Annotated in this window: 54 protein-coding genes, 4 tRNA genes, 1 rRNA gene and 1 pseudogene (1 of these 60 running past the window's edge); 34 read left to right on the forward strand and 26 right to left on the reverse strand. The window is 37.3% G+C overall.

Features of this window, described 5'->3' with window-relative positions; translation table 11 throughout:
- The 18 genes and pseudogenes from HMPREF1149_RS0101920 to HMPREF1149_RS04305 all read right to left on the reverse strand — a co-directional run.
- Nucleotides 1-187 (reverse strand): 16S ribosomal RNA (locus HMPREF1149_RS0101920); the annotation flags it as partial.
- Nucleotides 188-417: 230 nt separating this feature from the next.
- Nucleotides 418-489: transfer RNA gene (locus HMPREF1149_RS04230), tRNA-Glu, on the reverse strand.
- 66 nt (nucleotides 490-555) lie between these two features.
- Nucleotides 556-810, reverse strand: a pseudogene (locus HMPREF1149_RS11255) (23S rRNA (uracil(1939)-C(5))-methyltransferase RlmD); the annotation flags it as partial.
- Between the two features lie 36 nt (nucleotides 811-846).
- Entirely contained in the window at nucleotides 847-2805 is a 1959-nt protein-coding gene (gene ftsH, locus HMPREF1149_RS04235) for an ATP-dependent zinc metalloprotease FtsH (RefSeq protein WP_000744586.1), read from the reverse strand.
- Nucleotides 2806-2820: 15 nt separating this feature from the next.
- Nucleotides 2821-3363, reverse strand: a complete 543-nt coding sequence (gene hpt / locus HMPREF1149_RS04240; RefSeq protein ID WP_000889401.1) for a hypoxanthine phosphoribosyltransferase — start codon at nucleotides 3361-3363, stop codon at nucleotides 2821-2823.
- Between the two features lie 4 nt (nucleotides 3364-3367).
- A complete protein-coding gene (gene tilS, locus HMPREF1149_RS04245) occupies nucleotides 3368-4645 on the reverse strand; it encodes a tRNA lysidine(34) synthetase TilS (RefSeq protein WP_001209065.1) in 1278 nt (425 codons plus the stop codon).
- On the reverse strand, nucleotides 4642-5910 hold the full coding sequence (locus tag HMPREF1149_RS04250) for a serine hydrolase (RefSeq protein ID WP_001224818.1): 1269 nt from the start codon (nucleotides 5908-5910) through the stop codon (nucleotides 4642-4644). The genes tilS and HMPREF1149_RS04250 overlap by 4 nt, the downstream gene beginning before the upstream one ends.
- Nucleotides 5903-6025 carry an SP_0009 family protein gene (locus HMPREF1149_RS11625; protein WP_000429343.1) on the reverse strand — a complete coding sequence of 41 codons (123 nt, stop codon included), beginning with the start codon at nucleotides 6023-6025 and terminating at the stop codon, nucleotides 5903-5905. Before HMPREF1149_RS11625 ends, HMPREF1149_RS04250 begins: the two co-directional genes overlap by 8 nt.
- Before the next feature lie 4 nt (nucleotides 6026-6029).
- The gene (locus tag HMPREF1149_RS04260; protein WP_000041924.1) at nucleotides 6030-6398 is read right to left on the reverse strand and encodes a septum formation initiator family protein; all 369 of its coding nucleotides are present in this window, start codon (nucleotides 6396-6398) and stop codon (nucleotides 6030-6032) included.
- On the reverse strand, nucleotides 6391-6657 hold the full coding sequence (locus HMPREF1149_RS04265) for an RNA-binding S4 domain-containing protein (protein WP_001234965.1): 267 nt from the start codon (nucleotides 6655-6657) through the stop codon (nucleotides 6391-6393). Before HMPREF1149_RS04265 ends, HMPREF1149_RS04260 begins: the two co-directional genes overlap by 8 nt.
- A gap of 57 nt (nucleotides 6658-6714) precedes the next feature.
- Nucleotides 6715-10218, reverse strand: coding sequence for a transcription-repair coupling factor (gene mfd, locus HMPREF1149_RS04270; protein ID WP_000258071.1), 3504 nt, complete (start codon nucleotides 10216-10218; stop codon nucleotides 6715-6717).
- The gene (gene pth, locus HMPREF1149_RS04275) at nucleotides 10219-10788 is read right to left on the reverse strand and encodes an aminoacyl-tRNA hydrolase (RefSeq protein ID WP_000163913.1); all 570 of its coding nucleotides are present in this window, start codon (nucleotides 10786-10788) and stop codon (nucleotides 10219-10221) included.
- Between the two features lie 73 nt (nucleotides 10789-10861).
- On the reverse strand, nucleotides 10862-11977 hold the full coding sequence (gene ychF / locus HMPREF1149_RS04280; RefSeq protein WP_001218693.1) for a redox-regulated ATPase YchF: 1116 nt from the start codon (nucleotides 11975-11977) through the stop codon (nucleotides 10862-10864).
- A gap of 85 nt (nucleotides 11978-12062) precedes the next feature.
- Nucleotides 12063-12257, reverse strand: coding sequence for a DUF951 domain-containing protein (locus tag HMPREF1149_RS04285; RefSeq protein WP_000285184.1), 195 nt, complete (start codon nucleotides 12255-12257; stop codon nucleotides 12063-12065).
- A gap of 64 nt (nucleotides 12258-12321) precedes the next feature.
- Nucleotides 12322-13458 carry a DNA polymerase III subunit beta gene (gene dnaN, locus HMPREF1149_RS04290; protein ID WP_000581148.1) on the reverse strand — a complete coding sequence of 379 codons (1137 nt, stop codon included), beginning with the start codon at nucleotides 13456-13458 and terminating at the stop codon, nucleotides 12322-12324.
- A gap of 158 nt (nucleotides 13459-13616) precedes the next feature.
- The gene (gene dnaA / locus HMPREF1149_RS04295) at nucleotides 13617-14978 is read right to left on the reverse strand and encodes a chromosomal replication initiator protein DnaA (RefSeq protein ID WP_000660625.1); all 1362 of its coding nucleotides are present in this window, start codon (nucleotides 14976-14978) and stop codon (nucleotides 13617-13619) included.
- A 216-nt stretch (nucleotides 14979-15194) separates the two neighbouring features.
- Entirely contained in the window at nucleotides 15195-15953 is a 759-nt protein-coding gene (locus tag HMPREF1149_RS04300; RefSeq protein ID WP_000410364.1) for a ParB/RepB/Spo0J family partition protein, read from the reverse strand.
- Nucleotides 15954-16010: 57 nt separating this feature from the next.
- Nucleotides 16011-17201 (reverse strand): S1C family serine protease, encoded by a 1191-nt coding sequence (locus HMPREF1149_RS04305; protein WP_000681813.1) that lies wholly within the window; start codon nucleotides 17199-17201, stop codon nucleotides 16011-16013.
- 177 nt (nucleotides 17202-17378) lie between these two features.
- On the opposite strand from HMPREF1149_RS04305, the gene rlmH reads away from it, so the two are divergent.
- From rlmH to HMPREF1149_RS04340, 7 genes are all read left to right on the forward strand, one after another.
- Entirely contained in the window at nucleotides 17379-17858 is a 480-nt protein-coding gene (gene rlmH / locus HMPREF1149_RS04310) for a 23S rRNA (pseudouridine(1915)-N(3))-methyltransferase RlmH (protein WP_001220834.1), read from the forward strand.
- A 43-nt stretch (nucleotides 17859-17901) separates the two neighbouring features.
- Nucleotides 17902-17975: transfer RNA gene (locus tag HMPREF1149_RS04315), tRNA-Arg, on the forward strand.
- A gap of 165 nt (nucleotides 17976-18140) precedes the next feature.
- Nucleotides 18141-18263, forward strand: a complete 123-nt coding sequence (gene comC, locus HMPREF1149_RS04320; protein WP_000798831.1) for a competence-stimulating peptide ComC — start codon at nucleotides 18141-18143, stop codon at nucleotides 18261-18263.
- A 12-nt stretch (nucleotides 18264-18275) separates the two neighbouring features.
- Nucleotides 18276-19595, forward strand: coding sequence for a competence system sensor histidine kinase ComD (comD, locus tag HMPREF1149_RS04325; protein WP_000345271.1), 1320 nt, complete (start codon nucleotides 18276-18278; stop codon nucleotides 19593-19595).
- On the forward strand, nucleotides 19592-20344 hold the full coding sequence (gene comE, locus HMPREF1149_RS04330; protein ID WP_000866076.1) for a competence system response regulator transcription factor ComE: 753 nt from the start codon (nucleotides 19592-19594) through the stop codon (nucleotides 20342-20344). The genes comD and comE overlap by 4 nt, the downstream gene beginning before the upstream one ends.
- Nucleotides 20345-20395: 51 nt before the next feature.
- Nucleotides 20396-20467, forward strand: a tRNA-Glu gene (locus HMPREF1149_RS04335).
- A gap of 5 nt (nucleotides 20468-20472) precedes the next feature.
- Nucleotides 20473-20546 (forward strand) — tRNA-Asn (locus HMPREF1149_RS04340).
- Between the two features lie 39 nt (nucleotides 20547-20585).
- Here the strand turns inward: HMPREF1149_RS04340 and HMPREF1149_RS04345 are convergent.
- On the reverse strand, nucleotides 20586-21128 hold the full coding sequence (locus HMPREF1149_RS04345; protein WP_000665084.1) for a TetR/AcrR family transcriptional regulator: 543 nt from the start codon (nucleotides 21126-21128) through the stop codon (nucleotides 20586-20588).
- Between the two features lie 127 nt (nucleotides 21129-21255).
- Here HMPREF1149_RS04345 and HMPREF1149_RS04350 point away from each other — a divergent pair, with 127 nt between their 5' ends.
- Nucleotides 21256-23910, forward strand: coding sequence for a YhgE/Pip domain-containing protein (locus HMPREF1149_RS04350; RefSeq protein ID WP_000472075.1), 2655 nt, complete (start codon nucleotides 21256-21258; stop codon nucleotides 23908-23910).
- A gap of 21 nt (nucleotides 23911-23931) precedes the next feature.
- On the opposite strand, the gene HMPREF1149_RS04355 is transcribed toward HMPREF1149_RS04350, so the two are convergent.
- Both HMPREF1149_RS04355 and HMPREF1149_RS04360 read right to left on the reverse strand, forming a co-directional pair.
- Nucleotides 23932-26484 carry a YfhO family protein gene (locus tag HMPREF1149_RS04355; RefSeq protein ID WP_000834492.1) on the reverse strand — a complete coding sequence of 851 codons (2553 nt, stop codon included), beginning with the start codon at nucleotides 26482-26484 and terminating at the stop codon, nucleotides 23932-23934.
- A gap of 62 nt (nucleotides 26485-26546) precedes the next feature.
- Nucleotides 26547-28169: an ATP-binding cassette domain-containing protein gene (locus HMPREF1149_RS04360; protein WP_000958795.1), complete on the reverse strand. Its 1623-nt coding sequence runs from the start codon at nucleotides 28167-28169 to the stop codon at nucleotides 26547-26549.
- 195 nt (nucleotides 28170-28364) lie between these two features.
- Here HMPREF1149_RS04360 and trpS point away from each other — a divergent pair, with 195 nt between their 5' ends.
- Together trpS and guaB are read left to right on the forward strand one after the other, a co-directional pair.
- Nucleotides 28365-29390 carry a tryptophan--tRNA ligase gene (gene trpS / locus HMPREF1149_RS04365; RefSeq protein ID WP_000165462.1) on the forward strand — a complete coding sequence of 342 codons (1026 nt, stop codon included), beginning with the start codon at nucleotides 28365-28367 and terminating at the stop codon, nucleotides 29388-29390.
- Between the two features lie 162 nt (nucleotides 29391-29552).
- Nucleotides 29553-31031: an IMP dehydrogenase gene (gene guaB / locus HMPREF1149_RS04370; RefSeq protein WP_000073417.1), complete on the forward strand. Its 1479-nt coding sequence runs from the start codon at nucleotides 29553-29555 to the stop codon at nucleotides 31029-31031.
- 52 nt (nucleotides 31032-31083) lie between these two features.
- On the opposite strand, the gene recF is transcribed toward guaB, so the two are convergent.
- Complete coding sequence (gene recF / locus HMPREF1149_RS04375) at nucleotides 31084-32181, reverse strand: DNA replication/repair protein RecF (protein WP_000266681.1); 1098 nt, start codon at nucleotides 32179-32181, stop codon at nucleotides 31084-31086.
- A gap of 2 nt (nucleotides 32182-32183) precedes the next feature.
- Nucleotides 32184-32552: a S4 domain-containing protein YaaA gene (gene yaaA / locus HMPREF1149_RS04380; RefSeq protein ID WP_000455875.1), complete on the reverse strand. Its 369-nt coding sequence runs from the start codon at nucleotides 32550-32552 to the stop codon at nucleotides 32184-32186.
- A 160-nt stretch (nucleotides 32553-32712) separates the two neighbouring features.
- Here yaaA and yfmF point away from each other — a divergent pair, with 160 nt between their 5' ends.
- The 12 genes from yfmF (at nucleotide 32713) to tsf (ending at nucleotide 43922) form a co-directional block, all read left to right on the forward strand.
- Nucleotides 32713-33963, forward strand: a complete 1251-nt coding sequence (yfmF, locus tag HMPREF1149_RS04385; RefSeq protein ID WP_000780197.1) for an EF-P 5-aminopentanol modification-associated protein YfmF — start codon at nucleotides 32713-32715, stop codon at nucleotides 33961-33963.
- Nucleotides 33960-35249 carry an EF-P 5-aminopentanol modification-associated protein YfmH gene (gene yfmH, locus HMPREF1149_RS04390; RefSeq protein WP_000170123.1) on the forward strand — a complete coding sequence of 430 codons (1290 nt, stop codon included), beginning with the start codon at nucleotides 33960-33962 and terminating at the stop codon, nucleotides 35247-35249. The genes yfmF and yfmH overlap by 4 nt, the downstream gene beginning before the upstream one ends.
- A gap of 35 nt (nucleotides 35250-35284) precedes the next feature.
- Nucleotides 35285-36106, forward strand: coding sequence for a cytoskeleton protein RodZ (gene rodZ / locus HMPREF1149_RS04395; protein WP_001227980.1), 822 nt, complete (start codon nucleotides 35285-35287; stop codon nucleotides 36104-36106).
- Between the two features lie 10 nt (nucleotides 36107-36116).
- Nucleotides 36117-36662 carry a CDP-diacylglycerol--glycerol-3-phosphate 3-phosphatidyltransferase gene (gene pgsA / locus HMPREF1149_RS04400; RefSeq protein WP_000712149.1) on the forward strand — a complete coding sequence of 182 codons (546 nt, stop codon included), beginning with the start codon at nucleotides 36117-36119 and terminating at the stop codon, nucleotides 36660-36662.
- Entirely contained in the window at nucleotides 36659-37486 is an 828-nt protein-coding gene (locus HMPREF1149_RS04405) for an energy-coupling factor ABC transporter ATP-binding protein (protein ID WP_000835745.1), read from the forward strand. The genes pgsA and HMPREF1149_RS04405 overlap by 4 nt, the downstream gene beginning before the upstream one ends.
- Complete coding sequence (locus tag HMPREF1149_RS04410) at nucleotides 37471-38310, forward strand: energy-coupling factor transporter ATPase (RefSeq protein ID WP_000513205.1); 840 nt, start codon at nucleotides 37471-37473, stop codon at nucleotides 38308-38310. Before HMPREF1149_RS04405 ends, HMPREF1149_RS04410 begins: the two co-directional genes overlap by 16 nt.
- A complete protein-coding gene (locus tag HMPREF1149_RS04415) occupies nucleotides 38303-39097 on the forward strand; it encodes an energy-coupling factor transporter transmembrane component T family protein (protein ID WP_000377881.1) in 795 nt (264 codons plus the stop codon). Before HMPREF1149_RS04410 ends, HMPREF1149_RS04415 begins: the two co-directional genes overlap by 8 nt.
- Nucleotides 39098-39157: 60 nt before the next feature.
- A complete protein-coding gene (gene mreC, locus HMPREF1149_RS04420) occupies nucleotides 39158-39973 on the forward strand; it encodes a rod shape-determining protein MreC (RefSeq protein ID WP_001078968.1) in 816 nt (271 codons plus the stop codon).
- Between the two features lie 2 nt (nucleotides 39974-39975).
- Entirely contained in the window at nucleotides 39976-40470 is a 495-nt protein-coding gene (gene mreD / locus HMPREF1149_RS04425) for a rod shape-determining protein MreD (RefSeq protein WP_001237923.1), read from the forward strand.
- Between the two features lie 93 nt (nucleotides 40471-40563).
- Nucleotides 40564-41799, forward strand: coding sequence for a peptidoglycan hydrolase PcsB (gene pcsB, locus HMPREF1149_RS04430; RefSeq protein WP_000726999.1), 1236 nt, complete (start codon nucleotides 40564-40566; stop codon nucleotides 41797-41799).
- Nucleotides 41800-42023: 224 nt separating this feature from the next.
- Nucleotides 42024-42803, forward strand: a complete 780-nt coding sequence (gene rpsB / locus HMPREF1149_RS04435) for a 30S ribosomal protein S2 (RefSeq protein ID WP_000268476.1) — start codon at nucleotides 42024-42026, stop codon at nucleotides 42801-42803.
- A gap of 78 nt (nucleotides 42804-42881) precedes the next feature.
- Nucleotides 42882-43922, forward strand: coding sequence for a translation elongation factor Ts (gene tsf / locus HMPREF1149_RS04440; protein WP_000808087.1), 1041 nt, complete (start codon nucleotides 42882-42884; stop codon nucleotides 43920-43922).
- A gap of 278 nt (nucleotides 43923-44200) precedes the next feature.
- On the opposite strand, the gene cysK is transcribed toward tsf, so the two are convergent.
- The 3 genes from cysK to HMPREF1149_RS04455 all read right to left on the reverse strand — a co-directional run bounded on the left by cysK (nucleotide 44201) and on the right by HMPREF1149_RS04455 (nucleotide 46316).
- On the reverse strand, nucleotides 44201-45127 hold the full coding sequence (gene cysK, locus HMPREF1149_RS04445; RefSeq protein WP_001029451.1) for a cysteine synthase A: 927 nt from the start codon (nucleotides 45125-45127) through the stop codon (nucleotides 44201-44203).
- A gap of 96 nt (nucleotides 45128-45223) precedes the next feature.
- Nucleotides 45224-45667, reverse strand: coding sequence for a PH domain-containing protein (locus HMPREF1149_RS04450; RefSeq protein ID WP_000231195.1), 444 nt, complete (start codon nucleotides 45665-45667; stop codon nucleotides 45224-45226).
- A 13-nt stretch (nucleotides 45668-45680) separates the two neighbouring features.
- Nucleotides 45681-46316 carry a YigZ family protein gene (locus tag HMPREF1149_RS04455; protein WP_000395760.1) on the reverse strand — a complete coding sequence of 212 codons (636 nt, stop codon included), beginning with the start codon at nucleotides 46314-46316 and terminating at the stop codon, nucleotides 45681-45683.
- Nucleotides 46317-46372: 56 nt separating this feature from the next.
- Here HMPREF1149_RS04455 and HMPREF1149_RS04460 point away from each other — a divergent pair, with 56 nt between their 5' ends.
- The 12 genes from HMPREF1149_RS04460 to HMPREF1149_RS04515 all read left to right on the forward strand — a co-directional run.
- Nucleotides 46373-47671 carry a DEAD/DEAH box helicase gene (locus HMPREF1149_RS04460; protein WP_000867711.1) on the forward strand — a complete coding sequence of 433 codons (1299 nt, stop codon included), beginning with the start codon at nucleotides 46373-46375 and terminating at the stop codon, nucleotides 47669-47671.
- Entirely contained in the window at nucleotides 47668-48330 is a 663-nt protein-coding gene (locus HMPREF1149_RS04465; protein WP_000995724.1) for a ComF family protein, read from the forward strand. The genes HMPREF1149_RS04460 and HMPREF1149_RS04465 overlap by 4 nt, the downstream gene beginning before the upstream one ends.
- Nucleotides 48331-48409: 79 nt before the next feature.
- The gene (hpf, locus tag HMPREF1149_RS04470) at nucleotides 48410-48958 is read left to right on the forward strand and encodes a ribosome hibernation-promoting factor, HPF/YfiA family (RefSeq protein WP_000599118.1); all 549 of its coding nucleotides are present in this window, start codon (nucleotides 48410-48412) and stop codon (nucleotides 48956-48958) included.
- Between the two features lie 247 nt (nucleotides 48959-49205).
- On the forward strand, nucleotides 49206-50414 hold the full coding sequence (gene fadE, locus HMPREF1149_RS04475) for an acyl-CoA dehydrogenase FadE (RefSeq protein ID WP_000201483.1): 1209 nt from the start codon (nucleotides 49206-49208) through the stop codon (nucleotides 50412-50414).
- 80 nt (nucleotides 50415-50494) lie between these two features.
- Nucleotides 50495-51343 carry a 3-hydroxybutyryl-CoA dehydrogenase gene (locus HMPREF1149_RS04480; RefSeq protein WP_025170432.1) on the forward strand — a complete coding sequence of 283 codons (849 nt, stop codon included), beginning with the start codon at nucleotides 50495-50497 and terminating at the stop codon, nucleotides 51341-51343.
- Between the two features lie 18 nt (nucleotides 51344-51361).
- Nucleotides 51362-52540 (forward strand): acetyl-CoA C-acetyltransferase, encoded by a 1179-nt coding sequence (locus tag HMPREF1149_RS04485; RefSeq protein ID WP_000656062.1) that lies wholly within the window; start codon nucleotides 51362-51364, stop codon nucleotides 52538-52540.
- A gap of 320 nt (nucleotides 52541-52860) precedes the next feature.
- Nucleotides 52861-53640 carry an enoyl-CoA hydratase-related protein gene (locus HMPREF1149_RS04490; protein WP_000048045.1) on the forward strand — a complete coding sequence of 260 codons (780 nt, stop codon included), beginning with the start codon at nucleotides 52861-52863 and terminating at the stop codon, nucleotides 53638-53640.
- A 15-nt stretch (nucleotides 53641-53655) separates the two neighbouring features.
- A complete protein-coding gene (locus HMPREF1149_RS04495) occupies nucleotides 53656-54378 on the forward strand; it encodes a CoA transferase subunit A (RefSeq protein WP_000869891.1) in 723 nt (240 codons plus the stop codon).
- 1 nt (nucleotide 54379) lies between these two features.
- The gene (locus HMPREF1149_RS04500) at nucleotides 54380-55033 is read left to right on the forward strand and encodes a 3-oxoacid CoA-transferase subunit B (protein WP_000644732.1); all 654 of its coding nucleotides are present in this window, start codon (nucleotides 54380-54382) and stop codon (nucleotides 55031-55033) included.
- Nucleotides 55034-55227: 194 nt separating this feature from the next.
- Nucleotides 55228-56136 carry a LysR family transcriptional regulator gene (locus tag HMPREF1149_RS04505; protein ID WP_009067092.1) on the forward strand — a complete coding sequence of 303 codons (909 nt, stop codon included), beginning with the start codon at nucleotides 55228-55230 and terminating at the stop codon, nucleotides 56134-56136.
- Nucleotides 56137-56151: 15 nt separating this feature from the next.
- Nucleotides 56152-57264 (forward strand): acyl-CoA dehydrogenase family protein, encoded by a 1113-nt coding sequence (locus tag HMPREF1149_RS04510; RefSeq protein ID WP_000221882.1) that lies wholly within the window; start codon nucleotides 56152-56154, stop codon nucleotides 57262-57264.
- A gap of 3 nt (nucleotides 57265-57267) precedes the next feature.
- Nucleotides 57268-57671, forward strand: partial view of an MBL fold metallo-hydrolase gene (locus tag HMPREF1149_RS04515; RefSeq protein ID WP_000829418.1) — the start only. 514 nt of this gene lie beyond the right edge of the window; the window shows 404 of its 918 coding nt (coding positions 1-404); it begins with the start codon at nucleotides 57268-57270; its stop codon lies off the right edge, out of view.

Genomic DNA, 57671 nt, shown 5'->3' on the forward strand with positions numbered 1-57671 from the left:
TCCATTTTATGCGGTATTAGCTATCGTTTCCAATAGTTATCCCCCGCTACCAGGCAGGTTACCTACGCGTTACTCACCCGTTCGCAACTCATCCAAGAAGAGCAAGCTCCTCTCTTCAGCGTTCTACTTGCATGTATTAGGCACGCCGCCAGCGTTCGTCCTGAGCCAGGATCAAACTCTCATTAAAAGTTTGAGTTCTCACTCATTTCTGTCACTGACAGATTTATTGTTTTTTCATTGTTCAGTACTATAACCTTAGTTATAGTGCCCTGCACATTGGTTCGTCTTGTTCAGTTTTCAAAGGTCTTTGTCACTCAATCTCTCTCAAGCGACAACTATATTAGTATATCACAGCTGCTAACCTCTGTCAACACTTTTTTGAAACTTTTTTCAAGTTTTTTTAACCGCAATACACCATAGTCCGTACGGGATTCGAACCCGTGTTACCGCCGTGAAAAGGCGGTGTCTTAACCCCTTGACCAACGGACCTTGAGCTTTTCAACTCTTTCTATTATACCTACTTTTCCTACTTTGTCAAGGACTTTTTCAGTGAAGTTAATTTTTTCTTTTCTTCACTAACTTAACCACTGCTTCTGTTCGTGCAGTGTGGGGAAACATATCGACCGACTGGATATACTGGAGATCATAGACTTTTACTAGTTTAACTAAATCTCGCGCCAAGGTCGAAACATTGCAGGATACATAGACCATTTTTTCTGGAACATAGGTCAAAATAGTATCCAATAGCTTATCATCTAAGCCTGTACGAGGAGGGTCGACTATCAGGGCATCTGCTCTGTAACCATCACGTTAGAACATAAAAAGAGAGGTTGAACCTCTCTAAATTTATTTTTCTTCACTCATTTTTGATTTTACTTCATCATAAGATAGTGCATGAGATTCCTCTTCTACTGTCTCAGGCATTTTTCCTGTCTCGTAAAGAGATTTAATCTGTGTACTATCCAATGTTTCGTATTTCAACAATGCTTCTGCAATCAACTTGTGGGTTTCACGATTTGATTGAATAATTTCAGCTGCTTTATTTCGTGCCTCATTTAATAATAAACGTACTTCTTCATCAATCTCATAGGCTGTTTGTTCTGAAATTGATTTTTGAGGACTTTGTGCACCAAACATAGCATGATTACCTTCGTATTGAACTGGGCCAAGTTTTTCACTCATACCGTATTCAGTGACCATTGCACGCGCCATCTGTGTAGCTTGTTCAAAGTCATTTGAAGCTCCTGTCGTTTGGACATTAAAGATAATCTCTTCAGCTACACGACCACCCATCAAACCTGCCAATTGCTCTTTCATGTCTTCTTTAGATAGAAGCATTTGATCCTCTTTCGGAAGTGCAATCATGTAACCACCTGCACGTCCACGTGGTACAATGGTAACTTTATGAACAACACGGGCATTTGACAAGACTAAACCAACAATGGTATGTCCAGCCTCATGATAAGCAACCAATTCACGTTCTCTTTGTGATACTGTTTTATCTTTCTTAGATGGTCCAGCAATCACTCTGTCCTCTGCCTCATCAATATCTGAAGCATCAATGATTGATTTGTTGCGACGAGCAGCAACTAAGGCTGCTTCGTTTAGAACATTTTCTAAGTCAGCTCCCACAAAACCTGGGGTTTGTTGGGCAACTAGTTTCAAATCAACATCGTCTGCCAGAGGTTTATTTTTAGCATGAACTTTCAAGATTGCTTCACGACCTTTAACATCAGGGCGACCAACCAAGACTTTTCTATCGAAACGCCCCGGGCGGAGAAGCGCTGGATCTAGAACATCTGAACGGTTCGTCGCAGCGATAACGATGATTCCTTCATTTCCTTCAAAACCATCCATTTCAATCAAGAGTTGGTTCAAGGTTTGTTCACGTTCATCATTTCCTCCACCGAGGCCGACACCACGTTGGCGACCAACAGCATCAATTTCATCGATAAAGATGATAGCTGGTGCTGCTTTTTTGGCATCTTCAAAAAGAGAACGAACACGACTAGCTCCAACTCCGACAAACATTTCTACAAAGTCAGAACCTGAGATACTAAAGAATGGAACACCAGCTTCTCCGGCTACTGCCTTAGCAAGCAAAGTTTTACCTGTTCCCGGAGGTCCCTCCAAAAGAACACCCGCAGGAATGCGCGCACCAAGTTTTGTAAATCGTTTTGGATCTTTTAGGAATTCAACAACTTCTACTAATTCTTGTTTTTCTTCCTCGGCACCAGCAACATCTGAGAACCGTACCTTGATATCTTCTTTGTTTGCAGCTTTGGCCTTGCTACGTCCAAAACTCATTGGATTTCGGCCACTATTTCCTCCCATATTTCCCATCATAGAGAATAGGAAGAAGAAGAGAATAGCAAATGGCACAACAGACACAAGGATATTGATCCACATACCACTTGAACTCTCATGTTTGACTGTAACCTCAGCCTGATGTTCAGAAGCAAGTTTTTGCAATTCTGAAACTGTTGAATCAGACGGAAGAATAGTACTTGAGAATCTTTCTACTGTTGTAGCTGTAGGAGTAAAAAATTGAATTCCTGTTTCTTCTTTACTAGTCTTAGGATTTTTATAAACACCAGACACTTCAATGATGCTACCATTTGGCTGATAAGTTAATTCTTTTACATTGTCTGCTGTAATCTCTTTTACCAATTCTGTATAGTTAATTTTTTCGCTTCGTCCAGCAGTATTTCCAGAGTAAAAATACTGGAATCCTGTCACAAGGAAGAAGATAATTAACAAGTAGAGAAATGGATTTCTAACTAAACCGTTATTTTGTTTTTTCATTAAAGATAGATCTTTCTAATTTGAATAAACTTCTTCTTTCAATACTCCGACATAAGGAAGGTTACGATAATTTTCCTTATAATCCAGACCATAACCTACTACAAACTCATTTGGAATAGTAAAACAAGTATAATCCGCTTCAATTTCAACAACACGTCCATCTGGTTTGTCCAACAAAGTCGCGATTTTAACAGAAGCTGCTTCTCTTGCAATAAACATATCTCGCAAATTTTTCAAAGTTTGACCTGTATCAATGATATCCTCTACAAATAAAACATGTCTCCCTTTGATATCTTGCGTCACGTCTTGCTTGATATTGATGACACCACTACTTGCTGTTCCACCATGGTAACTAGATACCATCATGAAGTCCATCTCAATATGCGTATCAATATGTTTGACCAATTCAGCCATAAAAGGAATAGATCCTTTCAGAATTCCAATAAGAATTGGATTTTTCCCCTCATACTCTTTTGTTAGTTGCGCACCTAGCTTTTTAGCTGCTTCTGTAATTTCATCATGTGAAACGAGGATTTTTTTAATATCGTGTTCTAACATCTTTTTACCTATCTATTTTTTCTATATAAATTACAGTGTTCATTATATCATTTTTCGTGTTTTTACTCAAATCACTGGTCACAATTCCTGAAATTGAGACAATTTCTCCAAATTGCTCAATAATAGGGGTTGTTTTTCGTTTTTCAATAGGGATTTTTAAATCTATAAATAAGCGTCTCAGTTTCTTTCGATGACCATTTAGGGTAATAACGTCGCCAGGTTTTCGACATCTAATATGTACAGATGTTTCCCGTGAAACCGTTACTTTTTGAACAAAATCCCCTTCAATAGGGATGCCAAAGGAAAATAAATAGCCCTTATATCGAACTTGATTTTGATAGTGTAACACAAGTTCATCATCCTTTTCATCAGCCTGAGGACTGATTTTACAAACTCGAAAATTCTGATACTCTTTTATCAATTCGTAGCCATTTTTAAGAGAATGACGATACTGGCTTTTCCTTGCTAAAATCTGTCGAACTTCAGCAAACTGAGCCTTTGTCAGATTTAAGTCTGGAAATTGATTAAGATAGTTCTGGAGCAAGATTCCTTGAGTTTGTTGAGAGTATGAAAATAGCTCATTCAAATCTTCCACATCAATTTGTTTCGAAAGCTCCGTTATTGTTGCTTGGTAATCTGAAATTTCCCTTCCTAAATCTAAAAGGGAGGATTTAAGACGAGGATTTTCTTTTTCAAGTTCTGGTAAATACCTATTCCGAATACGATTGCGAAAATAGGTATTTTCCTGATTTGTTTGATCTTCGAAATGAACAATTGGTGGAAAGTCCTTTTTATGAAAAGGCAACAAGGGACGAATGATTTCAATTTCATCAACTACTTGACTTTCTTTTATTCCTGTTAAATGACCTAGTCTACTACCTCGAATCAAGCGCATCAAAATCGTTTCAACTTGATCATCTGCATGGTGGGCAGTAACCAAGGCAGTCGCTCCAACCTCTTTCATGATTTTCCTAAAAAAATCATAACGAAACTCTCGAGCACGCGCTTCTGAAAAGTCTCCTGAAAAGCTTGTGATATAAATAGGAAGTTCAGCTGCATCAGCTAACTTCCTTAGTTCATTTTCCTCCCAGTCAGACTCCCTTCTCTGCTTGTGATTGACATGTGCTACAATCAGCTCAATTTCTAACTCATTTTGATAAGTAGACAATAGATGGAATAAAAACATTGAATCCAGTCCGCCAGACAAAGCTAACACGACTTTCGAATGTTTTTTGAAATACTCTTTTCGGAGAAAATGATTTAAAAAATCCTGTTCCCTCATTTTAAAACCTCATAGACATCCTTAGCTATCTTAGCAATAGTGTCATAATCAGAATTTTTGGTGAAAATAGAAAGAACGAAAGGAGAATCCGTATAAACAATGGCAGTGTCATGTTTATACTCGTCGGCATCTCCAATTTTATGAGCTACCTTAACCGAAACACCTTTTGCGATTCGTTGGTTGTCAAAATCGGTCTTACCTAGAGACTCTAGGACAAAACCATTCTGATTATAAATAGCTTCCATGACCTTTCCAGCCATTTTTGAAGAAGTCAATTTATCATTCACATCCCAATCTTCACCCATAATGGTGGACATTTTTTCTTTAAAAGCCCCGTCAGATTGATTGGTCACGTAATAACCTAAAATATTATGAGCAACATTGTCAGACTCTTTTGTTACCTTAGTAATTAACTGTTGAAGACTGTATTCTTTGTTATCTTCTTTTTTAGGCAAGCTACCACTACCTTCTGGTTTATAGGATCCAGGGAAACTATTTACTTCTGGGATATACTTAAAGCTACTGTCTAGCGTATATTCCCCTTGATTTATCTTATCTTGAGCGTAATAAAGATAGGCTAGTTTCAAGATGCTAGCTGCATAGAGTTTGCTGTCTTCATTCACCCCAGCCTCTTTACCTGTACTCAGTTGTTTAACATAAATAGAATAATTTTCATTCTGATAGTTGCTTGATAAAACTTCTTGAACCTTCTGAATGCGATTGTCTTCTTCTGAGACGAACTCTTTTGATACCCACCCAACTTGATCAATATGAAGAAATTCCTGTCCCTCAGCAAAAAGGGTTCTATCTACTGTTACGCGTTGATAGGGAGAGAAAGAGGAAGAAATTTCTTTCGCATCATAGGGGCTGTTATGGATAACAAACCCTGGCTCCAGCCATACTTGCCTATTTTGAGTTTGAACTTGACTTTGATCATAGACCAAGCGCTTATCTGCAAGGATAAACTGGTGATTATCTAATTTAAAAACAGGAACACCTTGTCTATTCAAACGCCATTCTACAATTTTAAAGGCGTTTCCAGGAGTCAATTTACCAGACTCATTAACAAGATCCTCATTAGCATAGACAGCTGTTTCTCCGTAAACCATTGGGGATTCCAGAGTTTCTTTATAGTAGAAGCCATAATCAGACTCAGTTAGATAATAAATTTCTTGCGAAGAGTAAGGAAGCTGTTTTTCTGTGCTAACTACTCTTGAGGTTATGATAAAAGCAGGTAGCAATAAAACTACTAAGAACTTACGCATTCTTCTCTTCCCTTTCTTCTTGTAATCGTAATAAATGGTTTTTAGCTGCCAATTCCTCTAATTTTTCATCTGATAAACTTAAAAATTGTTCAACAACTTCCAATAAATTTTCCATGACATTACCTCGGAAGCAAATCAGGAATTGTGTAAATTGCTTCTCGTTTCTTTGAGTAATAGTACTTGGCGCGTGCATACTTTGCTACATAGTCTTCATCTTTCAACTTTGCAGCAAAAGCGGATTCCTTGTCCTTTTCATCACTGAGAGTTTGATACTGCTCTTTCAACTCTGTCAATTGCTGACGACGTTGCAGTAACTGATTATAGCTTTGGGCCAGATTATAGGTCGGTAAAATAAACAATAAAATCATCAAAATCAGAACCCAACCCATAAAGCGATTCCTCTTTTGTCTCTCCTTCATCAAGTAACGACGACGTTGGTGTTCATTTTGAATAAAAGAATTATTCATCTGTACAATATTTTTAGACATTTTCTTCTACCCGTGTTTCACTGATAATTTCATACATGCCTGCTGCATCTTCTTTTTTTGTACTATCTTTCATCTCTAGTACTTTAACAAGCAACAATTTATTTCCAAAGCGAATTTCAACTTGGTCATCAACTTTCAAATCCGTTGAACTTTTGGCCAAGATTCCATTCACCTTGATTCTACCTTTATCTGCTACTTCTTTTGCGACTTTGCGGCGCTTAATAATTCGTGATACTTTTAAATACTTGTCTAATCTCATTTTTATTACCTCAAATTATTATTGTACCATTTTTATCCTTTTTATAGAAGAAAAATGTTAAATGGAATTTGCTTCCTTTGATTCTTTTATCTCTAATAAGCTTTCTCCAAAAATCAGCAAACCTTCTAAAATTTCATAATCCTTCTTGTTTCGGACATCAAATACAACTTCCATTAATCCCTTATTCTCAGCTATGGCTGCTTTTAAGTTCGTTGCAGATAAGGCTTTAAAATAATCTTGAGCCAAGAACAGTCGTTGAGTGACTTTTTCAAATTGAACTGTAATCTTATTTTCTTTTCTTTCCACACGTTCTACAAAGACCTTGTCAAAATATGACTTGACCAAACCAATCTCTAAAAGGCATGCTACTACATCTGGATATTCTCCAAAGCGGTCCATCAACTCTTCTTGTAATTCTTCATAGTTGACACGATTGTCAATTTGACGAATTTTCTTGTAAATTTCAATCTTATGTCGCTGGTCAGAAATGTAAGTATCAGGAAGATAAGCATCAATTTGTAAAATCAACTCAGCATTTCCTTTAGTTCTTGTGTTCTCATTGCCATTGCGTTTAGCTATAGCTTCTTCTAGTAACTGAGAATACAATTCAAAACCAACAGAATCAATGAAGCCAGATTGGGATTTTCCTAAGAGGTTTCCTGCTCCACGAATCGAAAGATCTCGCATTGCAATCTTAAATCCAGATCCCAATTCTGTAAATCCTTTGATAGCTTCTAATCTCTTTTCAGAGACCTCACTGATTGATTTTTCTGGACGATACATAAGATAGGCATAGGCAATGCGATTGCTCCGACCAACTCTCCCTCTTAATTGATACAAAGTTGACAAGCCCATATGGTCTGCATTTTCGATAAATAAGGTATTGGCGTTCGGAATGTCAACACCTGTTTCAATTATGGTAGTTGTCACCAAAATATCATATTGGCCATCAATAAAGTCCAATAGAGTATTTTCTAACTGAATTTCACTCATTTGTCCATGAACATACCCAATCGAAGCCTCTGGAATCAACTCCTGTAATTCTGAAACCTTCTGGTCAATCGTGTCAACTTTGTTGTAAAGATAGTAAACTTGACCTCCCCGCTTCATTTCACGCAAGACAGCATCGCGAATCACACTATCATTCTTTTCTAAAACATAAGTTTGCACTGGATAGCGATTAGTTGGAGGAGTTTCAATAACAGACAAATCTCGAATTCCTAGCATAGACATATGAAGGGTACGAGGGATTGGCGTTGCTGTCAATGTTAGAACATCTACTTGTTTTTTTAGTTCTTTCAAAGTCTCCTTATGCTTAACACCGAATCGTTGTTCCTCATCAATAATCATCAAGCCCAAATCAGAAAACACAACATCTTTTGACAAAACACGATGCGTTCCAATCAAAATATCGACTTGACTATTCTTTAATTTTTCAAGTGTCTCTGCCTGCTCTTTTTTACTTCTAAAGCGACTCAACACATCAATATTAACAGCAAAATTTTGGAATCTTTCCTTAAAATTCGTATAGTGTTGTTGTGCTAACACCGTCGTCGGAACTAGAACGACAACCTGTTTGTGATCATTGACTGCCTTAAAGGCTGCACGCATTGCAACTTCAGTCTTCCCAAAACCAACATCCCCAACTAAAAGTCGATCCATGGGGTGAGAATCCTGCATATCTCTCTTGATTTCCTCAATACTACGAAGTTGATCATCCGTTTCAACGTAAGGGAAAGCATCATCAAAAGCATGTTGATCATCATCATCAGCTGAGAACGCAAAACCATTCAACTGACTACGCTCAGAATACAGTTTGATTAAATCGTCAGCTATATCCTCTACCTGGTTCTTAACTTTTTGCTTGGCCTTTTTGAAATGACCGTCATTTAATTTATTAAGTTTAGGAGGTTTCCCATCACTTGAAACATATTTAGACAGTAACTGAATCTGCTCTACTGGGATGGAGATTTGGTCACCATTTTGATACTGTACACTAACATAATCACGGTGAATTCCTTTGATTTCAATGGTTTCAATCCCTAGATATTGACCAATTCCATGGATATGGTGAACAACGTAGTCCCCTTTTTCAAGTTCATTATAATCTTTTAATCGCTCTGCATTTGACGTATGTTGTCTTCGAAAACGACGTTTTAATTTCTTTTGAAAAATCTCATGTTCAGTAATCAAGAGAATTTTTTCATCTACAAAATGAAAACCATGTCTTAGGTTACCCTCAATTAAGTTTACAGATTTTTTACAGATACTTGACTTATCTCTGAAATCCAATTTAATCTTGTATTCCTTTAAAACATCCTCCAATGTTTTACTTCCCATTGAATTGCTAGACTGCAAAACAATGGTGTAGTCCATTTTTTTATATCGCTCAATTTCTTCTTTAAGAAAAGAAAATTGATTGAAAAACTCCTGCATAGGGTATTGATTAAATTGATAAATGTGGTCAAACTTGAGATTTCCTAAACCCTTTTGCAGATTGGAGAAAAAGGTAACTGGACTTTGTTTTTTATAGGTTTGCTCTGTATCTGCAAAATACTGCATCTCAGAAAATGATTTACCATTCTGTAAATCTTCTGTAAAGTATTGTGCTAATTCTCTTTCAAAGGCTTCATACTGATTCATCAATTTTTGGTAATCATCAAAAAACACTGGTGTATCTTTTTCAATATAATCAAATATAGTCCATGTTTTATCGTAACATAAAGATAAAAACTTTCGACTATCTGAATGTACTTGTTTTTGATGAAAACTTGACAAAATCTCTTCTAGATAGGATTTCAAAATTGGTGATAGAGTCTTCGAAATTTGCTTTTCTAAAGCTGAATGTCCTCGTTGATAATCCTTTTCTCTCAAAAGCATATCACTAGCTGGAAAGATAGTAAGTTCTGTCTGATTTTCTTTTGATAATTGTGTTTCGACTTCAAAAGTACGAATACCATCTACTTCATCGCCAAAAAACTCGATTCGGAAAGGTTCTAACTGAGACATCTCAAAAATATCTAAAATATCTCCTCGAATACTAAACTCACCTTGTGTCTGTACTTGAGTAACTTTTCGATAGCCAATTTCCTTTAACTGGTGAAGTAGCTCGTGTTGGTCATATTCTTCTCCAACTGCAATCCTTATAATACTTTCTTTAAATCTAGTCGGAGAGGGTAAAATCAACCGACTCGCTGCGATATTACAAACTAAAATCCCTTTCTTAGACGGATCACTCAAAAAACGCAAGGCCTCAACCCGCGAAATGATTTTTTCTTGTGAAGACATCAAAAACTCTACCATAGGAGAGTCATCTACCAAAAAAGGATGGACAAGTTCCTTCCCTAAGAGAGAAAGAAGATCACTGATAATTCGTTCTGCTTCTCCATAAGTTGAAGTCAGTAACACAACCTTATTTTCTTTTTCTAGACTGCTTGCAATTGCAAGAGCCTTGGTAGAAGTTGATAAACCAAGTATTAGTTGTCTTTTCTTATCTATCAGATTTTGATGCCATTTTTTTATCTGGTCATTTTCTGAGAATAAATCTAATAAAGTCACCATTTAGCCGTTATACCTCTGCATTGTTTTCTCAAAGTTTTTCTCTTGTAAATAGTAGTTTACAGCATTGGCAACCTTGTCAATAGACTGTAAAATACCCACATAGTCATCCTGATCAAACTTACTTAAAACATGATGAACAACTGACATGCCTTTTTTAGGTCTTCCAATACCTATTTTAACACGGTTAAATACCTGAGTCCCTATATGTTGAATAATAGACTTGATACCATTATGACCACCTGCTGATCCCTTTGCTCTTAAACGAATTTTCCCGACTTCCATGTCAAGGTCGTCGTAAATAACGAGTAAATCTTCAATATCCAAACCATAGTAAGTCAATAAAGCATGAACTGCTTTTCCACTTTCATTCATAAAGGTCGTTGGTTTGACCAGATAAATTTTTTCTCCATTGAAGAAAAAAGATGCTAGATCAGCTTGAAATATCTTGTCATGTGTAAAAGTGACATTTTGTTTTTTAGCGATTTGGTCAATCAACATAAATCCAACGTTGTGTTTGGTTTCAAAATATTTATCCCCTGGATTTCCTAATCCAACAAGTAATTTAGTCATTTATTTTCCTTTCAAAAGCCAAAAGGGTTGGAATTTTTTTTCCAACCTAATTGACACTATTTATTAAATGTTATTAAACATTAAAGCGGAATTCCATGATATCGCCATCTTGAACGATATATTCTTTTCCTTCTTCACGCAAACGCCCAGCTTCTTTTACAGCCTTTTCAGATCCATATTTCACTAGATCCTCATATGACATTGTTACTGCACGAATAAACCCTTTTTCAAAGTCTGAGTGGATAATACCAGCTGCTTGAGGAGCTTTCATCCCTCGCTTAAAGGTCCAAGCACGGACTTCTTTTTCACCAGCTGTGAAGTAAGTTCCAAGCCCAAGCAAGTGATAAGCTGCACGAGTCAACTTGTCAACGCCTGATTCAGTCAAACCAAGTGCTTCAAGAAACTCTTGCTTATCCTCATCGTCTAACTCAGAAATTTCTTCCTCAGCACGCGCAGAAATAACTACCACCTCAGCATTTTCTGTCGCTGCAAATTCTCGAATTTGCTTCACATAGTCGATAGAATCTGGATCTGAAACTACATCTTCATCCACATTAGCAACATAAAGAACTGGTTTAGTAGTCAAAAGGAAAAGACCCTTAACAACTTTTTGTTCCTCATCTGTGAATTCAATGGTACGAGCTGATTTTCCATCTTCAAGAACTGGTTTAATTTTTTGAAGAATGTTAAACTCTGCTACTGATTCTTTATCTTTTTGCGTACGTGCCATCTTTTCTACACGCGCATAGCGCTTATTGACTGATTCTAAATCAGCAAGAATCAACTCCAGGTTAATGGTATCAATATCTGCAAGTGGATCCACAAAGGCGTCTTCACGTCCTTGTTCGCGCATCACATTTTCATCATCAAAAGCACGAACTACGTGAACAATCGCATCTACCTCACGGATATTGGCCAAGAATTTATTACCTAGACCTTCTCCTTTTGATGCTCCTTTTACAATCCCTGCAATATCTGTAAATTCAAAGGTTGTTGGGACTGTCTTTTTAGGGGTAATCATTTCCGTTAGTTTTTGTAGACGTTCATCTGGAACTTCCACCATCCCAACGTTTGGATCAATAGTCGCAAATGGGTAGTTTGCCGCCTCTGCTCCTGCTTTTGTAATTGCATTAAAAAGGGTTGATTTACCAACATTTGGCAAACCAACGATACCTGCTGTTAAAGCCATAGTTTCTCATTCTCCGTTCTCATTTCAATCCCTAACATTATAACACAAAAAGGGAAAACTTGCTAACCCTCTAAACTAAGGGTTCTTAGTCAATAATCTTATTCATTTTTCGTTCAAAATCATAGCGACTCATCATGACAAGGTGGTCACAATTGCTACACTTTATTTTGATATCTGCCCCTACACGTGTAATTTCCCAACGATTAGCCTTTTTGCCTGTTGACTTGATGGTACAAGCGTGTGGTTTTTTCATCTCAACAAAATTTCCAACTTGATACATACTACTCTCCTTTTCTTTTTTGATTATATCATAAAAGAGGCGAGCCAGGCTCAACCTCTTTCACTTAATTTGTTCGAACTGGTGTGATAAGCTGCATGAAATCTTCGTCAGTATCTGCTGGCACAAGAGTAAATGGACGAACTGATGAGATAAAGCTAATAGTCACCTTTTCGCTATTTAAAGCCTTGAGGGAATCAATCAAGTAAGTTGGGTTAAAACTAATAGTTAAATCATCCCCGGTCACCTGCTCCGTATCGATTTCTTCGTTTACTTTACCAACTTCTGGAGAGTGAACATGGGCACTAACAACCCCACCTTTAATTTCAAGCTTCACAGTACCGTTTTGAGTCGCACTTGATAAGAGACGTGCACGTTCCATAGATTGACGTAAATTAACAACATCAAAAGTAATTGTAGTGTTAAAGTCTGTTGGAATCAAGCGATCTGTATCAGGATAATTACCTTCTAGTAGACGAGTGTAGAAGCTAATATTTTCGCTTCTAAAGAGGATTTGATTATTTGCAAAGAAAATCTCTACAGTTTCAATATCATCTGTAAATACCGCTGAAAATTCGCGTAAAGAGCGGCTAGGAATCACCACATCGAAATCATCTCCATTTTTTTCAAGAGTCAATTTCTTCTGGCTAAGGCGGTGTGAGTCTGTCGCAACTGTTTTTAGTTCCTTGTGTTGGCTCAATACGAAGTGGACACCTGTTAAGATGGGACGACTTTCTTGCGTACTTGCAGCAAATGCTGTTTCATTGATAATTTTCTTGAGTAGTTTTGTTTCAAGAACCAAAGGTGTGCTAGCTGAAATTTCTTGGATACGAGGATACTGTTCGCTATCTTTTCCTTTTAGAGTAATTTCTGATTTACCGCTGGTTAAAACAATTTGATTTTGTTCAATTTCTTTAAAATCAAGAGTCACATCAGGTAGACTAGATACAACATTGATAAAGAAAGAAGCTTCAAGAAGAATCGAACCCAAAGAAGTAATCAAGAGACCAGCATCTTCATTCTTTTGAGAAATGAAATTTTCAATAGAAATTTGACCATTTGATCCAATTAAAGTAATTCCTTCATTGGTAACGTCAATTTTGATTGTTGATAAAATTGGAATAGCATTTTTTGAGCTAATTGCCCGTTTTGTAGTATTTAAGGCTTGTAGAAATAAATTTTTATTGATTGAAAAATGAATCATGGATTCTCCTTTATTTATTTTTAGTATTAGAAAGTTAATAGTAATAATAGAGTGTGTGAATTCTGTGGAAAACAGAGTACTATTTAGTAAACTTAAGCTTCTAAGCTTGTTTAAAAAATGTGGATAAAAAAGATAAGAAAGGAAAACTTATCCACAAGCTACTTAATTTTCTTTTTGATTGCTTCGATTTCTAAGCGTAAATTATCGTCTTCGTCAATCAATGATTTGATTTTAGCATGGGCATGAATAACGGTGGTGTGATCTTTTCCTCCGAATTCTTTTCCGATTTTTGGAAGACTGTTATCTGTCAGTTCTCTAGCTAGGTACATGGCAACTTGACGCGCTAAAACGATGTTTTGAACTCGTCTCGTCCCCTTCATTTCTTTGACACTCACTCCATAAAAATTACCAACTTCAGTTTGGATTTTCTCAATAGGAATAACAAGTATCTGGCGAGCGTCTTGCTTACGTGCTCTAATAGCCTCCGCAGCAATATCAATAGTAATATCCTTAATCTTCTTCACTCTGGCAATTAAAGTGATATCGTTGATTGCTCCTTCTAATTCTCGAACATTTGAATCAAATTGGCCAGCCAAGTACTCTAGAGTATCACTTTGGAAATGGTAATCCAAGTGCTCTGTTTTACTTTGAAGAATGGCGATACGTGTCTCAAAGTCAGGAGGGGTGATATTTTGCGTCAATCCCCAGCTAAAGCGTGTAACAAGTCTTTCCTCAAGGCCTTCTAGGTGTTTAGGACTTCGATCACTGGTTAGGACAATCTGTTTCTGCTTATCATGAAGAGCATTGAAGGTATTGAAAAATTCTTCTTGGGTCGCGACTTTTTTGCCACTGAGAGATTGGATATCATCAATCAACAAGAGATCAAGACTACGGTAAGTCTTTTTGAACTTTTCCATTTCCCCAAGTCGCAAGTGTTCAAGAAAGTCATTGATAAAGCTTTCGGCAGGAATGTACTTGACACGCGCATCAGGAATATTTTTCAAAATCTCATTTCCAATCGCATTGAGCAAGTGAGTCTTTCCAAGACCAGGTCCTCCATAGATGAAAAGAGGATTATAAGTCAGAGCTAAATCTTCAGATACAGCTAGTGCAGCAGACACCGCCCAAACATTCCCATCACCTTGAATAAAGTTATCAAAGGTATATTTTTCTTTTAACCCTGTTTCGGAATAGGGAATCGTTGGTAGTGCAGGTGTGTAATCGTAAGTAGAGACACTATTCGTATCATTTACTTGAGGAGATTCTGTGCTCTGAGGTTTAGTGAAAATATAGTGAGGTTTGATTTCAGAATCATAAATTTCAAAACCAGCAGCAATAATAATATCTTTTAATTGCTTTTCCCACACCATTTCCATCTCTGATCTCGGTAGAAATATAGTAGCTGTGTTTTCTTCTACTTTGATGAGTTCAGCAGGTGTAGCATAGAAATCATACATAGATCGAGTTAATCTTTCTTGAGCAAATTCTAAAATACGATTCCAAAATTGCTTTTCTTTCAACTAGTTTTCCTCCTTTACTATGATTTTAGTAGTTTAGTGCTAGACTTATTTTACCATAGATAATAGGATTTTTCCACAGATTGGGGAAAAGAATCCACAATGTTAGTAGTATTTATCCACAAGTTGGGGATAAATAGAAAAATCCTTGATTTAGTAGGCTTTTTGATAAAAAAATTGGTGGATAAATTTGTGGGTTGAGAAAATAAAAGAACAGCCTTATCTCAGGCTGTTAATAATTCTATCGTATTCTTCTTGACTTGAAAAGGAGATAATAATCTTTCCAGTATCTTTTTTTGAAAGTTTAATTTCTACACTTAAACCGAGTAGTTTTTTTAATTTATCTTCTTCGTCTTTGATGAAAGAATCACTTTTTTTTTGCTTCTTGTGTTTTTTCTCTGTAAGAAGTGCTTCTAACTTTCTCACAGAAATATCTTCATTTTTGATTAGTTGGAAGAAATAGTCTTGCTGCTCTTTGTCTAAACCAACTAGTGAACGTGCATGCGCTTGAGAAATTTTTCCATTTTCTACTTCAGCTAGGATATGCTCTGGTAGGGAAAGTAAACGAATAAAATTAGTGATATAAGGTCGAGATTTCCCCATTTTATCGGCTATCTCAGTGTGAGTAAATCCTTTTTCTACTAAAGATTCGTAGGCGCGTGCTTCTTCAACAGGATTTAAGTTTTCTCTCTGCAAATTCTCAATGATTGATTGAACCATCATTTCCTGATCTGAGAGGTGCTTTACAACGGCTGGGATAGAGGTCAGACCAGCCAAGAGAGAAGCTCGATATCGTCTCTCTCCTGCAAGGATTTCATAACCAATTACAGGAGATTGACGAACGATGATTGGTTGGATGAGCCCATTTTCTTTGATTGACTGAGCCAATTCTTTTAATTTTTCTACATCAAATTCTTTCCGAGGTTGGTAAGGATTTTTTTGTATTTCAGAGATAGAAATCATTTCAAATTTTTCCATGATTCTACACTAACATATCTTTTACTTTCTGTAAAGTTTTCTTTACACTGATGTCAATTAACGTTCTAAATCACCAGAATTCTTATCTAGTTTTATAGATGTTGTTTCCTCCTTACCATTACGGTAGTAGGTTATTTTGATAGTGTCTCCAATAGCATGGTTGTAAAGAGCGTGTTGTAAGTCTGTTGATGAAGTAATTTCTTTGTCGTCAACTTTAGTAATGACATCGTATTTTTGAAGATGTCCATTTGCAGGCATATTACTTTGAACAGATCGAACAACTACACCTGAAGTGAGGTTACTTGGAATATTTAGTTTTCTAAGATCATTAGCTCCAACGTTAGACAGATTGACCATTTGGATTCCAAGAGCAGGACGAGTCACTTTACCATCACTTTCAAGCTGTTTAATAATATTTTGTACATCGTTTGAAGGAATTGCAAAACCAAGACCTTCTACAGATGTTCCACCATTACTTGCAATCTTACTTGATGTAATACCAATTACTTGTCCTTGAATATTTACAAGAGGACCACCAGAGTTACCAGGGTTAATGGCCGTATCTGTTTGAATGGCTTTTGTTGAAATAGCTTGACCATCTTCAGATTTTAGAGAAACATTCCGATTAAGACTTGAGATGATTCCCTGTGTAACTGTATTAGCATATTCTGAACCTAAAGGACTACCGATAGCAATCGCTGTTTCTCCAACGTTAAGTTGGCTTGAATCACCAAATTCTGCCACTGTTGTAACTTTTTCTGAAGAAATTTTTACGACAGCAATATCAGAGAAGGTATCCGATCCAATAATTTCACCAGGGACTTTTGTACCATCAGCTAAACGGATATCGACTTTTGAAGCTCCGTTAATAACGTGAGTATTTGTTACAATATAAGCATCATTTTCGTTCTTTTTATAGATGACACCTGATCCTTCACTTGCAATCTGTTGATTATCCGTATCAGAATTTGATTCTTCAGTTCCAAATACACTACTTTGTTTATTAGCAGAGTAAGTAATGACTGATACAACAGCATCCTTAATTTTATTCACTGCTTGAGTAGTTGAGTTTTCATTCTTGTATGATGTTTGAGTTACAGTGCTAGAATTATTATTTGTAGCTTGATTTCCTTGTTTTTGATAAAGTTGCAATGTTACAAAACTTCCTAGTGCACCACTCAAAAATCCTATCAGAATAATTACAAGAAAAGTAACTCCTTTTTTGTAAAATTTTTGTAAGTGTTTCATAAACGCCTCCGTTTGCTATTGTTTGTCAAGATTATAAACCTATTAACTTAATCTAAGCTTAAAAGTTTTACACAAGTTGTGGATAACTCACCTTATTCTGTGAATTTAATAGCATTTTTGGATGATTTTCATGTGTATAAGATGTGAAATAAAGTGTGGATATGATAGAATAGAAGAATGAGAATAAAAGTTGTAACAGTAGGAAAACTGAAAGAGAAATACTTAAAAGATGGCATTGCTGAGTATACCAAACGAATTTCACGTTTCGCCAAATTAGAAATGATTGGACTTGCTGATGAGAAAACACCTGACAAAGCCAGTAAATTAGAAAATCAAAAAATCTTGGAAACAGAAGGTGAAAGAATTCTTTCTAAGGTTGGAGAAAGAGACTTTGTCGTTGTACTAGCCATTGAAGGAAAAACACTCTCCTCAGAGGAATTTAGTAAGCAACTAGAGCAGGCTTCTATCAAAGGCTACTCAACTCTTACTTTTATCATTGGAGGAAGTTTGGGTCTAGCTCCTGTTGTAAAAAATAGGGCCAATCTTTCTATCAGTTTTGGACGTCTGACATTACCACATCAGTTAATGAGATTGGTTTTAGTTGAACAAATTTACCGTGCTTTTACGATTCAGCAGGGTTCTCCTTACCACAAATAGAAGATTGACTTAGCTCTTGTTTTTTGATAGAATGGTCATGTTAGGTCTCATAGCTCAGCTGGATAGAGCATTCGCCTTCTAAGCGAACGGTCGCAGGTTCGAATCCTGCTGGGATCAATTTTAGATGCGAAGCTGGGATGAGTCCCAGCTTTTTTCTTAAAAAAGTGCGTTTCAGGTGCAAAAATGTACAGTTGGGAAAATTTTTTTCTTATATGGTCTTCATTTTGTATAATGGATTTGTAAGTTAACTTACAAGAAAAAAATAATACAGGAGATTTCATTATGAAAAATACAGAAAAATTGGAACAATTTAAAAAGGTAACAGAGGCAGAATTGCAGAAGATTCGAGGTGGAGAAATTAGAAAGGAAAATAATTTTTTATTTTATTTTTTTAAAAGAAAGTAAAGGGAGAAAAGAATGGATTTTTTCGCAATAATAAGCGTTATATTACATATTTTTATTACTAGTAAAAGTTATAATTTGATTTGTAATACAACTAGAAAAGAACAATACTTCTTTATTTTTTATACAGTAATAGTAGAATTTGTAGTTGAATTTTTCTTCTATTCTATATATTTAAGTGGACTAGGGATTGAAAAATTTTTATATCCATTTATTTTATACGCTTATTTTATATGGTTTAAAAAGTTTGATAAGTATAGGGGAGTATTCCTAAGTTTCCTGCTTTCTCTCTTATATCACAGTACTCATACTTTTATAGCTGTAACCCTATCCTCGATAACAGGTGATGAGCTTGCATTACACTATGAAAGTATATTCTTTCTAGTAGTATTGTTGTTGACCTATTTTGTTATTTTAAAAACAATTCGTTATTTTCATTTAAAAATAAAATATTTTGATAAAGATTATCTGTACCCTTTTTTAAAAAAAGTAACAGTTGCTTTCTTTGGTTTGCATATCTTATTGTTTATTTCAGATATAGTAAGTACAACTCATCATTTAAATAGCTTCGGAAGTATTTTATCAACCATTGTTTTTATCTGTCTGCTATTAGTTTTCTTTGCAATGAATTCTTATAAGGTTCAAATTGAAAAAGAGATTGCCCTAAAGCAGAAGAAATTTGAACAAAAGTATTTACAAACTTATACAGATGAGATTGTGGGTTTGTATAATGAGATTCGAGGTTTTCGTCATGACTATGCAGGTATGCTTGTCAGCATGCAAATGGCGATTGACAGCGGAGATTTACACGAAATTGACAGGATTTACAACGAGGTCTTAGTAAAAGCAAATCAGAAATTGAGGTCAGACAAATATACTTACTTTGATTTAAACAACATAGAAGATTCGGCTTTACGAAGTTTAATTGCTCAATCGATTGTCTATGCACGAAATAATGATGTAGAGTTTACATTGGAAGTAAAAGATGTCATTACTAGATTGTCAATGGATTTACTTGATCTTGTTCGCATCATGAGCATTCTATTAAATAATGCTGTTGAAGGTGCCGCAGATAGTTACTTGAAACAAATGGAAGTTGCAGTCATTAAAATGGATTTTGAAACAGTTATAGTTATCCAGAATTCATGCAAAATCACTATGACGCCTTCAGAGGACCTATTTGCCTTAGGTTTCTCTACCAAGGGAAGAAATAGAGGTCTAGGACTTAATAATGTCAAAGAGATTTTAGATAAGTATGACAATATTATTTTAGAAACTGAGATGGAAGATAACACATTTAGACAAATTATTAGATTTAAGAGGGAATTTGAATGAAAGTATTAATTTTAGAAGATGTTATTGAACATCAAGTGAGACTAGAGAGAATATTGAATGAAATCTCTGAGGAATCGAATATTCCTATTTTATATAAGACAACAGGAAAAGTTCGTGAGTTTAAGGAATATATCGAAAATGATGAAGTAAACCAGCTTTATTTCCTAGATATCGATATTCATGGAATCGAGAAAAAAGGCTTTGAAGTGGCTCAATTTATCCGTCATCACAATCCTTATGCTATTATTGTCTTTATTACTAGTCGATCTGAATTCGCTACTTTAACTTATAAGTATCAGGTATCAGCTTTAGATTTTGTAGATAAGGATATCAATGATGAATTGTTCAAAAAACGTATCGAGCAGAGTATTTTTTACACTAAGAGCATGCTGATTGAAAACGAAGATGTTGTAGACTATTTTGATTACAACTATAAAGGAAATGATTTGAAAATTCCTTACCATGATATTCTGTATATCGAAACAACAGGTGTTTCTCATAAATTGCGAATTATTGGTAAGAATTTTGCCAAAGAGTTTTATGGAACTATGACAGATATTCAAGAGAAGGACAAACATACTCAACGATTTTATTGCTCCCATAAATCTTTCCTTGTCAATGTGGGAAATGTGAGAGAAATTGATCGAAAGAATTTAGAAGTTGTTTTTTATGAAGATCATCGTTGTCCCATTACCCGTTTGAAAGTTCGTAAACTAAAAGATATTCTAGAGAAAAAATCTAAAAAGTGATTGACAATCAGTAAGAAATTGATATAATGGTTATATCTGCTACAGATAGATGGTCCGTTGGTCAAGGGGTTAAGACACCGCCTTTTCACGGCGGTAACACGGGTTCGAATCCCGTACGGACTATTTTATCCGCCATAGCTCAGTTGGTAGTAGCGCATGACTGTTAATCATGATGTCGTAGGTTCGAGTCCTACTGGCGGAGTTAGATAAAAAGAACACCAGATGGTGTTCTTTTTTGTTCTTAGTTGGCATCACCTAGCATTTTCATAAGGAAGTCTGTCATTTCTTGCGGACTTTCTTTTTTTCCACGAGCAATCCAAGTTTGACAAACTCCAAATAGGGCATTTGTCAGATAAATGCTGCTATATTCTAATTCAATTGAATTTAGTTGTAGTTGCATAAAGCGCTTCTGAAGATCTGTGCTCAGCATGATATGAAGCTTATTTCTTAAGAAATTTTGGATTTCTTTGGTACCATTTTCAGATAAAAGAGCAGCTAATAATGGTTCAGATTCTAAATAGTCAAATACTTCTAAAATGGCATCTTTTTTATGATGAGCATGTTTTTGGAAGATATACTCAAATGTATGAAATAACTTACTTTGATAGTGTTCAATCATATCATACTTATCCTTGTAATGGGTATAGAAGCTAGAACGACTAATTCCAGCTTTTTCTGCTAATTTAATTGTAGTAATTTGATCGAAGGGGTGATCCATCAATAATTGAACCATGGCATTTTCAATATTTCTCTTTGTTTTTAATCGTTTGTTACTTTCTTTCATAGTTTCTCCTTTTGAACAATTTAGACTATATGTCTAAAAAAAATTTTTTTATCTTGTAATTTAGATTTTTTAATGTATAATCTATTATATCAAAAATTTAGACAATATGTTTAAAAAAGGAGGAAATATGTTTAAAGAATGGAAAGCAATTTTTAAAAAACCGACATTCATTATTGTAATGATAGGAATTTCTCTTATTCCAGCTTTATACAATATCATATTTTTATCGTCAATGTGGGATCCATATGGTCAAGTATCGGAGTTACCTGTAGCAGTTGTTAATAATGACAAGGAAGCTTCTTATAATGGAAATACAATGGCTATAGGAAAAGACATGGTGTCTAATTTAAAAGAAAATAAGACTTTAGATTTTCATTTTGTCAATGAAGAAGAGGGGAAAAAGGGGCTAGATGATGGCGAATACTATATGGTAGTGACTTTACCAAGTGATCTATCTGAAAAAGCTACTTCGATTCTAACAAATCACCCTGAACAGATGCAAATTGATTATCAAACTTCAAGCGGTCGTAGCTTTATTGCAAGTAAGATGAGTGATTCTGCAATGACACAATTAAAACAAACCGTCTCTACGAATGTAACTGAAACATATACCAAGGCACTATTTCAAAAAATGAGTGACTTGAAGTCTGGGATAAATAAAGCAGCTGATGGAAGTGAACAACTGGCTGATGGGACTAATCAGTTAGCAAAAGGAAGTCAAACATTGACGACAAATCTCAATACTCTAGCTAACTCAAGTGTAACTTTTTCAAATGGAGCTAATCAATTTACAAAAGGATTGTCTGCCTATGTATCTGCCATAGAGCAATTACATCTTGGTTTAGGAACTTTTAATAGTGGTTTACAAAGTTATACAAATGCAGTTTCACAAGTTGACACTGGACTTGGTCAATTGGCCTCAAGAACTCCTGAGTTGGTGACAGGTGTAAATCAGCTGAATACAGGTATAAAGACCTATACAGGTGGAGTTTCACAACTCAATTCAGGTCTCAGTCAATTTTCGGTTGGTGTCAATGCTTATACAAGTAATGTAGAAAAACTTTCTAATGGAACAAGTCAATTATCAAATCAATCAGACGCACTAAGAGATGGAATGGAGCAATTAAATACTGGTATTAAAGAAATTTCAAATCAACTGAATTCCTCATCTCAACAGAATGAACAAATAACTCAATTGGCAACTAGTCTAGGAGAACTAAATAAAACACTACAAGCTCTTACAATATCAGATAATCCTCAACTGAAAGGTACATTGTCAGAAGCTTTGCCAAATCTAACGAATCTTGCTCAGGATATTGTGACCAAAAGTCAGACAGAACAAGAGAAAACTATTGCTAACCTTCAATCAACAGCTACTTATCAATCTCTCACAGAGGAACAAAAGAAAGAACTGATAGAAGCTATTTCTAAAAATTCTAATTCTACTATTGAGTCAGCAAAAACAATTTTAACGACAGTAGGAGGATTAAAAGAAAGTATAGAGAATTCAGAACAACAAGTATCTAATCTATCTGATGTGCAGACGAAAGCAAATCAACTCTTACCTGCAGCATCTAGTTCCTTGACAACATTGTCAAATGGATTCACAAAATTACAAACTACTGTAGACAATCAGTTAGTTCCTGGAAGTCAGTCAATTGAAAAAGGAGTTGTAAACTATACTAAGGAACTGGATACTATTTCTATAGGTGCTAATCAACTAAGTGAAAAGAATGCAAGTTTAACGACTAGTCTGGATCAATTAGTTTCTGGATCAAGTAAGTTGACAGAAAACACATCAACCTTGACAGCTGGAGTAGATGCGCTAGCTGGAAAAACTCCAGAATTAGTATCAGGTATAGAAAGTTTGTCATCTGGTTCTGCTCAATTGAATAATAAGAGTCCAGAGCTAATAGCAGGTCTCACTAAATTAAAATTTGGTTCTGGTCAATTAACAGATAAATCAACACAGTTACTTTCTGCAGCATCTCAACTAGGAAGTGGCGCTATGAAGATTGCAGATGGTGCTGGAAAACTAGCAGATGGTGGAACAACTTTAACCTCTAGTCTTGAAGATTTACAGACAGGAGTTGATTCATTAGGGCAAGGATTAGGCAATGCTAACAATCAACTTAAATCAGCATCAACAGAATCTGAAAATGCAGAAACATTATCTGATCCTCTAGTTCTCTCAAAAACAGACAATGACCAAGTTCCTGTAAATGGGATTGCTATGGCTCCTTATATGATATCAGTTGCTCTTTTTGTTGCTGCTATATCTACTAATATGATTTTTGCTAAGTTGCCTTCTGGACGTCATCCAGAGAGTCGTTGGGCTTGGTTGAAGTCTCGTTCTGAAATAAATGGGATTATAGCTGTCTTAGCAGGTGTTTTAGTTTATGGAGGTGTACATCTTATTGGATTGACTGCGAACCATGAGATGAGGACCTTGATTCTAATTATAATCACAAGTTTAGCTTTCATGTCTATGGTGACAGCTTTAACAACTTGGAATAGCCGTATAGGAGCTTTCTTCTCTCTTATTTTACTTTTATTACAGTTAGCATCAAGTGCAGGAACTTATCCCCTTGCTTTGACAAATGATTTCTTTAAAGGTGTCAATCCATGGTTACCAATGAGTTACTCAGTATCAGGCTTACGACAAACAATCTCTATGACAGGAAATATTCATCATCAAGTGATTTTCCTTATTATAACTCTAGCTTTATTTACTGCTTTAGGTATGCTAGCTTATCAACCTAAGAAAATGGAAGAAGATTAAAAAGATTGGCCAAGGAATTGGTCAATCTTTTTCTGTCTTAGATAAATTTCGTCTGTGATTATAGATTCCAAAAAGAAGAAGGGCAGTTACTGAGCAGACTGCTCCAATAACAAAACCATCGGGGATAAAGGAAAGTGTAATGGTGCCTTTTCCCTCTGGAACATCAACTTTCATAAAACCAGTCTGAGCCTGCTTGATTTCAAGTTTTTTCCCATCTTGGTATGCAGACCAACCTTTGTCATAAGGAATAGTGAAGAAAATAGAGGTATCTTGTTTTACTTCATATGTAGCAAAGACTTTATTTTTAGAGGTGGATACTTCTACAGGTTGTTCTTTAATCTTTTGAATTGCCTCAGTAAGAGCCTGAGTATCTAAACGATAGAAGGTTGGAGATTCAAAGGACACCTGAGAATTTCCAGGGAAACTAACACTGATATTGAAAGTTTTTTGTTCTTCAGTATAACCCAAATTAAAGAAATTAAATGCATTGTCAGTTGTAAAAGTCTTTTTTTCTCCATTGACAATGATGTCAACTTTCTTTTGCTTATCGTTTGTAAAATGAAGATTTGAAAAAGAGAGATAGACTTGGCTATTTTGAGGAACCTCAATTTGATAATCAATCTTTGCATCTTCATTCGCAGAACCTGTGATACTTGTTAAACCTTCAGAATTATCTGTTTTATCATATGCTATTTGGGAGAAGTAATCTAAGTTGAGATTAGCAAGCTGGTTTATAAATAAAGCCTGATTATCCAGAGTGTGATTATTAAAGTTTACATCTGTGTAAATAGATTGAGTGGCAAAGGCAATGGGTAAAGAGAGTTGATTTTTATATAAGGTTAAATGATCCTTTTGATAAATCTCTTGAAAGCCATACTTATCAAGTGAAGTTTCAGAAATATTGTACTGGATTCCAAATAAACTGTCTGCTAAAAGACTGTTATTTACATAACGGAGATTAAGGTTGGTTCCAGAGGATTTGAATCCCAGTTTATCCAAACTAGTACTAGCTGAACGATTTCGTACAGACGAAAATTGAGAGATTCCATTGTAGTTAAATTTCATACTGTCATTCCCAGTCTGAATTTGCAGTTTTTCAGTACGTGTAAATGGATTGTCAATTTGGTTTAGAATGGATTCCATAGCGGTGATATCTCTATTATAGGCCCTACGAGAAGCAAAGGCCCATTCTTTAGCTATTCCTTCCATTTGAGATGAAGCATTTAAGCTTATCTCAACTGTTATAAATAAAGACAAAAGAATTGCAAATAGATTTATAGAGATAAATTTTCTAATGACTGCAAGAAGTAAAAGAGCATAAACTAGTAGAAATTCAAGAGTGAGCAGGATATTCAAATCAGTTAAAAAAGAATAGTGTGATTTAAAATAGACAGTAGCTAAAAATCCTGTTAGTACAAGAGAAAGTGAGATAAATAGATTCCATAGCTTCAGTTCTTTCAGACGATTTAAGACTTCTGCTGCAGTATAAATTAACAGAGTGGAAAAAATCCAAGCATAGCGATGCAAAAACATATTTGGGGTGTGCATCCCTTGCCAAAATAAATCAAGTGCTTCTATGTAAAAGCTTGTTATTAAAAAAGTAAAAAAAATTGCATAGATAAGTTTCACGTGAAACTTAATGGATTTTATTGTGAAAAATAGAATGGTCAAAATAAAAGGAAGCAATCCAACAAAAATCATTGGTATAGATCCATACTTAGTTGTATCAAAAGATCCAATGAATTGTTTTGCGAAAATATCCAGATACCAGCTACTGTCTGTTTTTAATTTTGTGATGGCAGTCAACTTCTCCCCATGAGTTTGTAAATCAAACAGTGTAGGAAGAGTCATAATCAAACTAGCCATTCCTGCTAAAAAGGAAGTGATAATAAAATCTATAAAAGATGATTTTCGAGTTTTAAAGTCCCAAGAAATTTGGCAGAGATACCAGAAAATAAGAAACAATGCTGTCATATACCCAAAATAATAATTTTGAATAAATAAGATTGACAAACTTGTAAAGTATAGTAGGCGCTTCTTTTGTGTTATAAGTAGGTGTAAACCAGTTATAATTAAAGGAATCAAGATAAAAACATCTAGCCAGGTTTTAATCTCTAACTGACTGACAGTGAAGCTCATTAAAGCATAGGAAGTAGATAAGGCAAGTTTTAAAAATTTTGGGATATCTTTAAATAATCTAGTCAAACTAAAGAAGGTTGACAGACCAATCAATCCAAATTTTAAGAGAGTGGTCAGATAAACAGCATCTGGCATATTCGACAGATTAAAAAAGTAAACCAGAGGTGAGAGAAAACTACCCAAGTAATAACTAGATAGAGCATAGAAATTCAGCCCGAGGCCACTTGTAAAGGTGTAAAATAAACTGCCATTTCCATGTAGAATATTTCGTAAAGCTACATCAAAAATAACGTATTGATGAAAACCATCTCCTAATAGTGGAGATGAATCGCTATTCCAGTAGATACCTTGAGTTAGGTATACTCCAGTCATAATTACAAAAGGAATGATGAAAGAAACAAAATAGGTCCAATATGTTTTAAAAAATGATTTCATGTTACCTCGTAGAATGATAGAAAACTCAGTTGGTTACCCCAACTGAGTTTTGAAGTCTTATTTTAGTCTTTCCAAAGTTCTTTAACTTTTGCTTGTACTTCTGCATTTTCTAGGAATTCATCATAAGTTTCATCGATACGATCAATGACGCCATTTTTAGACAAAACAATGATATGGTTTGCCAAAGTTTGGATAAACTCGTGGTCATGACTGGCAAAGATGATTGATTCTTTAAAGTTTTTCAATCCATCGTTCAAGCTTGAGATAGATTCCAAGTCCAAGTGATTTGTTGGATCATCAAGTACAAGGACATTTGATTTCAAGAGCATGAGTTTTGAAAGCATGACACGTACTTTTTCTCCCCCTGACAAGACGTTTACAGGTTTGTTAACCTCATCTCCAGAAAAGAGCATACGACCAAGGAAACCACGTAGGAAGGTATTGTCATCTTCTTCTTTACTTGCAAATTGACGCAACCAGTCAAGGATTGACTCTCCTCCTGCAAAATCAGCCGAGTTGTCTTTTGGCAAGTAAGAACGGCTAGTAGTAACTCCCCACTTGACAGTTCCTTCATAGTCGATGTCACCCATAATTGCACGAATTAATGCAGTTGTTTGGATGTCGTTTTGTCCAATAAGAGCTGTTTTATCACCTGGACGCAAGATGAAACTAATATTGTCTAGGATAGTTTCGCCATCAATCTTTACAGTTAAATTTTCTACTGTCAAGAGATCATTACCAATCTCACGTTCTGCTTTAAAGTTGATAAATGGGTATTTACGACTAGAAGGAACAATCTCTTCTAATTCAATCTTGTCAAGCATTTTTTTACGAGACGTTGCTTGTCTTGACTTAGAAGCGTTGGCAGAGAAGCGAGCAACGAATTCTTGCAATTGCTTAATTTTTTCTTCTCCCTTGGCATTACGGTCTGCTAGCAATTTAGCAGCAAGCTCAGAAGATTCCTTCCAGAAGTCGTAGTTTCCGACGTAGAGTTTGATTTTTCCAAAGTCAAGGTCGGCCATATGAGTACACACTTTGTTTAAGAAGTGACGGTCGTGGGATACTACGATAACGGTGTTATCAAAATCAATCAAGAAGTCTTCTAGCCAAGTAATCGATTGGATATCTAAACCATTGGTTGGCTCGTCCAAAAGAAGAACATCAGGTTTACCAAATAAGGCTTTAGCAAGGAGAACCTTCACTTTTTCACCATTGGCCAATTCGCTCATGTTTTGATAGTGCAATTCTTCTGGAATGTTTAGGTTTTGAAGTAGTTGAGACGCTTCACTTTCTGCTTCCCAACCTCCAAGTTCAGCAAATTCACCTTCGAGTTCGGCTGCACGAACACCATCTTCATCTGAAAAATCTTCCTTCATGTAAATGGCGTCTTTTTCTTTCATGATGTTGTAAAGTTTTTCATTTCCCATAATAACGACATCAATAACTCGCTCATCTTCATAGTCAAAATGATTTTGACGGAGAACAGAGAGACGTTCATCTGGACCAAGAGAGATGTGACCGGTTGTTGGCTCGATATCACCAGCTAAGATTTTTAAGAATGTAGACTTCCCAGCACCATTAGCACCAATTAATCCGTATGTATTTCCTTCTGTAAATTTGATATTGACATCATCAAAAAGTTTGCGATCACTAAAACGTAGTGAAACATCAGATACTGTAAGCAATGTTTTTCTCCTATAATATGTAATACATTTATTCTACTAGAAAAGAGAGAAATATTCAAATTTTTATTTGTCAATTTTATGTCAATTAAGTTTACAGGTTTATTTACAATGAGTTAGTTGTTTGATTAAAATAATTTTCTGTTATTTTAACAAAAAAATGCTATAATTGAAGAGACCATTTCGAAGGAGAAAAAAATGACGAAACCCATTATTTTAACAGGAGATCGCCCAACAGGAAAACTGCATATTGGACATTATGTTGGGAGTCTTAAAAATAGAGTATTACTGCAGGAAGAAGACAAGTATGAGATGTTTGTTTTTTTGGCGGACCAACAAGCATTGACAGATCACGCCAAAGACCCTCAAACGATTGTAGAATCGATTGGGAATGTTGCCTTGGATTATCTAGCAGTTGGATTAGATCCAAGTAAATCAACTATCTTTATTCAAAGCCAGATTCCAGAGTTGGCTGAGCTGTCTATGTACTATATGAATTTGGTGTCACTAGCTCGTTTGGAACGGAATCCTACAGTAAAAACAGAGATTGCTCAAAAAGGGTTTGGAGAAAGTATTCCGACAGGATTTTTGGTTTATCCGATTGCGCAAGCAGCAGATATTACTGCCTTCAAGGCTAATTATGTTCCTGTTGGGACAGATCAGAAACCAATGATTGAGCAAACTCGTGAGATTGTTCGTTCCTTTAATCATGCTTATAATTGTGAGGTCTTGGTAGAGCCGGAAGGTATTTATCCAGAAAATGAGAGAGCAGGACGTTTGCCTGGTTTAGATGGAAATGCTAAAATGTCTAAATCCCTTAATAATGGTATTTATCTAGCAGATGATGCGGATACGTTGCGTAAAAAAGTCATGAGCATGTATACTGATCCGGATCATATTCGAGTGGAGGATCCAGGTAAGATTGAAGGAAATATGGTTTTCCATTATCTAGATGTGTTTGGTCGTCCAGAAGATGCTCAAGACATTGCAGATATGAAAGAACATTATCAACGTGGTGGTCTTGGTGATGTGAAGACGAAACGTTATCTACTTGAAATATTAGAACGCGAACTTGGCCCTATTCGTGAGCGCCGTATCGAATTTGCTAATGATATGGGCGAAGTGTACAATATGCTTCAAAAAGGTAGTGAAAAAGCGCGTGAGGTTGCAGGGCAAACTCTATCTGAAGTTAAGAGAGCAATGGGACTAAATTATTTTAAATAATAGATAAAATATGAATCGTAAAACTATCTCTTCCATAGGATCACAGAGATAGTTTTTTTATGATTTCTACCATAAATATAATTGACAAATTTTCATAGAATGGTATGATAGATACAATACAAAAAGAGTCAAGCTCAAAAAGAAAGAAAAGAGGAAACTTCAATGTCTAATTGGGATACTAAATTTTTAAAAAAAGGTTTTACCTTTGATGATGTATTGCTCATTCCAGCAGAAAGTCATGTGTTGCCTAATGATGCAGATTTAACAACAAAATTGGCAGATAATCTGACTTTAAATATCCCAATTATAACAGCCGCCATGGATACAGTCACAGAAAGTCAAATGGCTATTGCCATTGCTCGTGCAGGTGGTCTTGGAGTAATCCATAAAAATATGTCTATTGCGCAACAGGCAGATGAAGTTCGTAAGGTAAAACGTTCTGAAAATGGTGTTATTATTGATCCATTCTTCTTGACTCCAGAACACACTATTGCTGAAGCAGATGAACTGATGGGACGTTACCGTATCAGTGGTGTTCCAGTTGTGGAAACACTTGAAAATCGTAAATTGGTTGGTATTCTAACAAACCGAGATCTTCGCTTTATTTCAGATTACAATCAGCCAATCTCAAACCATATGACCAGTGAAAATCTTGTTACTGCTCCTGTTGGTACAGACCTTGCAACAGCTGAAAGCATTCTTCAAGAACACCGTATTGAAAAACTTCCTTTGGTTGATGAAGAAGGTCGTCTTTCTGGCTTGATTACTATCAAAGACATTGAAAAAGTGATTGAGTTTCCAAATGCTGCAAAAGATGAATTTGGTCGTCTTCTAGTTGCTGGTGCGGTAGGTGTCACTTCAGATACATTTGAACGTGCCGAAGCCCTTTTTGAAGCAGGAGCGGATGCAATTGTTATTGATACTGCACATGGTCATTCTGCAGGTGTTCTACGTAAAATTGCTGAAATTCGTGCTCACTTCCCAGACCGCACTTTGATTGCGGGTAATATTGCTACTGCTGAAGGTGCGCGTGCTCTTTATGATGCAGGTGTAGATGTTGTCAAAGTCGGTATCGGACCAGGTTCTATCTGTACTACTCGTGTGATTGCAGGGGTTGGTGTCCCACAAGTGACAGCAATCTATGATGCAGCAGCAGTTGCGCGTGAATATGGTAAAACAATCATTGCTGATGGTGGAATCAAGTACTCTGGAGATATTGTAAAAGCCCTTGCTGCAGGTGGAAATGCGGTTATGCTTGGATCAATGTTCGCTGGAACAGACGAAGCACCAGGTGAAACAGAAATCTTCCAAGGACGTAAGTTTAAGACTTACCGTGGTATGGGATCAATCGCTGCAATGAAGAAAGGTTCAAGTGACCGTTACTTCCAAGGTTCTGTCAATGAAGCAAACAAACTTGTTCCAGAAGGAATTGAAGGCCGTGTTGCCTATAAAGGAGCAGCAGCTGATATTGTCTTCCAAATGATTGGTGGTGTTCGCTCTGGTATGGGTTATTGTGGTGCAGCTAACCTTAAAGAACTATATGATAATGCTCAATTTATTGAAATGTCTGGGGCTGGTCTAAAAGAAAGCCATCCTCATGATGTGCAAATTACTAATGAAGCACCAAACTACTCTATGTAGGAAGTAAAAAAGAACTCCTGATTTTCAGGAGTTCTTTTTATTTACAAAGTTGTCAATGTTGATTTACAGAAATTTTACCGTTTTGAATATTAAAAATACTAAGGTTTTCTGGTAAGTTTTGTAAGTGGTCTAAACTTGTTGTTGTAATAAAGGTTTGGATAGATTGAGAAATGGTTTCTAGTAATTTTAGTTGCCGTGTATTGTCAAGTTCACTCATAACATCATCAAGCAGTAGTATCGGAGACTCGTTGGTAATACTTTCCATTAGCTCAATCTCTGCTAGTTTGATAGAAAGTACAAGACTACGATGTTGACCTTGGCTTCCAAAACTAGCATCCATTCCATTGATATAAAAAGCAATGTCATCTCGATGAGGGCCAACTCCAGTATTCTTTTTAAATAAGTCTCTGGATCTGCTTTTCTCCAAAGCAATTTTAAAAGAATTTGTTAGCTGTTCTTCATCAGTGAAGTTGACAAATGATTGATAAGATATTGACAACTCTTCTAATTGATTTGAAATTTCTAAGTGTTTTTTTTGACCAAATTTCTCTAACTCTTTAATGAATTTTATCCGATGCTTTATGACGCGACAACCGTATTCTACTAACTGATCATCTAAGACTGACAGAAATGTTTCGTCAATCTTCTGGCTGGATTTTAGGTAAGTATTTCTTTGCTTGAGTATATGGTTATAGTTTGACAAGTCTGACAAGTAGATTGGTTTAATTTGTCCCAGTTCAATGTCTATAAATTTTCGACGAACAGAGGGGGCCCCTTTAATTAACTGGAGATCTTCAGGTGCAAAGAGGACCACATTCATATGTCCGATGTAGTCTGAGAGGCGGGCTTGTTTTAAGTGATTGACTTTAGTCACACGCCCTTTTGGCGTTAAATCAATTTCTAGAGGAATAGAACCTGTTTTTTTCTGTAGCAAGCCAGAGAGATGGAGTTGCTCGTCATCAAAATGAATGAGATTTTTATCTGTACGAGTCCGATGACTACGTGTCAAGGCCAAGAAATAGATTGCTTCTAGAATATTGGTTTTTCCTTGTGCATTTTGACCTAGAAAGATGTTTAATTTTGGATTGAAATCAATTTTTGCCTCTTTGTAGTTTCGAAAGGTTTTGATTGTTAAATGTTGGAGCCACATGGTTATCTTCCTGGAAAACGTGGAGCTTGTTTGGTTTTAGGCGATGAAGAAGTTTTTTGTTTTTCTTTCTTGACAACTTTATTCATCTCTTTGACAAGTTTAGCAATTCGCTCTTTCTCAATCTTATCTGCTTGATACTCTTCTTGCTCTTTTAAACTTGGTTTTGTCAAGGTGATGTCAATCTTTAAATCAGGAATGTCAATCGTATCTCCAATACGGATTTTTTTCCCACGTCTACTTTCTAACTCACCATTAAAGTAAACTTGATGATCTATTAAAAAGGATTTGATAGCACCACCGCTTTGTATAATCCCAAGCTCTTTTAGGAGGGCTTGGAGCGTAATAAATTCTTCAAATAATTTGTATTCCATAATTCACCTCAATCTTTGGTATTATACCATATTTTCCTTGAAATAGCTGAAGGAAGGTTAGTTGAAATGAAAACGATTTTACTCTTTAAAGCTATAAAGAGAACAAGAAAAATTTTGATTTTCGTGGTATAATAGAACTCTATATGTAAGGAGGTAAGGTATGAAATTAGTGCCTGGAATTTCAGCACATTTTGTTCAATCCAAAAAGTTTAAAACAAATAAAATCACTATTCGTTTTACTGCTCCCTTATCTCTTGAGACAGTAGCAGGACGCATGTTAAGTGCAAGTATGTTGGAGACGGCAAATCAAGCTTACCCAACATCTCAAGTATTTCGCAGATACTTGGCAAGTTTATATGGAACAGATATTTCCACAAGTGCTTATCGTAGGGGACAGGCACATATTCTTGACTTAACGTTTACTTATGTGAGGGATGATTTTTTAAGTAAAAAGAATGTCTTGACTTCTCGAATTTTGGAATTGGTGAAACAGACTTTATTTGCTCCCTTAGTTCAAGATGGTGCTTTTGAGCCAGCCTTATTTGAAATTGAAAGAAAACAGTTGTTGGCTAGTTTAGCTACTGATATGGACGATTCATTTTATTTTGCTCATAAGGAGTTGGATAGCTTGTTCTTCCATGATGAGCGTCTTCAATTGAGATACAGTGATTTACGAAACTGTATTTCAAATGAGTCTCCAAAAAGTAGCCACACTTGCTTTCAAGATGCTCTGAAAAATGATCGAATTGATTTCTTTTTCTTAGGTGATTTTAATGAAGTAGAAATTACAGAATCGCTGAAATCATTGCCCTTCACAGCTAGAAATAGCGATGTTACTATCCAGTACCATCAGTCTTATTCGAATGTTCTACAAGAAGGAATGGTTCAGAGAAATGTTGGGCAATCTATTTTGGAAATGGGCTATCATTCTCCTGTAAAATATAGTGATGATGAGCATTTGCCCATGCTTGTCATGAATGGTCTGTTGGGTGAATTTGCACATTCGAAACTCTTTACAAATGTTCGTGAAAATGCTGGAATAGCCTATTCAGTCTCTAGTCAATTGGATTTGTTTAGTGGTCTGTTAAGGATGTATGCGGGTATTGATAGAGAAAATCGAAATCAGGCTAGAAAAATGATGAATCATCAATTGCTAGATCTGAAAAAGGGTAACTTTACAGATTTTGAACTTGAACAAACCAAGGAGATGATTCGACGATCTTTGTTGATGGCTCAAGATAATCAACAGACCCTAGTTGAAAGAATCTATTTGAATGCTCTATTTGGAAAATCAAGCTTTGATATGGATCGATTGGTGGCAAAATTAGAGAGTGTTGATAAAGAAGCGGTATGTAAAGCTGCCAACAGTTTGAAGTTACAAGCGATTTACTTTATGGAAGGAGTAGAATGACAAAGGTTACTTTTGAAGAAAAATACTATCCTGCTGTAAAGGAAACAGTCTACAAAACACAATTGTCAAATGGATTGACAGTTTCTTTACTCCCTAAGCAAGATTTCAATGAGGTTTATGGGATTGTAACGGTTCAATTTGGTTCTGTAGATGCAACTTATACACGCTTGGAAAAAGGTTTACGTCATCATCCAGCAGGAATTGCACATTTTCTTGAACATAAATTGTTTGAAAGAGAAAATTCTGAGGATATAATGGCTGCTTTTACTCGATTAGGTGCAGAAAGCAATGCCTTTACAAGCTTTACTAAGACCAGCTATCTTTTTTCAACAATTGACCATCTATTAGAGAGTTTAGATTTGCTAGATGAGTTAGTTGGAGATGTTCATTTTACAGAAGAGTCTGTTTTGAGGGAACAGGATATTATCCAGCAAGAACGAGAAATGTACCAAGATGATCCAGACTCACGTTTGTTTTTTGCAACATTAGCCAACCTTTATCCTGATACTCCTTTAGCAATAGATATTGTTGGAAGTGAAAAATCAATTTCTGAGATTCAAGTTTCAAATTTAAAAGAGAACTTTACAGACTTTTACAAACCTGTCAACATGTCACTGTTTTTAGTTGGAAATATTGATGTAAAAGTTGTTGAGGAATACTTTTCGAAAAAGGAAAAGGAACAGGAAGTTTCAAACCAGTTTACGGTTTTAAAAGAGCAACTACCTTTGCAGCCTGTGAAACAAACAGATAACCTTCGGATGGAAGTTTCTTCACCCAAACTTGCTGTTGCGATTAGAGGTAATGGGCAAATAACAGAAGATGAGTCTTATCGTTACAATATTTTATTGAAATTACTATTTACGATGATGTTTGGTTGGACTTCTGACCGTTTTCAAAGATTATATGAGACTGGGAAGTTAGATGCGTCATTGTCGCTTGAGGTTGAAGTCAACAGTCGCTTTCATTTTGTGATATTGACAATGGACACCAAAGAGCCTGTTTCTCTGTCGCATCAATTTCGGAAAGCGATTCGTCAGTTTAGTAGTGATACGGATATTACAGAGGAACATTTAGATCTTGTTAAGAGTGAGATGTTTGGGGAGTTTTTCAGTAGCATGAACTCTTTGGAATTTATTGCAACTCAATACGATCCGATGGATCGCGGAGAAACAATTTTTGATTTTCCAAAAATTTTACAAGAAATTACTTTGGAGGATGTTCTAGAAGCTGGACATCGTTTGATTGATAATGGTGATCTAGTTGATTTTACAATCTTTCCAGCTTAAAAGATGACTAATACTAGAAAGAAGGAATGGTACGTATGAGAAAAAAAACAATTGGCGAGGTTCTACGTTTAGCCAGAATTAACCAGGGATTGAGTTTGGAAGAATTGCAGGAAAAAACTGAAATTCAGTTGAATTTTCTAGAAGCTATGGAGGCTGATGATTTTGATTTGCTTCCTAGTACCTTCTATGCTCGTTCTTTTTTAAGAAAATATGCCTGGGCAGTAGAGTTAGATGAAAGAATTGTTTTGGATGCCTATGATTCAGGTAGTATGATTACCTACGAAGAGGTAGATGTCGATGAAGAAGACTTATCTGGTCGCAGACGATCAAATAAGAAAAAAACGTCTTATCTCCCCTTGTTTTATTTCGTTCTATTTGCTTTGTCAATTTTAATTTTTGTGACTTACTATGTTTGGAACTACATCCAAACTCAGCCAAGTCTTTCTTCAGCTAATTATAGTGTTGTGAGCTCAACTAGTTCAACAACCTCATCTAGTTCATCTTCTAGTAGTCAGACGTCTAGCTCGTCTTCTACTACGGAATCAACTATTACAGTGTCAGGTGAAGGAAACCGCATTGAAGCTCGGTATAAAACGAGTAAGGAAACCGCTACTGTTCAACTAGCAGTTTCAGATACAACTAGTTGGGTTAGTGTTTCAGGAAGTGAGCTGGAGGGTGGTGTGACACTATCCGCAGACAATAAGAATGCAAAAACAACAGTTTCAACTAAGAATCCCGTTACTATTACTTTAGGTGTAGTGAAGGGAGTTACTGTGACTGTGGACAATCAAACGATTGATACTTCGAAGCTGACAACTCAGACTGGAACTGTAACACTTACATTTACTACAGATTAAGGAAAAATCAATGAAAAAAGAACAAATTCCTAATGTATTAACTATTGGTAGAATTCTCTTTATACCTCTCTTTATTCTTATTTTGACTTTGGGCCATTCACAAGGAAGTCATTTGCTAGCAGCAATCATCTTTGCAGTTGCTAGTATAACGGATTATCTTGATGGCTACCTTGCTCGTAAATGGAATGTAGTCAGCAACTTTGGAAAATTTGCAGATCCGATGGCTGATAAGCTGTTGGTTATGTCAGCTTTTATCATGTTGATTGAGTTAGGTATGGCTCCAGCTTGGGTTGTTGCTATTATCATCTGTCGTGAACTTGCGGTGACAGGCTTGCGCTTGTTGCTTGTTGAGACGGGAGGAACAGTTCTAGCAGCAGCGATGCCAGGGAAAATCAAAACCTTTAGTCAGATGTTTGCCATTATCTTTTTGCTCTTACATTGGAATTTAATTGGTCAGCTGTTGCTTTATATCGCTTTGTTTTTCACTATCTACTCTGGTTATGATTATTTCAAGGGTAGCGCTCATGTATTCAAAGGGACATTTGGTTCGAAATGAAATCGATTATTGAAGTAAAAAATCTGTCTTTTCGTTACAAGGAAGACCAGGATCATTATGATGTTAATAATGTCTCGTTTCACGTGAAACGGGGAGAATGGCTTTCGATTGTAGGTCATAATGGGAGTGGGAAATCGACAACTATCCGTTTGATTGATGGCTTGCTTGAAGCAGAGTCTGGGGAAATCTGGATAGATGGGCAATTGCTGTCCTCTGAGAATGTTTGGGACTTACGCCGTCAAATTGGTATGGTTTTTCAAAATCCAGATAACCAATTTGTGGGGGCAACTGTTGAAGATGATGTCGCCTTTGGCTTAGAAAATCAGGGACTTCCTCGAGAAGAAATGAAGAAGAGAGTGTCTGAATCTTTGGAGTTAGTAGGTATGCTGGACTTTAAAAAGAGAGAACCAGCTCGTTTATCTGGTGGACAAAAACAGCGGGTGGCTATTGCGGGAGTTGTTGCCCTGAGGCCAGCTATTTTAATTCTGGATGAGGCTACAAGTATGTTGGATCCAGAGGGACGAAGAGAACTGATTCAGACAGTTCAAGAGATTCGAAAAGACCACCAGATGACAGTCGTCTCCATTACACATGACTTAGAAGAAGTTGCGATGAGTGACCGTGTCTTGGTCATGAAAAAAGGCCAAGTGGAGTCAACCAGCAGTCCAAGAGAACTTTTTTCTCGGGATGACCTTGACCAGATAGGGTTAGATGAGCCTTTTGCTAATCAATTGAGAGAATCTTTGAGAGAGACTGGTTATCAGTTGCCGGATGGTTATTTGACAGAAGGAGAGCTAGAGGACAAGCTATGGGAATTACTCTAGAAAATGTGAGCTTTACCTATCAAGAGGGGACTCCCCTATCTTCATCAGCCTTGACTGATGTTTCTTTGACGATTGAGGATGGCTCCTATACAGCTTTAGTAGGGCACACAGGTAGTGGGAAATCAACGATTTTACAGCTTTTAAATGGCCTATTGGTACCAAGTAAGGGTTCTGTTCAAGTTTTTGATACCGTCATTACCCCTACATCAACCAATAAAGAAATTCGTCAGATTCGAAAGCAAGTCGGTCTAGTGTTTCAATTTGCTGAAAATCAGATTTTCGAAGAGACTGTTTTGAAAGATGTTGCATTTGGACCGCAAAATTTTGGAGTTTCTGAGGAAGAGGCCAAGAAAATTGCGCGTGAAAAGTTAGCCTTGGTAGGCATCGATGAGTCACTCTTTGAGCGCAGTCCTTTTGAACTTTCGGGTGGCCAGATGAGACGTGTGGCTATAGCAGGTATGCTAGCCATGGAGCCAACTGTCTTGGTTTTGGATGAGCCAACAGCAGGGCTAGATCCTCTGGGCAGAAAAGAATTGATGACCCTGTTTAAAAAACTTCACCTTTCTGGAATGACAATCGTTCTGGTAACGCATTTAATGGATGACGTAGCTACATATGCTGATCAGGTCTATGTTATGGAAAAGGGGCTTTTAGTCAAAAGTGGTAAACCGAGCGAAGTTTTCCAAGATGTAGCCTCTATGGAAAAAGTGCAGTTAGGTGTGCCTAAAATCACAGCCTTTTGTAAACGTTTGGCAGATAGAGGTGTAGCTTTTAAAAAATTGCCAATCAAGATAGAGGAGTTTAAGGAGTCGCTAAATGGATAGTATGATTTTAGGGCGTTATATACCGGGGGATTCCATCATTCATCGCTTGGATCCACGTAGTAAATTGCTTGCCATGATCCTGTTGATTTTGATTGTATTTTGGGCTAATAATCCCCTCACCAATCTCATTTTGTTTATAGCGACAGGTATATTTATCGCTTTGTCAGGCGTTTCCCTCTCATTTTTCGTTCAGGGATTAAAATCCATGTTCTTCTTGATTGCTTTTACGACTCTTTTTCAGCTCTTTTTCATTTCAAGTGGAAATGTCCTATTTGAGTTTTCTTTTATAAGAATAACGGATTATGCTTTGCAACAAGCGGGAATCATTTTCTGTCGTTTTGTGTTGATTATTTTCTTTTCAACCTTGCTGACATTAACGACCATGCCTTTGAGTCTGGCAGCTGCAGTTGAAGCACTTTTGGCGCCTCTGAAACGCGTGAAAGTTCCCGTTCATGAAATTGGCCTCATGTTATCAATGAGTTTGCGTTTTGTTCCAACCTTGATGGATGACACAACGCGAATTATGAATGCTCAAAAAGCCCGTGGAGTTGACTTTGGTGAAGGTAGCATCGTTCAAAAAGTAAAGGCTATGATTCCAATTTTAATTCCTCTTTTTGCTACGAGCTTAAAACGTGCAGATTCATTGGCAATTGCCATGGAAGCGCGTGGTTATCAGGGAGGAAAGGGTAGAAGTCAGTATAGACAATTGAGATGGAGTCAAAAGGATACACTGGCAATTCTTGTGATTTTGGTACTGGGATGTTTCTTATTTTTCTTAAAATCTTAGCAGGTTTGTAGGATTGATAAGAAGCTCACTGTAGCAGATTTTTAGTATAAAGGTAGGAATATGAACCGTTTTAAAAAATCAAAATATCTAATCATCGTTTTTGTCACAGTTCTGGCAGTTTCTGTACTATTAGTGACAACCTATTCAAGCGCTATCGTGACAAAACTAGGAGATGGGATTTCCTTAGTAGATAGAATTGTCCAAAAACCCTTTCAGTGGTTTGATACTTTCAAATCAGATTTGGGACATTTGACGCAGACTTACAATGAAAACGAAAGCTTAAAAAAGCAGCTCTACAAACTAGAAGTGGAGTCTAATCAATCAGAAAGTTTAAAAAATGAAAATGAACAACTACGTCAGTTGCTGGATATGAAGTCAAAATTGCAGGCTACAAAAAACTTAGCAGCAGATGTGATTACGCGCTCACCGGTATTTTGGAAGCAAGAGTTAACGATAGATGCAGGAAGTTCAAAGGGTGCTTCTGAAAATATGTTGGCCATTGCAAACGGGGGCTTGATTGGCAGTGTTTCAAAAGTGGAGGATCATTCAACAACGATCAACCTATTGACAAACACCGAAAATTCAGACAAAATTTCCGTTAAAATCTTGCATGGTTCTACTGAAATTTACGGAATTATCGTTGGTTATGACAAAGAAACCGAACTTCTTAAAATTAGTCAATTAAACAGTAACAACGACATTAGTGCCGGAGATAGGGTGACTACAGGGGGGCTTGGAAACTTTAATGTTAAGGATATTCCTGTTGGAGAGGTTGTTGCTACAACTCATAGCAGTGATTATCTAACACGAGAGGTAACAGTAAAGTTAAGTGCTGATACTAAAGATCTTCATGTGGTAGAGTTAGTGGGGAATTAGCAATGAGACTGTTAAAACAAGTTGGTATTTTCTTTTTACTTCCTTTTCTTGTGCTAATTGATGCACATATTGGTCAATTAGTAGAATCCTTTTATCCCCATTTTCACTTAGCCAGTCATTTCCTGTTTTTATTTCTCTTGTTTGAGACAATTGAGGTATCAGAATACTTCTATCTAGCTTATTGCTGTATAGCAGGTTTGGTGTACGATATCTATTTTTTCCACTTGATAGGAATTGCGACACTTTTATTTATCTTGATAGGTGCCTCACTTCACAAGTTTAATAGTGTGACTTTGTTGAACCGTTGGACGAGAATGTTAACAATAGTTGTGATGAGCTTCCTATTTGATATGGGTAGTTATCTCCTGGCCCTTGCTATGGGACTGACAGTAGAATCAATGCCAGTTTTCATTGTTTACAGCCTTGTCCCATCAATGATTTTAAACTTTTTGTGGATGGTGATTTTCCAGTATATTTTTGAAAAATATTATCTATAAGAAAGAAATAAAAATGTAACAAAGGCGTAATATTTATTATGTCTTTTTTTGGTATACTAGTAATGTCTTAAATAGAAGGAGTATCTACACAATATGAAGAAAAAAATCTTAGCGTCACTTTTATTAAGTACAGTATTGGTGTCTCAAGTGGCAGTGTTAACAACTGTTCATGCTGAAACAACTGATGAAAAAATTGCTGCTCAAGATAGTAAGATTAGTGACTTGACAGCTCAACAAAAAGAAGCTCAAAAACAGGTAGATGAAATCCAAACGCAAGTTACAGCCATTCAAACACAGCAAGCAAACTTACAAGCTGAAAATGAAACACTACAAGCGGAATCTAAAAAACTCGAAGGAGAAATTACAGAGCTCTCTAAGAATATTGTTGCTCGTAATGAATCTTTGGAAAAACAAGCACGTAGCGCACAAACAAACGGTGCTGCAACTAGCTATATCAACACAATTGTAAATTCAAAATCAATTACAGAAGCTATTTCCCGTGTTGCGGCTATGAGCGAGATTGTATCGGCTAACAACAAAATGTTAGAGCAACAAAAAGCTGATAAAAAATCAATTTCAGAAAAACAAGTCGCAAATAATGAAGCAATTAATACTGTCATTGCGAACCAACAAACGCTTGCTGACGATGCACAGACATTGACAACAAAACAGGCGGAGTTAAAAGTTGCTGAGTTGAACCTTGCTGCAGAGAAAGCTACTGCAGAAGGCGAGAAAGCTACCTTGTTGGAACAAAAAGCAGCAGCAGAGGCAGAAGCGAAAGCAGCAGCTGAAGCAGAGGCAGCTTATAAAGCACGTCAAACAAGTCAACAACAATCAGTTGTTGCTTCTGGAAACACAAGTTTCTCAGCTCAAGTGCAAGCAACATCTACATCTACATCAACGTCAGCATCAGCATCTGACGACGAGGACTCAAGCTACACTCCAGCACCTACACCTACTCCAACTCCTACTAGACAACGTCCAACATACAGTACAAATGCTTCAAGTTATCCAACTGGTGAATGTACTTGGGGAGCTAAAACATTAGCACCTTGGGCTGGAGATTACTGGGGTAACGGAGCACAGTGGGCTACAAGTGCAGCAGCTGCAGGTTTCCGTACTGGTTCTCAACCACAAGTTGGTGCGATTGCATGTTGGAATGATGGTGGCTATGGACACGTAGCGGTTGTTACAGCAGTTGATTCAACTACTCGTATTCAAGTATCAGAATCAAACTATGGTGGAGATCGTACAATCGGTAACAAACGTGGATGGTTCAACCCAACTACAACATCTGAAGGTTATGTTACTTACATTTATCCAAACTAATGAATGAAACGAAGAGGCTCGATTTGAGCCTCTTTTATTATTTTTAATCGAGAGAAAGACCGAACTCTATCAAAATCACTTGAAAATATGGCTAAAATGTGGTAAAATGAAACTTGTCGTGTAAACGATAATACTCATTCTTGATGAATTGTGAAACTGTTGCCCTCGGGTCGTTTTGCAAGTTGAAGTCGAGGAGAGGAAAAAAACAAAAAGGAGAAATACTCATGGCAGTAATTTCAATGAAACAACTTCTTGAGGCTGGTGTACACTTTGGTCACCAAACTCGTCGCTGGAACCCTAAGATGGCTAAGTACATCTTCACTGAACGTAACGGAATCCATGTTATCGACTTGCAACAAACTGTAAAATACGCTGACCAAGCATACGACTTCATGCGTGATGCGGCAGCTAACGATGCAGTTGTATTGTTTGTTGGTACTAAAAAACAAGCTGCTGACGCTGTTAAAGAAGAAGCAGAACGTTCAGGTCAATACTACATCAACCATCGTTGGTTGGGTGGAACTCTTACTAACTGGGGAACTATCCAAAAACGTATTGCTCGTTTGAAAGAAATCAAACGCATGGAAGAAGAAGGAATCTTTGATGTTCTTCCTAAGAAAGAAGTTGCACTTCTTAACAAACAACGTGCACGTCTTGAAAAATTCTTGGGTGGGATCGAAGACATGCCTCGTATCCCAGATGTAATGTACGTAGTTGATCCACATAAAGAACAAATCGCTGTTAAAGAAGCTAAAAAATTGGGAATCCCAGTTGTAGCGATGGTTGACACAAACACTGATCCAGACGATATCGATGTAATCATCCCAGCTAACGATGACGCTATCCGCGCGGTTAAATTGATCACAGCTAAATTGGCTGACGCTATCATCGAAGGACGTCAAGGTGAAGATGCAGCAGCAGTTGAAGCAGAATTTGAAGCTTCAGAAGCTCAAGCTGACTCAATCGAAGAAATCGTTGAAGTTGTAGAAGGCGACAACGCTTAATTCAAATAAGTAATCATTACCTAGGAGGGCGGGGCTTAGCCCGGCTCTCCTATTTTTAAAAAATATAGGAGAATCAAAATGGCAGAAATTACAGCTAAACTTGTTAAAGAGTTGCGTGAAAAATCTGGTGCTGGTGTTATGGACGCTAAGAAAGCATTGGTTGAAGTTGAAGGTGATATCGAAAAAGCAATCGAATTGCTTCGTGAAAAAGGTATGGCTAAGGCAGCTAAGAAAGCTGACCGTGTTGCAGCTGAAGGTTTGACTGGTGTATTTGTTAACGGTAACGTTGCAGCAGTAGTTGAAGTAAATGCTGAAACTGACTTCGTTGCGAAAAACGCTCAATTCGTTGACTTGGTAAACGCAACAGCTAAAGTAATTGCTGAAGGAAAACCAGCGAACAACGAAGAAGCTCTTGCTTTGACAATGCCTTCAGGTGAAACTCTTGAAGATGCATATGTATCTGCAACAGCTACAATCGGTGAAAAAATCTCATTCCGTCGTTTTGCTTTGCTTGAAAAAACAGATGAGCAACACTTTGGAGCATACCAACACAATGGTGGTCGAATTGGTGTTATCTCTGTTATTGAAGGTGGAGACGAAGCGCTTGCTAAACAAATCTCAATGCACATTGCTGCGATGAAACCAACAGTTCTTTCTTACAAAGAATTGGATGAGCAGTTCGTTAAAGATGAGTTGGCACAATTGAACCACGTGATTGACCAAGATAATGATAGCCGTGCAATGGTTGGTAAACCAGCTCTTCCACACTTGAAATATGGATCAAAAGCTCAATTGACTGATGAAGTGATTGCTCAAGCTGAAGAAGATATCAAAGCTGAATTGGTTGCAGAAGGCAAACCAGAAAAAATCTGGGACAAAATCATCCCAGGTAAAATGGATCGCTTCATGCTTGACAACACTAAAGTTGACCAAGCATACACACTTCTTGCACAAGTATACATCATGGATGACAGCAAGACGGTTGAAGCCTACCTTGATTCAGTTAACGCTTCAGTAGTTGAGTTCGCTCGCTTTGAAGTTGGTGAAGGTATCGAAAAAGCTGCAAATGATTTTGAAGCTGAAGTTGCAGCTACAATGGCAGCGGCTTTGAATAACTAAAGAATCTGAAACAAAATAGTTCTCAGCCACAAAAAAGCTAGAGGTTTCCAATTGAGAAACTCTAGCTTTTTAATTTTGCCCCCTTTTCTTATTGTATTTTAAGAGGTTATTGGCCATGAGTATGAATACCATGTTAATTCTCACTTGACGCTTACACCCCTCAGATTACATCTCTTGTAACTCAAACAAGCCTTTATCTACTCCAAAACTTTGTTTTAAATAGGCTCTATATGAGTATATAAAAAGCCCTTTAATAAGGGCTAAGTGCATTTAGGAGACTACACTTCAAATTCATAGAGTGCTGTAGACAAATAACGTTCGCCGTTATCCGGTGCTAAAGCAAGGACTTTCTTCCCTGTACCTAATTTCTTGGCAACCTCAATTGCCCCGTAAATCGCTGCAGCTGAAGAAATCCCAACAAGGAAGCCTTCTTTTCCACCAATTTCACGGCCAAGTGCTAGAGCATCATCTGACGTTACGCGGACGATACCATCATAGGCCTTTGTATCAAGTGTTTCAGGAATAAATCCAGCTGAGATGCCTTGAATTTTGTGAGGCCCTGGTTTTTCACCAGACAAGATAGCTGACTCGTCTGCCTCAACTGCATAAACTTGAATGTTTGAATTTGCTGCTTTAAGAGCGTGAGAAACACCTGAGATCGTTCCACCAGTACCAACACCACCCACAAAAGCATCTAGTCCATCAGAACCGAAAGCAGCCAGTATTTCAGCTCCTGTTGTTCTTTCGTGTACTTCTGGGTTAGCTGGATTATTAAATTGGAGTGGAAGGAAGCCGTCACGTTCAGCAGCGATTTCCTGAGCTTTGGCAATAGCCCCTTTCATTCCTTCGCTACCAGGAGTGAGGACGAGTTCAGCACTATAAGCTTGGATAATCTTGCGTCGTTCTACACTCATCGTTTCAGGCATGACGATAACAACTTTATATCCTTTAGCGGCACCAACCCATGAAAGACCGATGCCAGTGTTTCCACTCGTTGCTTCAACAATGGTAGCACCCGGTTTTAGAATACCATCTTGTTCCGCTTTTTCAATCATGCTAAGGGCAATACGGTCTTTTACTGACGATCCAGGGTTAAAGGCTTCTAGTTTAACATAGACGTCTGCAGCACCCTCTGGAACAATGTTGTTAAGTTTAACAATCGGTGTTTGTCCGATTAGTTCAGTAATATTATTATAAATAGCCATAGATATACCTCTTTGTATAAGATGATACTAGTATAACTCGCTTAAGGCTATTTGTAAAATATAGAAATCCTATCAAAGTGATAGGATTTTTTTATATCAAAGGTCTAAGCCATTAATTTTTAATCGATTGTGATAAGCCAATTCTAATAAATAGGTGTAAAGAGGGAGGATGTCTGTTTTTTTAGGGAATTCAAATTTATGGAAACTCAAATGCTCATTATGTGCTTTTAGAAAGACATTTTCTAAATAAGTAATCGTAATCTCACTATCATCTATACCTGCTCCAGCAGTTTCCATTTCAACGTTTACAATGTTCATCAAAAAGAGTGACTTAGCAGACACCTTGCGACCAGTGGCACCTTGCTTATCAGTAAAAATAATACGGATATTTGTAAAGATAATTGAATCGCGAATAAGTTTATATCCACTTTGAATTTCTTCATTCTCTAGTAGATATTGACCATATTCTTTGATAAGAGTCTCTTTCTTTTCCTCGCTAAAGTTTCCAGCAAGTCCTTGAATAAATTTTCCAAAAACCATAATTTCTCCTTTTTTACACTAAGTTTACAGGAACTTCAACCTCTCGTAAACCTTGATCTGTTAAAGTGATTTTTCCATTAAAGAACTCAACAAGAGCAGCTTTGATTTTTTCTTTCTCTTCTTTATCGACATAAATCATTGTATCAACTTGATCTGTAAAGTTTGTATCCAGCTCCATTAGATGGTGCTCTCTAAGAAAATTGCCATATTCTTGATACTGAGTGTAGGACATCTGAATGGCTATACCAGCCTGCTCTTTGATTTCGATAATGCCAATCTCTTTGACAGCCAAGGCTACGCTACCTGCATAAGCACGAATCAAACCTCCAGCACCTAGCTTAATTCCCCCAAAGTAGCGTGTCACTACTACACAGAGATTGGTTAGATTATGATTTTCTAAGACGCTCAGCATAGGGACTCCAGCAGTACCACTAGGCTCACCGTCATCACTCGTACGCTTGATTTCACTACGTTCCCCTAGAATAAAAGCAGAGCAGTTATGGGTGGCTTTATAGTGTTTTTTTTTGATGGTAGTGATAAAATCACGGGCCTCTTCTTCGCTATAAATACGCTTGACATGGCAGATAAAACGGGATTTTTTGATTTCTTCTTGGACCTGCCCATCCTCTTTAATTGTTCTAAATTCCATGATTTAATTGTACTAAAAAAATACCTAAAGTGCTAGATTTTTACGAATATTAAAGTATGAAAGTAAATCCAAACTATCTCGGTCGCTTGTTTACTGAGAAAGAATTAACTGAAGAAGAACGACAGGTAGCAGTGAAATTGCCAGCAATGAGAAAAGAGAAGGGGAAACTGTTTTGTCAACGTTGTAATAGTTCGATTCTAGAAGAATGGTATTTGCCTATTGGTGCCTACTATTGTAGGGAGTGTTTGCTGATGAAGCGAGTCAGGAGTGATCAAGCCTTATACTATTTTTCGCAGGAAGATTTTCCAAAGCAAGATGTTCTCAAATGGCGTGGTCAGTTAACCCCTTTTCAGGAAAAGGTATCAGAGGGGTTGATTCGAGCAGTCGAAAAGAAAGAACCGACTTTAGTTCATGCTGTGACAGGTGCTGGAAAGACAGAGATGATCTATCAAGTTGTAGCTAAAGTGATTGATGATGGTGGTGCAGTTTGTTTGGCCAGTCCTCGAATTGATGTGTGTTTGGAACTGTATAAGCGACTGCAGAATGACTTTGCTTGTGAGACAGCACTACTCCATGGCGAATCAGAGCCCTATTTTCGAACTCCCCTAGTAGTTGCAACGACTCATCAGTTATTAAAATTTTATCATGCTTTTGATTTGCTGATAGTGGATGAGGTAGATGCCTTTCCTTATGTTGATAACTCCATGCTTTACTATGCTGTAAAGAATAGTGTAAAGGAGGATGGAGTGAGGATATTCCTTACAGCAACTTCTACAGATGAGTTAGATAGGAAGGTTCGCACAGGAGAATTAAAACGATTAAGCTTGCCGAGACGCTTCCATGGAAATCCTTTGATTATTCCTAAGCCAGTCTGGCTATCAGATTTTAATCGCTGTTTAGAGAAAAGTCAGTTGTCAGCTAAGTTAAAGACCTATATTGAGAAACAGAGAAGAACAGGTTATCCCTTACTGATTTTTGCATCAGAGATTAAAAAAAGCGAGAAACTAAAAGAAATATTGCAGGAACAATACCCAAATGAAACTATCGGCTTTGTGTCCTCTGTCACAGAAAATCGATTAGAGCAGGTGCAAGCTTTTCGAGATGGAGAGTTGACGATACTCATCAGTACAACAATTTTGGAGCGTGGAGTTACCTTCCCTTGTGTGGATGTTTTTGTTGTAGAAGCTAATCATCGTCTCTTTACCAAGTCTAGCTTGATTCAGATTGGTGGTCGAGTTGGGCGTAGTATGGACAGACCAACTGGTGAGTTGCTCTTCTTTCATGATGGATTAAATGCTTCCATCAAGAAGGCAATCAAGGAAATCAAACAAATGAACAAGGAGGCGGGATTATGAACTGTTTACTATGTGGCCAGACTACAAAGAGTGAGCTGACTTTTAGCAGTCTCTTCCTTTTGAAGGATGACTGCAGTTATCTTTGTTCAGATTGTGCTTCTAGTTTTGAGAAGATTGGTGAGAATTATTGCCCAAACTGTATGAAAACAGGCATGTCAACTAAGTGTCAAGATTGTAAACTTTGGGGTAAAGAAGGAATTCAGGTTGATCATAAGGCAATCTTTACCTATAATCAAGCTATGAAAGACTTTTTCAGTCGATATAAGTTTGATGGCGATTTTTTGCTTAGAAAAGTTTTTGCTTCCGTTCTTGCTGAGGAGCTGAAAAAGTATAGAGGTTATCAATTTGTGTTGATTCCCCTAAGTCCTGAAAGATTACTTGAGAGGGGATTTAACCAAGTTGAGGGTTTGGTTGAGGCGGCAGGCTTTTCTTTTAAAGATATATTAGGAAAAAGAGAAGAGAGTGCTAGTTCTTCTAAAAGCCGTTTGGAAAGGTTGGCTACTGAAATTCCATTTTTTATTAAAGATGGGATCTCACTTCCTAAGAAGATCTTGCTGATTGATGACATCTATACAACAGGTGCAACTGTGAATCGTGTAAAACGACTTTTGGAAGAAGCGGGTGCTTTGGAAGTTAAAACTTTTTCCCTTGTAAGATGAGGAAAAAATTTGCAAAATGAAAATGAAAGCGTTATAATATAGTTAGAAAAACAAAAATGTTTAGAAAGAAGGTACTTATATGATTAAATATAGTATCCGTGGTGAAAACCTAGAAGTAACAGAAGCAATTCGTGATTATGTAGTTTCTAAACTCGAAAAGATCGAAAAGTATTTCCAACCAGAGCAAGAGTTGGATGCACGTGTGAATTTGAAAGTTTACCGTGAGAAAACAGCAAAGGTTGAAGTAACAATTCCACTTGGATCTATTACTCTTCGTGCAGAAGATGTTTCTCAAGATATGTATGGTTCTATCGATCTTGTAACAGATAAAATTGAACGTCAGATTCGTAAAAATAAGACTAAAATCGAACGTAAGAATAAAAATAAAGTTGCGACAAGTCAACTCTTTACAGATGCTCTAGTTGAGGATGCAAATGTTGTGCAACCAAAAGTTGTTCGTTCAAAACAAATTGATTTGAAGCCAATGGATTTAGAAGAAGCTCTTCTCCAAATGGATTTATTGGGACATGATTTCTTTATCTATGTAGATGTAGAAGATCAAACAACTAATGTTTTGTATCGCCGTGAAGATGGTGAAGTTGGTTTGCTCGAAGTAAAAGAATCATAAAATTGAAATAACTAATAAGAGTGGTTTACTGATTTGTAAACCACTTTTTCTTGTGCCTATAAGTAAGTAGAAAAATGAGGAAATCCTTGATAAAACAGTCAGAATCGACCCCTATAATCTGAACTTATAGGGGTGTTTATATTTATTAAGTAGACAAAATAATACCCTAAGGGATAGAATGGGGTTGTCAACAAATAGCGAATACAAAAATGTAAGCGCTCTTATAACAAATGAAGGAGTCATAACTATGGCAACAAAAGAAGAAATTTTACGCGAACTATATCCTGAGGACCTTTTTCACTATGCGGATGGTCTAACTTTGGGAGAAGCAAAGGTTTTACAAGAAACTCGCCGTTTGATTGAGAAACATCTCCGTCCGGTTATTAATGAATACTGGGAAAAACCTGATTTTCCTTTTGAAGAATTCTATGCTGTGGCTAAGGGCGCTCAAATTATGAACAATCCGAAATTGTTTGAGGGACGTGAGGGTAGCTGGAAACCATCTGAACTTTATATTGCTTTCTTGTATCTTGAACTTGCTCGCTTCGATGCTTCTATGGCAACATTCTACACCGTTCATGGCGGACTTTGCTACAACACAATTCTCTTGGGTGGTGATGAGCGTCAACAAAAAGAATTTCTTCCAAAACTAGCTGCATTTGATTGGCAAGGTTGCTTCGCTTTAACTGAACCTCTTTCAGGTTCTGATATTGCTGGAGGACTTGCAACTACTGCAGAACGTGTTGGAGACAAGTGGATTCTAAATGGTGAAAAACGCTGGATTGGTGGTTCAGACACTGCAGACGTTGTTCCTGTATTTGCTCGTGATGTTGCGGATGGCAAGGTGAAATGCTTTATCGTTCGTAAGGGAGCACCGGGATATCATGCAGAACCAATCCCACATAAAATCGCTCTTCGTTGTGTCCGCAATGGCCATATCACCATGAAGAATGTGGAGGTTCCAGATTCAGACCGCTTGGTAAATATCAATGGTTTTGGTGATGTAGCCCGTATCTTGACCTTCACTCGTGCGGACGTTGCTCACATTGCTATGGGAGTAACTTGTGGATCATATGTTTCAGCACTTAAATATGCTAAAGATCGCGAACAGTTCAAACGTCCAATTGCCAAATTCCAAATTGTTCAAGAAAAATTGGCTCGCATGCAAGCAAATGCTGTAGCAGTTATTGCTTATTCAACTCGTATTGCTGAGATGCAAGAGAAAGGGAATGAATTGATGCTTAACTCTGCTCTTGCTAAGATGCACAATTCCTTGGTGATGCGTGAAACAGTTGCCCTTGCTCGTGAAACTTGCGGAGGTAATGGTATTACACTTGAGACAGACGTTGCTCGTTTCTTTGCAGATGCTGAATCAATCTATACCTATGAAGGCTCACACGAAGTGAATGCCTTGATTGTTGGTCGTGAGATTACTGGACTAGGTGCCTTTGTTTAATGTCAGGAGGACGATTGAAGGATTTTTGTTCAATCGTCCTTGCTTCATGCACTGGATTTTTGTAGAATAAGAAGGAGAAAATAATGATATCTAAGGTGATGATTATTGGTTCTGGTCAAATGGGAAGCGGAATTGCTCAAGTATTTGCTCAGGCTGGTTTTACAGTTTACTTAAACGATATTAAAGAAGAATTTGTTCAAAGAGGCTTGAATAATATCACAAAACAATTGGAACGTTCAGTTGAAAAAGGACGAATGTCTGCGGATGAGAAGGATCAGGTATTAGCCAATTTGCTTTCATCTGTTTCATATGAAGATGCGAAACAAGTCCAATTGGTAATTGAAGCTGCAACTGAGAATCGTGAGATTAAGTTGAATATTTTCAAACAATTGGATGAATTGACAGATCCTAAAACTATCTTAGCATCAAACACATCCTCTTTGTCAATCACGGATATAGCTGCTGCTACTAAACATCAAGAGCGCGTGATTGGAATGCACTTCTTTAATCCTGCCCCAATCATGAAACTTGTAGAGGTTATTAAGGCCTTGCAGACTTCAGAAGAAGTGGTTCAGGCGGTTCGTGAATTGACAGTGAAAATTAGTAAAACACCAGTTGATGTTAAAGATTCTTATGGTTTTGTTGTGAACAGAATTTTGATTCCTATGATCAATGAAGCCATTTACATTCTAGGTGAAGGAGTTGCTAGTGCCGAAGAAATCGATGAAGCGATGAAACTTGGTGCAAATCATCCTATTGGACCTTTGGCTCTTGCTGACTTGATTGGGTTGGATGTTTGTTTGGCTATTATGGGCGTCCTAAACCAAGGGTTTGGTGATCAAAAATACCGTCCTGCCCCTCTCCTTAAGAAAATGGTCGAAGCAGGAAAATTGGGACGGAAGACAAAAGAAGGCTTCTTTACTTACTAGACACTGATGGAGGTAGTCATGAAAGACGTAGTTATTGTTTCGGCAGTGCGAACACCTTTAGGTTCCTTTGGCGGGAGCTTGAAGAATGTTTCTGCTGTTGATTTGGGATCTTTGGTAATTAAGAGTGCTTTGGAAAAAGCGAATATTAAACCAGAGCAGGTAGATGAAGTGATTATGGGGAATGTCCTAGGCGCAGGTTTAGGCCAAAACGTGGCTCGCCAAATGAGTATTCATGCTGGGCTTCCTGAATTTACACCAGCCTTTACCATTAACAAGGTTTGTGGTTCCGGTTTGAAGGCAGTGCAGTTAGCTGCTCAAGCGATTCAGTGCGGAGATGCAGATATTGTCGTGGCTGGTGGTGCAGAAAACATGAGCCAGGCTCCATATGTTTTGCCAAGCTTCCGTTGGGGTGGCCGTATGGGAGATTCGAAAGTGGTAGATACCATGATTAAGGACGGTTTGTCTGATGCCTTTAACGAATACCATATGGGGATTACAGCTGAGAATGTGGCAGAAGAATATGGTATTAGCCGGGATGATCAAGATGCGCTTGCTTTGGAATCTCAAAAACGAGCAGTGGCGGCTATAGAATCTGGACGTTTTAAGGAAGAGATTGTTCCGGTGGTCATTCCTCAACGTAAAGGCGATCCTATCGTCTTTGATACAGATGAATTTCCTAGAAAAGATGCTAGCTTGGAGAGTCTGTCTAAGCTACGACCTGTTTTCAAAAAAGACGGTTCTGTTACAGCGGGTAATGCATCAGGTATCAATGACGGAGCAGCGGCTGTCTTGGTCATGAGCGCTGAAAAAGCTGAAGAATTGGGACTCCCAGTGATTGTTCGCATTCGTTCGTATGCAAGTGCAGGTTTGGATCCTAAAATTATGGGATGTGGACCGATTTATGCGACTCGCAAAGCTCTAGAAAAAGGCAATTTGACAGTTGATGATCTTGACTTGATCGAGTCAAATGAAGCCTTTGCTGCTCAGGCTTGTGCGGTTGGGAAAACACTTGGCTTTAACACAGATATTGTCAATGTCAATGGTGGCGCGATTGCTCTTGGTCATCCAATTGGAGCTTCAGGCTGCCGTATCTTAGTGACTCTGGTACATGAGATGATGAAACGTGATGCCAAAACTGGTTTAGCAACTCTCTGTATCGGAGGAGGGATGGGAACAGCCCTCATCGTTGAACGTTAGTTATTAGAAAACTGAACGTCAGTTCCTCTTTTTCAATATTACGATTACAAAATGAGATATTGATCCGATCTCATAGTTACATACCTTATCAAGTGTCTTTCTCCGAAAGTGCTTGATAAGGTATTTTTGCTTTTCCTAAGACTTTGAGGGTAGATTGAATGGCTCTATTCTATAAGCTGGACTTATAGGTCTATAAATAAAGATTAAGTAGACGGATAGGGAAAAAAGGATTATGATGAAAATGTAAGCTCTTACATTTTGTGTTGGTATTTGTTGACGCTGTACTCTGTACTCAAAATAAATCAAGTAGGAGCAAAACAATGAGTAAAACTGTTTTATTAGAGGTTAAGAATGGTCTTGGCTATCTAACAATTAACCGTCCATCGGCTTTGAACGCTTTAAGTTCAGAAGTCTTAAAGGATTTGAATCTCGTTTTAGACCAAATTGAAGCTAGCGAGGACATTCGTGTTGTCATCGTGACTGGTCAAGGGGAAAAAGCATTTGTCGCTGGAGCAGACATTAAAGAGATGGACCAAATGTCTCCAATTCAGGCTCATGAATACATGACCTATGCGAACGACACCTTTACCCGCTTATCTGAATTGACTCAGCCAACTATTTCAGTATTGAATGGTTATGCTTTGGGTGGCGGTTTAGAATTAGCTCTTTCAACTGATATCCGAATCGGCTATGACAAGACAATGGTTGGCTTCCCTGAAGTCGGCTTGGGAATCATTCCTGGTTTTGCAGGTACTCAAAGAATGTCTCGTTTGATTGGTACTAGTAAAACAAAGGAATTAATCTTCACTGCTAGAATGGTTAAAGGACAGGAAGCATATGATCTTGGAATTCTTAACAAGTTGGTATCAGCAGAAGAACTATTGCCTGCGGCAGAAGAGCTAGCAGCAGCGATTATGAAAAATGCACCGCTAGCAGTTGAAAAAGCTAAACATATTATCCAAGTTGGCTCAGAACTCCCTCTGAAAAATGCTATTCGTTTGGAAACAGAAGCGGAAGCTCTACTCTTCTCAACAGAAGATAAGGTAGAAGGAATGCGCGCTTTTGTTGAAAAACGCAAAGCTGTCTTTCAACGTAAATAAGAGAGGAGATAGGTTATGAAAGTTGTAACATTGTCTGAAGCTATTTCCTTGATTCATTCAGGAGATAAAGTTGGTATTTCTGGATTTCTTGGAGTGGGAGAACCATTTGAGTTAATTGAGGAACTAGTTCGTCAAAACCAGCAAGATTTGACCTTGGTGTCTGTTGTAACCTCTCAACCAGGTAAGGAAGTTGGAGTTGGTCGTCTTTGTGAAAATCATCAGGTTACAAAGTATATTGCGGCCCATGTAGGAACATCTGCTGCTGCTCAGCATGATTATTTCTCAGGAACCATGAAAGTGGAGTTCACTCCGATGGGAACTGTCGTAGAACGCTTACATGCTGCAGGTGCAGGTCTTGGAGCAGTTTTAACGCCAACAGGTGTAGGAACAATTCTTGAAGATGAGCACGAAAAAGTAACTCGAAATGGAAAAGAATATTTGATTTATGATCCATTGAAAATCGATGTTGCCTTGATTAAAGCTACTAAGGCGGATAAGTATGGCAACCTTTATATAGATGGGACTACTAAAAACATCTCTCTTCAACTCGCTCTAGCGGCTGACACAGTCATTGTTGAGACAAACGAGTTGGTTGAAGTCGGGGAAATTGATCCAAATGATATTTACATCCCTGGTATCCTAGTTGACTATGTCGTTCAAGGATTGACACCACAAGAGCATCATCAGATGATGGGAGACTTGTGGACAGAGACAAAAAAACTGGCGGGGGTGAAGTAAAATGAAAGCAAAAGAAATTATCGCAAGACGTGTAGCGCTTGAATTTAAAGATGGAGATGTGGTCAATCTTGGATTTGGGATTCCAAACGCTTCTGCTGATTATATTCCGGAAGGAGTAAATGTTATTTTGCAGGCAGAAAATGGCGCCCTTCGATTTGGAGAAACACCAACTAAGGACACCTATAATGCCAATTTAGCGAACTCTGGTGGAGCTCCTATCACATTGTTGCCCGGAGCAGCCTTGTTTGATCTACAAACTTCCTTTGCCATTATTCGTGGTGGACACGTGGATGCAACCGTTCTGGGAGCGCTAGAAGTCAGCCAAGATGGTAGCATTGCGAACTGGATTATCCCAGGGAAATTTGCTCCTGGTATGGGTGGCGCAATGGACTTATTGGTAGGTGCTAAGCGTGTAATCGGGGCTATTCAACACACAACTGCTGATGGGGAATCCAAGTTGTTGAAAGAATGTACCTTGCCACTTTCAGCTAAGGGAGTGTTAGATCTCGTTATTACTGATTTAGCTGTTTTTGGATTCAAAGATGGTAAATTCTTATTGAAAGAGTTGGCTCCTGGTGTGACATTAGAAGAAGTTCTTGAAAAAACAGCTGGGGAAGTCATTGTCGCAGAAGACCTAAAAACAATGCCGATTTAAGCAAAAAAAGAGCTATTTTCTACTTAGTGTGTTATGATATAAACTAGATAGTATTGTAAGCGCTTTATATACAACGTTAAAATGAAGTATTCGAAATGTTATTTCGATAAAAAGTCAGTAGACAACTATCAAACACTAGAATAGTTGTCTAATTGACTTACTAAAATAGTGAAGGAAAGCTAGGTGATGGGTAAGTGGATATTATCCAAATGAACTATTTCATCAATATCATAGAATGCGGATACAACCTTTCCATTGCTGCAAAGAAGATTCACATTAGTCAATCAGCCTTGAGTCAATTCGTGACAAATTTTGAAGCAGCTGAAGGGGTTCAATTATTCAATCGCAAGAATGGAAGATTAGAAAGTTTAACAGAGACGGGACGCAAAATTTATCGTTATGCGACCGAGATTGTGAATCGACATGAAGAAATGCTTTCCATGATCCATATAGAAGCTCAAAAGCAAAAGGGCACCATTAATCTTGGTATTCCGTCCTTGATTTTACGAGTTTATTTTGCTAGTGCTTTGCCTCATTTTCTGAAAAATAATCCTCATATCCATATCCAGGTTACGGAAGGTGGAGGAAAGGAAATTCGTCAAAAAATGGTTGATGGAGATTTGAATCTCTCTATTCTGATAGAGCCTACGAGCCTGGATGCTAAAAAATATGAACAACATATCATTCAGTTGGATGAATACGTTGCTTATATGGATAAGGATCATCCGCTGGCTCAGAAAAGCTTGTTGGAATGGTCTGATATTGCTGGTTATGAATTGGCAACCTTCAACAAAACATTTACGACTTATGATTTAGTGGCAGAAAAACTTCGTTCACAACGAATTGAGGCTAAATTTGCTTATCTTTCCTCTACTTGGGACTTCCTAGTTGAATCAACTCATCAGACAGATTTGATTGCTCTTTTACCAAGGCCGGTTGAATATTTTGTGGACAAGAGTCGTTTTAAGGCAGTTAGATTCAAGGATCCTATTCCATTTAATATTTGGTTTTGTAGACCCTATAAAAACTCCTACAATGAAGTAGAGTCTTATATATATGAAGAATTGTTGAAAGATTATTACCAACCGTTTTCTGACAACTAAGCTGAGGTGAATGCGATGACCTATAATGACGTGCTGGCGCGAGAATTGAAGGCAGACGTGAAAGTGTTGATTCGGGACTATTTCAAGTCTCGTGAGGATGAACAACAGTTCCCTAGAGAATTGCTTTATCAGTTTATTGAGCGATTTGATATCTTTTCCTTGCTTTTAGATAGTCAAGATTCTGTTTTGAGAACCGAGTTTTTGACCTTTATTCGCTTGATTTCAAAAGATTTCCCTGCTTTTTCTGCTGTTCTGCTAACTCAGGCATGTTATGGTATCTATCCTATTTTACGATATGGAAGTCAGGAACAAAAATCGCGTTATGTAGAACCATTAGTAAGGGGAGAAATCTTAGCTGGCTTGGGATTTTCCGAAGGAAAATTGATGGAAAGCTTGGAGGTTATTGCAACAACCGCAAGGAAAACAGAGGCAGGTTGGTCTTTAACTGGGAAGAAGTCAATTGTATCAAATTGCCGCTATACAGATATTTTGTTAATCTTAGCCAAGGTTCAGGAAACTAACGGAGAAGATGGATATGGATTTTTCATTGTTGATACGACTCGACCGGGGGTTGCTTTTGGAGATGATATAGCAAAACCTGGTTTACAGGGTTTACCTGTGAATTCGGTAACTTTTGACCAGGTCATATTGCCAGAAGATAGTCTGCTAGGATTGACCTTAAATGGGGAAACTCAGTTAAATGATATTATCAAAAAATTACAGCTAGGATTAAGCGCAATCTCTATTGGTATCTCTGAGGGAGCTTTTGAAAAAGGTCTGGCTTTTGTAAAGGTCAAAAGAGGATTTGGGAAACGATTAATCGATGCGACAGTCTATCAACATCAATTTGCAGACTTGTATACTAAGCTGTGTGCGGCTGAATCTTACTTTGCCTCCTACAAGGACAGGATGAAGGCGGATTCTCTCTTTGTATCTCAGATAAAACTTTATACGACAAAAGTAGCAATTGAGATTTCTGAGGAAATTATTAGATTAATTGGACCTCTTCAAACCTTGGATGACATCCCCATAGACCGTTATCTAAAGGATGCCAAAACGATTGAAATCTATGGAAAATCTGGGGATTCGATTCGTAAAAGAATAGCAGCCCAATGGATAAAGGAGTAAAGCATGGCAGAACTCACCTTACAGGAATATCAATTTCATGATATGAAACTGACATGGCTACGTGGAGCCGATAAGTTGACGGATGCAGGGACTCTTTTTGGTCCGGTTCCGAAAGTTGTGTGGTCTCGTTACTACCCAACAAATGATGCTAATATGATGGCAGAATTGACGGATCCTATTTTGATCCAGTACAAGGGTAAAAATTACTTGATAGATGCAAGTTTTGATACAGCAAAATTATCCGATAAACAAAGGCGTAACTTAGGAATCTTGTCTGAAAGTCGGGTAGAAGAAAGTTTAGCTCTTTTAGGACTATCGCCTGAAGACATTGACATCGTGCTGATGACACATATGCACCACGATCATTCTGGTGGCTTGACGTATGTGAATGATCAAGGGAAGCTGGT

This window comes from Streptococcus sp. BS35b (assembly GCF_000286475.1).
GTDB lineage: Bacteria > Bacillota > Bacilli > Lactobacillales > Streptococcaceae > Streptococcus > Streptococcus oralis_W.

Coding starts and splice junctions, on each gene's coding strand:
- ftsH (WP_000744586.1), bottom strand. CDS start 2,805: ATGAAAAAACAAAATAACGGTTTAGTTAGAAATCCATTTCTCTACTTG.
- hpt (WP_000889401.1), bottom strand. CDS start 3,363: ATGTTAGAACACGATATTAAAAAAATCCTCGTTTCACATGATGAAATT.
- tilS (WP_001209065.1), bottom strand. CDS start 4,645: ATGAGGGAACAGGATTTTTTAAATCATTTTCTCCGAAAAGAGTATTTC.
- HMPREF1149_RS04250 (WP_001224818.1), bottom strand. CDS start 5,910: ATGCGTAAGTTCTTAGTAGTTTTATTGCTACCTGCTTTTATCATAACC.
- HMPREF1149_RS11625 (WP_000429343.1), bottom strand. CDS start 6,025: ATGGAAAATTTATTGGAAGTTGTTGAACAATTTTTAAGTTTATCAGAT.
- HMPREF1149_RS04260 (WP_000041924.1), bottom strand. CDS start 6,398: ATGTCTAAAAATATTGTACAGATGAATAATTCTTTTATTCAAAATGAA.
- HMPREF1149_RS04265 (WP_001234965.1), bottom strand. CDS start 6,657: ATGAGATTAGACAAGTATTTAAAAGTATCACGAATTATTAAGCGCCGC.
- mfd (WP_000258071.1), bottom strand. CDS start 10,218: ATGGTGACTTTATTAGATTTATTCTCAGAAAATGACCAGATAAAAAAA.
- pth (WP_000163913.1), bottom strand. CDS start 10,788: ATGACTAAATTACTTGTTGGATTAGGAAATCCAGGGGATAAATATTTT.
- ychF (WP_001218693.1), bottom strand. CDS start 11,977: ATGGCTTTAACAGCAGGTATCGTTGGTTTGCCAAATGTTGGTAAATCA.
- HMPREF1149_RS04285 (WP_000285184.1), bottom strand. CDS start 12,257: ATGTATCAAGTTGGAAATTTTGTTGAGATGAAAAAACCACACGCTTGT.
- dnaN (WP_000581148.1), bottom strand. CDS start 13,458: ATGATTCATTTTTCAATCAATAAAAATTTATTTCTACAAGCCTTAAAT.
- HMPREF1149_RS04300 (WP_000410364.1), bottom strand. CDS start 15,953: ATGGAAAAATTTGAAATGATTTCTATCTCTGAAATACAAAAAAATCCT.
- HMPREF1149_RS04305 (WP_000681813.1), bottom strand. CDS start 17,201: ATGAAACACTTACAAAAATTTTACAAAAAAGGAGTTACTTTTCTTGTA.
- rlmH (WP_001220834.1), top strand. CDS start 17,379: ATGAGAATAAAAGTTGTAACAGTAGGAAAACTGAAAGAGAAATACTTA.
- comC (WP_000798831.1), top strand. CDS start 18,141: ATGAAAAATACAGAAAAATTGGAACAATTTAAAAAGGTAACAGAGGCA.
- comD (WP_000345271.1), top strand. CDS start 18,276: ATGGATTTTTTCGCAATAATAAGCGTTATATTACATATTTTTATTACT.
- comE (WP_000866076.1), top strand. CDS start 19,592: ATGAAAGTATTAATTTTAGAAGATGTTATTGAACATCAAGTGAGACTA.
- HMPREF1149_RS04345 (WP_000665084.1), bottom strand. CDS start 21,128: ATGAAAGAAAGTAACAAACGATTAAAAACAAAGAGAAATATTGAAAAT.
- HMPREF1149_RS04350 (WP_000472075.1), top strand. CDS start 21,256: ATGTTTAAAGAATGGAAAGCAATTTTTAAAAAACCGACATTCATTATT.
- HMPREF1149_RS04355 (WP_000834492.1), bottom strand. CDS start 26,484: ATGAAATCATTTTTTAAAACATATTGGACCTATTTTGTTTCTTTCATC.
- trpS (WP_000165462.1), top strand. CDS start 28,365: ATGACGAAACCCATTATTTTAACAGGAGATCGCCCAACAGGAAAACTG.
- guaB (WP_000073417.1), top strand. CDS start 29,553: ATGTCTAATTGGGATACTAAATTTTTAAAAAAAGGTTTTACCTTTGAT.
- recF (WP_000266681.1), bottom strand. CDS start 32,181: ATGTGGCTCCAACATTTAACAATCAAAACCTTTCGAAACTACAAAGAG.
- yaaA (WP_000455875.1), bottom strand. CDS start 32,552: ATGGAATACAAATTATTTGAAGAATTTATTACGCTCCAAGCCCTCCTA.
- yfmF (WP_000780197.1), top strand. CDS start 32,713: ATGAAATTAGTGCCTGGAATTTCAGCACATTTTGTTCAATCCAAAAAG.
- yfmH (WP_000170123.1), top strand. CDS start 33,960: ATGACAAAGGTTACTTTTGAAGAAAAATACTATCCTGCTGTAAAGGAA.
- rodZ (WP_001227980.1), top strand. CDS start 35,285: ATGAGAAAAAAAACAATTGGCGAGGTTCTACGTTTAGCCAGAATTAAC.
- pgsA (WP_000712149.1), top strand. CDS start 36,117: ATGAAAAAAGAACAAATTCCTAATGTATTAACTATTGGTAGAATTCTC.
- HMPREF1149_RS04405 (WP_000835745.1), top strand. CDS start 36,659: ATGAAATCGATTATTGAAGTAAAAAATCTGTCTTTTCGTTACAAGGAA.
- HMPREF1149_RS04410 (WP_000513205.1), top strand. CDS start 37,471: ATGGGAATTACTCTAGAAAATGTGAGCTTTACCTATCAAGAGGGGACT.
- HMPREF1149_RS04415 (WP_000377881.1), top strand. CDS start 38,303: ATGGATAGTATGATTTTAGGGCGTTATATACCGGGGGATTCCATCATT.
- mreC (WP_001078968.1), top strand. CDS start 39,158: ATGAACCGTTTTAAAAAATCAAAATATCTAATCATCGTTTTTGTCACA.
- mreD (WP_001237923.1), top strand. CDS start 39,976: ATGAGACTGTTAAAACAAGTTGGTATTTTCTTTTTACTTCCTTTTCTT.
- pcsB (WP_000726999.1), top strand. CDS start 40,564: ATGAAGAAAAAAATCTTAGCGTCACTTTTATTAAGTACAGTATTGGTG.
- rpsB (WP_000268476.1), top strand. CDS start 42,024: ATGGCAGTAATTTCAATGAAACAACTTCTTGAGGCTGGTGTACACTTT.
- tsf (WP_000808087.1), top strand. CDS start 42,882: ATGGCAGAAATTACAGCTAAACTTGTTAAAGAGTTGCGTGAAAAATCT.
- cysK (WP_001029451.1), bottom strand. CDS start 45,127: ATGGCTATTTATAATAATATTACTGAACTAATCGGACAAACACCGATT.
- HMPREF1149_RS04450 (WP_000231195.1), bottom strand. CDS start 45,667: ATGGTTTTTGGAAAATTTATTCAAGGACTTGCTGGAAACTTTAGCGAG.
- HMPREF1149_RS04455 (WP_000395760.1), bottom strand. CDS start 46,316: ATGGAATTTAGAACAATTAAAGAGGATGGGCAGGTCCAAGAAGAAATC.
- HMPREF1149_RS04460 (WP_000867711.1), top strand. CDS start 46,373: ATGAAAGTAAATCCAAACTATCTCGGTCGCTTGTTTACTGAGAAAGAA.
- HMPREF1149_RS04465 (WP_000995724.1), top strand. CDS start 47,668: ATGAACTGTTTACTATGTGGCCAGACTACAAAGAGTGAGCTGACTTTT.
- hpf (WP_000599118.1), top strand. CDS start 48,410: ATGATTAAATATAGTATCCGTGGTGAAAACCTAGAAGTAACAGAAGCA.
- fadE (WP_000201483.1), top strand. CDS start 49,206: ATGGCAACAAAAGAAGAAATTTTACGCGAACTATATCCTGAGGACCTT.
- HMPREF1149_RS04485 (WP_000656062.1), top strand. CDS start 51,362: ATGAAAGACGTAGTTATTGTTTCGGCAGTGCGAACACCTTTAGGTTCC.
- HMPREF1149_RS04490 (WP_000048045.1), top strand. CDS start 52,861: ATGAGTAAAACTGTTTTATTAGAGGTTAAGAATGGTCTTGGCTATCTA.
- HMPREF1149_RS04495 (WP_000869891.1), top strand. CDS start 53,656: ATGAAAGTTGTAACATTGTCTGAAGCTATTTCCTTGATTCATTCAGGA.
- HMPREF1149_RS04500 (WP_000644732.1), top strand. CDS start 54,380: ATGAAAGCAAAAGAAATTATCGCAAGACGTGTAGCGCTTGAATTTAAA.
- HMPREF1149_RS04510 (WP_000221882.1), top strand. CDS start 56,152: ATGACCTATAATGACGTGCTGGCGCGAGAATTGAAGGCAGACGTGAAA.